The sequence below is a fragment of the Hamadaea sp. NPDC051192 genome, assembly GCF_040682475.1.
In the GTDB taxonomy this organism is placed as follows: domain Bacteria; phylum Actinomycetota; class Actinomycetes; order Mycobacteriales; family Micromonosporaceae; genus Hamadaea; species Hamadaea flava.
The window spans coordinates 57,098-101,349 of the sequence record NZ_JBFBAZ010000014.1 but is presented as its reverse complement, the minus strand read 5'-3'; the positions used below and the strand labels follow the sequence as shown (position 1 = coordinate 101,349).

Annotated in this window: 47 protein-coding genes (1 of these 47 cut by a window edge); 26 read left to right on the top strand and 21 right to left on the bottom strand. The window is 69.5% G+C overall.

Annotation, left to right across the window (positions count from 1 at the left end; genetic code table 11):
• Window positions 1–157: 157 nt before the first annotated feature.
• From AB0M47_RS09120 to AB0M47_RS09110, 3 genes are all read left to right on the top strand, one after another.
• Complete coding sequence (locus tag AB0M47_RS09120) at window positions 158–544, top strand: PH domain-containing protein (protein WP_363410862.1); 387 nt, start codon at window positions 158–160, stop codon at window positions 542–544.
• Between the two features lie 129 nt (window positions 545–673).
• Window positions 674–1,057, top strand: coding sequence for a hypothetical protein (locus AB0M47_RS09115; RefSeq protein WP_363410859.1), 384 nt, complete (start codon window positions 674–676; stop codon window positions 1,055–1,057).
• A 60-nt stretch (window positions 1,058–1,117) separates the two neighbouring features.
• Window positions 1,118–1,783 carry an SDR family NAD(P)-dependent oxidoreductase gene (locus tag AB0M47_RS09110; RefSeq protein ID WP_363410856.1) on the top strand — a complete coding sequence of 222 codons (666 nt, stop codon included), beginning with the start codon at window positions 1,118–1,120 and terminating at the stop codon, window positions 1,781–1,783.
• 127 nt (window positions 1,784–1,910) lie between these two features.
• On the opposite strand, the gene AB0M47_RS09105 is transcribed toward AB0M47_RS09110, so the two are convergent.
• From AB0M47_RS09105 to AB0M47_RS09050, 12 genes are all read right to left on the bottom strand, one after another.
• On the bottom strand, window positions 1,911–2,882 hold the full coding sequence (locus tag AB0M47_RS09105) for an ABC transporter substrate-binding protein (RefSeq protein ID WP_363410853.1): 972 nt from the start codon (window positions 2,880–2,882) through the stop codon (window positions 1,911–1,913).
• A 194-nt stretch (window positions 2,883–3,076) separates the two neighbouring features.
• The gene (locus AB0M47_RS09100) at window positions 3,077–4,795 is read right to left on the bottom strand and encodes a tannase/feruloyl esterase family alpha/beta hydrolase (protein ID WP_363410850.1); all 1,719 of its coding nucleotides are present in this window, start codon (window positions 4,793–4,795) and stop codon (window positions 3,077–3,079) included.
• Window positions 4,796–4,964: 169 nt separating this feature from the next.
• A complete protein-coding gene (locus tag AB0M47_RS09095; RefSeq protein ID WP_363410847.1) occupies window positions 4,965–5,597 on the bottom strand; it encodes a GntR family transcriptional regulator in 633 nt (210 codons plus the stop codon).
• Between the two features lie 32 nt (window positions 5,598–5,629).
• Complete coding sequence (locus AB0M47_RS09090) at window positions 5,630–6,643, bottom strand: amidohydrolase family protein (protein ID WP_363410844.1); 1,014 nt, start codon at window positions 6,641–6,643, stop codon at window positions 5,630–5,632.
• Window positions 6,640–7,329, bottom strand: coding sequence for a 4-carboxy-4-hydroxy-2-oxoadipate aldolase/oxaloacetate decarboxylase (locus AB0M47_RS09085; RefSeq protein ID WP_363410841.1), 690 nt, complete (start codon window positions 7,327–7,329; stop codon window positions 6,640–6,642). Before AB0M47_RS09085 ends, AB0M47_RS09090 begins: the two co-directional genes overlap by 4 nt.
• Entirely contained in the window at window positions 7,330–8,148 is an 819-nt protein-coding gene (locus AB0M47_RS09080) for an ABC transporter ATP-binding protein (protein WP_363410838.1), read from the bottom strand. It abuts the gene before it with no gap.
• Window positions 8,149–8,155: 7 nt separating this feature from the next.
• Window positions 8,156–8,935: an ABC transporter permease subunit gene (locus AB0M47_RS09075; RefSeq protein ID WP_363410835.1), complete on the bottom strand. Its 780-nt coding sequence runs from the start codon at window positions 8,933–8,935 to the stop codon at window positions 8,156–8,158.
• Window positions 8,932–9,762 (bottom strand): ABC transporter permease, encoded by an 831-nt coding sequence (locus tag AB0M47_RS09070; RefSeq protein ID WP_363410832.1) that lies wholly within the window; start codon window positions 9,760–9,762, stop codon window positions 8,932–8,934. Before AB0M47_RS09070 ends, AB0M47_RS09075 begins: the two co-directional genes overlap by 4 nt.
• 9 nt (window positions 9,763–9,771) lie before the next feature.
• Window positions 9,772–10,761 carry an ABC transporter substrate-binding protein gene (locus AB0M47_RS09065; protein WP_363410829.1) on the bottom strand — a complete coding sequence of 330 codons (990 nt, stop codon included), beginning with the start codon at window positions 10,759–10,761 and terminating at the stop codon, window positions 9,772–9,774.
• Between the two features lie 155 nt (window positions 10,762–10,916).
• Entirely contained in the window at window positions 10,917–11,531 is a 615-nt protein-coding gene (locus AB0M47_RS09060; protein WP_363410826.1) for a GntR family transcriptional regulator, read from the bottom strand.
• A gap of 76 nt (window positions 11,532–11,607) precedes the next feature.
• Complete coding sequence (locus tag AB0M47_RS09055) at window positions 11,608–12,555, bottom strand: VOC family protein (protein WP_363410823.1); 948 nt, start codon at window positions 12,553–12,555, stop codon at window positions 11,608–11,610.
• Window positions 12,548–13,792 (bottom strand): 4-oxalomesaconate tautomerase, encoded by a 1,245-nt coding sequence (locus AB0M47_RS09050; protein WP_363410820.1) that lies wholly within the window; start codon window positions 13,790–13,792, stop codon window positions 12,548–12,550. The genes AB0M47_RS09055 and AB0M47_RS09050 overlap by 8 nt, the downstream gene beginning before the upstream one ends.
• Window positions 13,793–13,900: 108 nt before the next feature.
• Here AB0M47_RS09050 and AB0M47_RS09045 point away from each other — a divergent pair, with 108 nt between their 5' ends.
• The 4 genes from AB0M47_RS09045 to AB0M47_RS09030 all read left to right on the top strand — a co-directional run bounded on the left by AB0M47_RS09045 (window position 13,901) and on the right by AB0M47_RS09030 (window position 16,619).
• A complete protein-coding gene (locus AB0M47_RS09045; RefSeq protein WP_363410817.1) occupies window positions 13,901–14,731 on the top strand; it encodes a DUF1932 domain-containing protein in 831 nt (276 codons plus the stop codon).
• A 37-nt stretch (window positions 14,732–14,768) separates the two neighbouring features.
• The gene (locus AB0M47_RS09040; RefSeq protein WP_363410814.1) at window positions 14,769–15,305 is read left to right on the top strand and encodes a dihydrofolate reductase family protein; all 537 of its coding nucleotides are present in this window, start codon (window positions 14,769–14,771) and stop codon (window positions 15,303–15,305) included.
• A gap of 170 nt (window positions 15,306–15,475) precedes the next feature.
• Complete coding sequence (locus AB0M47_RS09035; protein ID WP_363410811.1) at window positions 15,476–16,363, top strand: GNAT family N-acetyltransferase; 888 nt, start codon at window positions 15,476–15,478, stop codon at window positions 16,361–16,363.
• A gap of 22 nt (window positions 16,364–16,385) precedes the next feature.
• The gene (locus AB0M47_RS09030; RefSeq protein ID WP_363410808.1) at window positions 16,386–16,619 is read left to right on the top strand and encodes a hypothetical protein; all 234 of its coding nucleotides are present in this window, start codon (window positions 16,386–16,388) and stop codon (window positions 16,617–16,619) included.
• A gap of 80 nt (window positions 16,620–16,699) precedes the next feature.
• On the opposite strand, the gene AB0M47_RS09025 is transcribed toward AB0M47_RS09030, so the two are convergent.
• From AB0M47_RS09025 to AB0M47_RS09015, 3 genes are all read right to left on the bottom strand, one after another.
• Window positions 16,700–17,269 carry a GNAT family N-acetyltransferase gene (locus AB0M47_RS09025; protein ID WP_363410805.1) on the bottom strand — a complete coding sequence of 190 codons (570 nt, stop codon included), beginning with the start codon at window positions 17,267–17,269 and terminating at the stop codon, window positions 16,700–16,702.
• Between the two features lie 145 nt (window positions 17,270–17,414).
• Window positions 17,415–17,744, bottom strand: a complete 330-nt coding sequence (locus AB0M47_RS09020) for a DHCW motif cupin fold protein (RefSeq protein WP_363410802.1) — start codon at window positions 17,742–17,744, stop codon at window positions 17,415–17,417.
• 117 nt (window positions 17,745–17,861) lie between these two features.
• Entirely contained in the window at window positions 17,862–18,776 is a 915-nt protein-coding gene (locus AB0M47_RS09015) for a hypothetical protein (protein WP_363410799.1), read from the bottom strand.
• A 306-nt stretch (window positions 18,777–19,082) separates the two neighbouring features.
• Between AB0M47_RS09015 and AB0M47_RS09010 the strand changes: the two genes are divergently transcribed.
• Genes AB0M47_RS09010 through AB0M47_RS09000 form a run of 3 tightly spaced genes read left to right on the top strand, consistent with a single transcriptional unit; the run spans window position 19,083 to window position 21,762 of the window.
• Window positions 19,083–19,919, top strand: a complete 837-nt coding sequence (locus AB0M47_RS09010; RefSeq protein WP_363410868.1) for a type II CAAX endopeptidase family protein — start codon at window positions 19,083–19,085, stop codon at window positions 19,917–19,919.
• Window positions 19,916–21,106, top strand: a complete 1,191-nt coding sequence (locus tag AB0M47_RS09005; RefSeq protein WP_363410796.1) for a histidine kinase — start codon at window positions 19,916–19,918, stop codon at window positions 21,104–21,106. The genes AB0M47_RS09010 and AB0M47_RS09005 overlap by 4 nt, the downstream gene beginning before the upstream one ends.
• A complete protein-coding gene (locus AB0M47_RS09000; RefSeq protein ID WP_363410793.1) occupies window positions 21,103–21,762 on the top strand; it encodes a response regulator transcription factor in 660 nt (219 codons plus the stop codon). Before AB0M47_RS09005 ends, AB0M47_RS09000 begins: the two co-directional genes overlap by 4 nt.
• 9 nt (window positions 21,763–21,771) lie before the next feature.
• On the opposite strand, the gene AB0M47_RS08995 is transcribed toward AB0M47_RS09000, so the two are convergent.
• The gene (locus tag AB0M47_RS08995) at window positions 21,772–22,515 is read right to left on the bottom strand and encodes a GntR family transcriptional regulator (protein ID WP_253751821.1); all 744 of its coding nucleotides are present in this window, start codon (window positions 22,513–22,515) and stop codon (window positions 21,772–21,774) included.
• Window positions 22,516–22,691: 176 nt separating this feature from the next.
• Here AB0M47_RS08995 and AB0M47_RS08990 point away from each other — a divergent pair, with 176 nt between their 5' ends.
• The 9 genes from AB0M47_RS08990 (at window position 22,692) to AB0M47_RS08950 (ending at window position 33,629) form a co-directional block, all read left to right on the top strand.
• Window positions 22,692–24,086 (top strand): extracellular solute-binding protein, encoded by a 1,395-nt coding sequence (locus tag AB0M47_RS08990; protein ID WP_363410790.1) that lies wholly within the window; start codon window positions 22,692–22,694, stop codon window positions 24,084–24,086.
• The gene (locus AB0M47_RS08985; RefSeq protein ID WP_363410787.1) at window positions 24,061–25,020 is read left to right on the top strand and encodes a sugar ABC transporter permease; all 960 of its coding nucleotides are present in this window, start codon (window positions 24,061–24,063) and stop codon (window positions 25,018–25,020) included. Before AB0M47_RS08990 ends, AB0M47_RS08985 begins: the two co-directional genes overlap by 26 nt.
• Window positions 25,017–25,844 (top strand): carbohydrate ABC transporter permease, encoded by an 828-nt coding sequence (locus AB0M47_RS08980; protein WP_253751813.1) that lies wholly within the window; start codon window positions 25,017–25,019, stop codon window positions 25,842–25,844. The genes AB0M47_RS08985 and AB0M47_RS08980 overlap by 4 nt, the downstream gene beginning before the upstream one ends.
• The gene (locus AB0M47_RS08975; RefSeq protein ID WP_363410783.1) at window positions 25,844–26,953 is read left to right on the top strand and encodes an ABC transporter ATP-binding protein; all 1,110 of its coding nucleotides are present in this window, start codon (window positions 25,844–25,846) and stop codon (window positions 26,951–26,953) included. The genes AB0M47_RS08980 and AB0M47_RS08975 overlap by 1 nt, the downstream gene beginning before the upstream one ends.
• The gene (locus AB0M47_RS08970) at window positions 26,950–28,140 is read left to right on the top strand and encodes a CehA/McbA family metallohydrolase (protein ID WP_363410780.1); all 1,191 of its coding nucleotides are present in this window, start codon (window positions 26,950–26,952) and stop codon (window positions 28,138–28,140) included. The genes AB0M47_RS08975 and AB0M47_RS08970 overlap by 4 nt, the downstream gene beginning before the upstream one ends.
• Window positions 28,131–29,033, top strand: a complete 903-nt coding sequence (locus tag AB0M47_RS08965) for a sugar phosphate isomerase/epimerase (RefSeq protein WP_363410777.1) — start codon at window positions 28,131–28,133, stop codon at window positions 29,031–29,033. Before AB0M47_RS08970 ends, AB0M47_RS08965 begins: the two co-directional genes overlap by 10 nt.
• Window positions 29,030–30,094, top strand: coding sequence for a Gfo/Idh/MocA family oxidoreductase (locus AB0M47_RS08960; RefSeq protein WP_363410774.1), 1,065 nt, complete (start codon window positions 29,030–29,032; stop codon window positions 30,092–30,094). The genes AB0M47_RS08965 and AB0M47_RS08960 overlap by 4 nt, the downstream gene beginning before the upstream one ends.
• Window positions 30,091–32,805: a hypothetical protein gene (locus AB0M47_RS08955; RefSeq protein ID WP_363410771.1), complete on the top strand. Its 2,715-nt coding sequence runs from the start codon at window positions 30,091–30,093 to the stop codon at window positions 32,803–32,805. Before AB0M47_RS08960 ends, AB0M47_RS08955 begins: the two co-directional genes overlap by 4 nt.
• Window positions 32,806–33,182: 377 nt before the next feature.
• On the top strand, window positions 33,183–33,629 hold the full coding sequence (locus AB0M47_RS08950; RefSeq protein ID WP_363410768.1) for a hypothetical protein: 447 nt from the start codon (window positions 33,183–33,185) through the stop codon (window positions 33,627–33,629).
• A gap of 292 nt (window positions 33,630–33,921) precedes the next feature.
• On the opposite strand, the gene AB0M47_RS08945 is transcribed toward AB0M47_RS08950, so the two are convergent.
• Entirely contained in the window at window positions 33,922–34,656 is a 735-nt protein-coding gene (locus AB0M47_RS08945) for an alpha/beta hydrolase (RefSeq protein WP_363410765.1), read from the bottom strand.
• A gap of 166 nt (window positions 34,657–34,822) precedes the next feature.
• On the opposite strand from AB0M47_RS08945, the gene AB0M47_RS08940 reads away from it, so the two are divergent.
• Together AB0M47_RS08940 and AB0M47_RS08935 are read left to right on the top strand one after the other, a co-directional pair.
• The gene (locus AB0M47_RS08940; RefSeq protein ID WP_363410762.1) at window positions 34,823–35,527 is read left to right on the top strand and encodes a DUF2625 family protein; all 705 of its coding nucleotides are present in this window, start codon (window positions 34,823–34,825) and stop codon (window positions 35,525–35,527) included.
• A gap of 34 nt (window positions 35,528–35,561) precedes the next feature.
• The gene (locus tag AB0M47_RS08935; protein ID WP_363410759.1) at window positions 35,562–36,410 is read left to right on the top strand and encodes a DUF2268 domain-containing putative Zn-dependent protease; all 849 of its coding nucleotides are present in this window, start codon (window positions 35,562–35,564) and stop codon (window positions 36,408–36,410) included.
• 160 nt (window positions 36,411–36,570) lie between these two features.
• On the opposite strand, the gene AB0M47_RS08930 is transcribed toward AB0M47_RS08935, so the two are convergent.
• Window positions 36,571–37,854: a glutamine synthetase family protein gene (locus AB0M47_RS08930; RefSeq protein ID WP_363410756.1), complete on the bottom strand. Its 1,284-nt coding sequence runs from the start codon at window positions 37,852–37,854 to the stop codon at window positions 36,571–36,573.
• A 49-nt stretch (window positions 37,855–37,903) separates the two neighbouring features.
• Between AB0M47_RS08930 and AB0M47_RS08925 the strand changes: the two genes are divergently transcribed.
• Complete coding sequence (locus AB0M47_RS08925; RefSeq protein WP_363410753.1) at window positions 37,904–38,989, top strand: amidohydrolase family protein; 1,086 nt, start codon at window positions 37,904–37,906, stop codon at window positions 38,987–38,989.
• Window positions 38,990–39,008: 19 nt separating this feature from the next.
• On the opposite strand, the gene AB0M47_RS08920 is transcribed toward AB0M47_RS08925, so the two are convergent.
• Window positions 39,009–39,506 carry a DUF4265 domain-containing protein gene (locus AB0M47_RS08920; protein ID WP_363410750.1) on the bottom strand — a complete coding sequence of 166 codons (498 nt, stop codon included), beginning with the start codon at window positions 39,504–39,506 and terminating at the stop codon, window positions 39,009–39,011.
• 127 nt (window positions 39,507–39,633) lie between these two features.
• Between AB0M47_RS08920 and AB0M47_RS08915 the strand changes: the two genes are divergently transcribed.
• From AB0M47_RS08915 to AB0M47_RS08905, 3 genes are all read left to right on the top strand, one after another.
• Window positions 39,634–40,191, top strand: coding sequence for an SMI1/KNR4 family protein (locus AB0M47_RS08915; RefSeq protein WP_363410747.1), 558 nt, complete (start codon window positions 39,634–39,636; stop codon window positions 40,189–40,191).
• A gap of 115 nt (window positions 40,192–40,306) precedes the next feature.
• Window positions 40,307–40,810: a hypothetical protein gene (locus tag AB0M47_RS08910; protein ID WP_363410744.1), complete on the top strand. Its 504-nt coding sequence runs from the start codon at window positions 40,307–40,309 to the stop codon at window positions 40,808–40,810.
• Window positions 40,811–40,832: 22 nt separating this feature from the next.
• The gene (locus tag AB0M47_RS08905; protein ID WP_363410741.1) at window positions 40,833–41,420 is read left to right on the top strand and encodes a hypothetical protein; all 588 of its coding nucleotides are present in this window, start codon (window positions 40,833–40,835) and stop codon (window positions 41,418–41,420) included.
• A gap of 93 nt (window positions 41,421–41,513) precedes the next feature.
• Here AB0M47_RS08905 and AB0M47_RS08900 read toward each other — a convergent pair whose 3' ends face one another.
• A complete protein-coding gene (locus tag AB0M47_RS08900; RefSeq protein WP_363410738.1) occupies window positions 41,514–42,209 on the bottom strand; it encodes an MBL fold metallo-hydrolase in 696 nt (231 codons plus the stop codon).
• Window positions 42,210–42,308: 99 nt separating this feature from the next.
• Entirely contained in the window at window positions 42,309–43,052 is a 744-nt protein-coding gene (locus AB0M47_RS08895) for a hypothetical protein (protein WP_363410735.1), read from the bottom strand.
• Window positions 43,053–43,195: 143 nt separating this feature from the next.
• On the opposite strand from AB0M47_RS08895, the gene AB0M47_RS08890 reads away from it, so the two are divergent.
• A protein-coding gene (locus tag AB0M47_RS08890) for a hypothetical protein (RefSeq protein WP_363410732.1) crosses the window boundary here: on the top strand, window positions 43,196–44,252 show its 5' portion. The gene runs 266 nt beyond the window's last position; 1,057 of the gene's 1,323 nt are visible here — the first part of the coding sequence; the start codon lies at window positions 43,196–43,198; its stop codon lies beyond the right edge, outside the window.

Below are 44,252 nucleotides of genomic sequence, written 5' to 3'. Positions count from 1 at the left end.
CCCCACCCCGCCCCCACCCCAACCCACCCCGTTGATCATGGAGTTAACTGTGGTGTCGACGGCGCGTCGGAGCCGGAAACCCCATGATCAACGGGTTCGGCAGGGGGTTGGCCGCTGCACCTACCCTGGGCTTGATCGACACAGGGAGGTTCGAATCATGACCCGGCAGCAGACCGACGCGGTGCCGTTCGATCGGGAGGATCAGCTGCGGCAGATCCAGAGTGGTCTGATGGAGGGGGAGAAGGTCCTGGCCGTCTATGACGCGACCGGCATCGGCACCGGCTTCCTCGGGCTCACCGATCGGCGCGTGATCATCCAGGACAAGTCCTTCGTCGGCAAGAAGGTCGCGCTGACGAGCGTCCCCTACTCGAAGATCACCAGCGTCAGCGTCGTGAGCAACAAGTCGTGGGCCGGGTCGTTCTACTCCAGCTCGTCCATCGCGATCAACGTGGGCACGCACACCTACGAGATGGACTTCCGCGGGGTGAACAAGGGCCAGCACGTCCACAACGTCATCCTGTTCTACATCTGCTCGAGAAGCTGACCGCCCAGGTCACGGCGGTTGCCCCGCAATGCGGGAGACGCGCGCGAGATGGAATTTGCGCGCGACGCAAGTCCTGCGGCCATGGTCGGCGGTTAGACCCGACGGTGATGCCGACCGAAGGAGGCGGGCGTGGAGCGCGTGGAGCACCGGCAGGACGGGCCTGGACTGGGCGAGGTCTCGTACGAGCCGCCGCCGGACGGCCCGTTGTTCCTGCGTAGGAGCATCGTGGCGACGACCGCGCTGGCCCTCGCCCAGGCGCACGTGCCCGCCGGGGCGGCCGAGCCGTGCGGACGGTGCGGGCGGCCGTCGCCCTGCCCGACCGCGATCCACGCGGGAGAAGTGGTCCGGCTGTCGATGCCCCGGCCAGCGCTGCCGGCCGTGCCTGTCGCGGCTGTCCCGGTGGTGACCGTTTCGGTGGCCGGTGTTTCGGCAGCCCAGGTCCTGGGACTGGACAGCTCGGACGCGCCAACGGCGACCCGTTCGATGCTGGGCCTGCTGGACGAGGAGCTCTGATTCCGGGTCGCCTCGACGACCGTCCTGACGGGGGCTCGGGGCGTACGCGACAATGGGCGGATGGCTGATCTGGTTGTCGTGACGGGTGCGCAGGGCGCGTTGGGGCGGGCCGTCGTGGCGGAGCTGGCCCGGCGTACGCCCGAGGTGGTGGCGCTGGACCGGTCCAAGCCGCAGCAGACGCTGGCGGGCGTACACGCGTTGCAGGTCGATCTGACCGATCGCCGGGCGGTGCACGAGGCGTGGGGCCGCATCGACGAACTCGGCGACACCCGGGCGCTGGTCAACATCGCGGGCGGCTACTTCCCGGGCTCGCTGGCCGACGTCACCGAGGAGGATCTGGCGGCGGCGACCGAGATCAACGTCGCGACCGCGCTGTGGACCAGTCAGGCGGCCGCGCCCCGGCTGGCCAAGCACGGCGGCGCGATCGTCAACGTCGGATCGCGGTCGGCGGTCACCGGCCTGGACCCGGTCGCCTATTCGCTGTCGAAGGCCGCGGTGGTGCGCCTGACCGGGCTGGTCGCCGAGCAGCTCAAGTCTTCCCGCGTACGCGTGAACGCGGTGATGCCGGCGTTGCTGGACACCCCGGCGAACCGGGCGGTGATCCCGGACCGGGCGATGGCCAAGGCCGTCCCGGTGGAGGACGTCGCGAAGGTGATCGCGTTCCTGTGCTCCGAGGAGGCCTGGCCGATCAACGGGGCGATCATTCCGGTCTACGGCTTCGCCTGACGCCGGTCCCCGCAGCAGACGCCCCTGCTGCACACGCCCCTGCTACAGACGCCCCTGCTACAGACGCCCCTGCTACAGACGTCACCGCAGCAGACGCCCCTGCTGCAGACGCCACCGCGGCAGGACGTCACGGCAACAGGACGTTCATGTTGGCCGGCGCGGCGAGCAGCCCGGTCGACACCAGGACTCCGCTCATCGTCTCGATGGAGGTCCGGTCGATGTCGGTCAGCCAGCGGGGCAGCGTCATCGCGGCGACCTGCTCGATCTTGATCTTCGTGTAGGTGGTCACGATCTGGCGCGCGGCGTTGGCGTGGCTGTCGGCGTACTCGAGGGATTCGGCCATGGCCAGCGCGAACCGGTGGACCAGGTCGGGTTTCTGGACGGCGAGCTGCGTCGAGGTGAAGTAGAGCGCGACGCACAGCTTGGGGTCGACGTCGGCGAAGGAGCCGAGGCTGCGCCAGCCCTTGGCGCGGGCGGCGGACAGGAACGGCTCGACGACGAACATCGCCTGGATCTTGTCGTCCGCCAGGGCGGCGGCCATGTCGGCGAACGGCATCTCGACGAACTTGATCTTGCGCCAGTCGCCGTCGTCCTTGCGGACGATCTCCTTCACCGAGGTGTCCACGATGTTCTTCAGCGCGTTGGTCGCGACCGTCCTGCCTTCCAGGTCCTTGGTGGACTTGATCTTCGGGTCCTTGACGATCAGGCCGGAGAAGTCATGGCTCGGCTCACCGGTGGTGTTGACCCCGTTGGCGACCGCCTTGACGGCGGTGTTCTTGGCCTGCGCCAGCATCAGCGAGACGATGTTGCTGAAGCCGAAGGAGAACTCGCCGCTGACGACGCCGGGCAGCACCGCCGCGCCGCTCTGTGCCTGCGTCAGGGTCAGGTCGATGCCGCGCTTGCTGAAGTAGCCGCGCTCCTTGCCCAGGTAGATCGGGGCGACGTCGATGATCGGCACGATGCCGACGGTCACCTTGTCCGGTGTGCCGGACGGCGAGGTCTCGTCCTCGCCGGCGCCGCACGCTGCGAGCACCGGGGCGGCCAGGCTGGCGAGGGCGAGCCGGGACAACTGTCTTCTCGTGGTCCTTGTCGTGGTCATGGGAAACCTCATGGCGGAGTCTGGCACCGGCGGGCGCAAGATCGTCATCAATCCTTACGACAATCGCCGGGTGCGAAGCGGGCGGCCGTCTCGCCCGCAGCGGGTGGCCCGCCTCGGCGATGGGGTCGTTACGTGGGGCGAAGTGACGGGTGGCCCCGGCCGGAAGCTCGGCCGGGGCCACCGAAAGGAGCCGGTCAGGCCGTCACTCGCTGCCGGCGGGTCAGCCAGGTGTCCGCCGGGCGGCAGACCAGATCCGTCCCGTACGCGGTGCACCAGGTCTGATAGCCGTGGGAGTAGAGGCGTTGCCCGACCCAGGTGTAGTCGTCGGCCGGCTGGTGACGCGGAGTCACGGGGACGAAGTTCGCCGCGTCGTCGGTGCTGCCGGTGCCGTCATAGCGGGCGACGGCCGGGTACGCGTACACGGGGCGGGTGCGGGTGACCGTGCCGTCGGCCACGGTGGACGCGACGATCGCCGACGGCGTCCGTCCGCTCTCGACCCACGCCATCACGGGGGTGAGGACGTCGAACGTGTTCGGCCCGGCGCCGCCGCCACAGTGCGCCATTCCGGGGAACAGGAACAGCTTGGCGAACCGGTCGACGGTGCGCTGCCCCATCGTCTCGCGCATCGCGTCGTAGTACGCCAACGTGGTCTGCGGCGAGATGTGCTGATCGTTCCAGCCGTGCCAGAGCACGAGCTTGCCGCCGCCGCGCTGGAACGCCGACAGGTCCGGGTCCATCGCGGCCATGTAGGACGACGACTGCACGACGCGCCAGAACGACTCGACGGTGAAGTCCAGGTCGGACAGCTGGTACGCCGGGTCGGCCTGGTTCGGGTCGCGCAGGTAGCGCAGGTAGGACAGGGCGAAGTTCTCGCTGGCCACGGTCTGCCCCTGCGCGGTCGGCACGAACAGGGTCCAGTCCAGTTCGGAGCCCCACTCGTGCGCGATGGCGACCTCTAGCCGGCGGCCCTGGGCGTCCACCGCGCCGTCGTGCAGGCGGCGGACGACGCCGGCTTCGGCGGTGGACAGGCAGGTCGAGGCGGCCTGTCCGGCCCGGCAGATCAGGGTGGCGGGATCGAACCGGCACTGCCGCGGATCGTCCAGTACGCCGTCGGCGACCCCGTCGAGCCGGTCGCACGCGTCGAGCACCGCTTGGTGGATCAGCGGCAGCCTGTCGGCCAGCAGGATGAAGTTCCCGGCGGCGTCCTTGTTGGTCACGACGTTCCAGCCGTGGTGGAAGGTGTTCTGCACGACCATGTTGTTGGCCGGCGCGCCGGCGGCGATGCCGTCGAAGTCGTGCGGATAGCGCTGCGCCTCCATGAGCGCCTCGCGCCCGCCGTCGGAGCAGCCGGTGAAGTACGAGTAGCGGGGTGCGTGCCCGTAGAAGCGGGTGATGACGGCCTTGGCGACCTGCGCGGTGACGTGCACGCCCCGGTACGCGAAGTCGATCTGCGCCTGCGGGTTGCCGGCCGCCCAGGAGCCGTCGTTGAGGCCTTGGTGGCCCATGTCGGTGGTGGCGCTGGCGACGGTGCCGTCGGCGATGACCGGGCAGGTCGCCGCCTGCGGATAGGAGATGCGGGCGTTGCCGCACAGCCCGCCGCAGCCGGTCTGCACGTAGCGCTGGGTCCAGCCGTCGACCGGCAGGCGCAGCACGATGGTGTCGGCCGGGGCGATGGTGCCCTGCACCTCGCAGTTGCCGCCGACGACGGTCGCCGACCGGATCGTCACCGGGGCGTCGGTCACCCCGGTCAGGTCGAGCCCGGGCACGTCGGCGCAGGCCAGGACGGGGGACAGGGCGGGTAGGTCGGCCAGGCCGTCGGCGGTGGCCGGGCGGCCCGCCGAGGCGCCGGGTCCGAACACGACGGTGACAGCGGTGAGGACCGCGATCAGGCCGACGGAGATGGGTGTACGCATCGGGCCTCCTTCTCTATCGAGCGGAGCGGATGACGGCGACCATACGCAGAATGTCAACAATATGTAAAGCAATCTGCACGACAAAATTGTGCGCTTAACCGGAGCCGTTACGGCGCAACGCAAGGAGGCCGATCCGGCCAGGCCGATCGGCGTACGAGTGGATGTGGGGTTAGATCTCGCGCAGCGCGTCGATGACGCTGGCGACGTGCCGCCGGGCCGCGCGTTCGGCGGCCTCGGGGCTGCGCGAGCAGACCTCGTCGATGATGGCGAGGTGTTCGGGCAGCGACCGTTGCGGGCGGCCGGGCCGCAGCGCGAGCCGGAACTGGTGCCGCACGTTGCGGGCGCGCAGGTTGGCCAGGACCTCGGCGGCGACCGGCTGGGCGGCGATCTCGCAGATGCGGTCGTGCAGCGTGGTGTTGAGCTGCGAGTAGACCATCATCTCGCCGCCCTTGACCGCCTCGGTCATCCGCCGGCCGAGGGCGCGCAGTTCCGCGGCCTCGGCGTCGGTGACGCGTTCGGCGGCCTTGGCCGCGCACAGTCCTTCCACGACCATGCGCACCTCGGTGATGGCGATGGCCTCCTCGACGCTGACCGTACGCACCCGGGCGCCGACGTTGGCGATGCGTTCGACGAGCCCGGCGTGGGTCAGGTCGATCAGCGCCGAGCGGACGGTGCCCCGGCTGGCGTCGTACCGAGCCGACAGCTCGGCCTCGACCAGCCGTTGCCCCGGCGCGAAGTCCCCGGCCAGGATCGCCGCCCGGATCTGGTCGGCGATGGCGACCTCTGGCTCCTCAGTACGCACGACGCGCGACCCCTCCCGTCCCGGTGCAACTCTCATAGCGTAGACGTCAGCCGGGCTTCCAGGCGTGGGTAGACCCGCCGGGCGTTGCCGGAGTAGACCTGCGCGCGTTCGGCGTCGGTCAGCGGCAGCGCGTCGACGTATCGCTTGGTGTCGTCGAAGTGGTGCCCCGTCGTGGGATCGATGCCGCGCACGGCGCCGATCATCTCCGAGCCGAACAGGATGTTGTCCAGCCCGATCACCTCGAACAGCAGGTCGATGCCGGGCTGGTGGTAGACGCAGGTGTCGAAGAAGACGTTGTTCATCAGGTGCGTGGCCAGCGGCGGCTTGCCGAGCATGTCGGCCAGGCCCCGGTAGCGGCCCCAGTGGTAGGGGACCGCGCCGCCGCCGTGCGGGATGATCAGCCGCAGCTGCGGGAACGTGGCGAACAGGTCGCCCTGCAGCAACTGCATGAACGCGGTCGTGTCGGCGTTGAGGTAGTGCGCGCCGGTCGCATGGAAGACCGGTGTGCAGCTGGCCGAGACGTGCACCATGCCCGGCACGTCCAGCTCGCACATCGCCTCGTACAGCGGGAACCAGTAGGGATCGGTCAACGGCGGCGAGGTCCACCGCGCGCCGCTCGGGTCGGGGTTCAGGTTCAGCCCGACGAACCCCAGGTCGACGCAGCGCCGCAGTTCGGCAACCGCGGCGTCGAGCGGCTCGCCGGCGTACTGGGGCAGCTGGCACACACCCGCGAACGACTCCGGGAACAGCTCGGTCACCCGCGCGATCAGGTCGTTGCAGGCCCGCGCCCAGGCGATGCCCGTCGCCAGGTCGCCCTCGTGGTGGCCCATGGCCGAGGCACGCGGCGAGAAGATGGTCAGGTCCGCGCCGCGCTCGCGCAACAGGCGCAACTGGTTGGTCTCGACGCTCTCGCGGATCGCGTCATCGGAGATCGACGGGTACGCCGACTGGGGCCGGCCGGTCAGGAAGGCCTGCAGTTGGTCCTCCCGCCACTCGGAATGGGCCGCCGGGGCGGTGGTGTAGTGCCCGTGGCAGTCGATGATCACTGCTGCTCCGTCCAGTCCTCGTAGACCAGTCCCTTGGCGGCCAGGTCTTCGCGCATGGCGTACATGTCGAGGCCCAGTTCGCCGGAGGCGAGGCGGGCGCGTTTGCCGGCCTCGTTGGCGACGCGGGCCTCGGCCTTGGCCAGCACCTGTTTCGCGTCCGCCCGGGGTACGCACACCACGCCGTCGTCGTCGGCGACGATGACGTCTCCGGGGTGGATCAGGGCGCCCGCGACGACGATCGGGACCTGGCAGTCGCCGGGGGTCTGCTTGACCGTGCCCTGGGCGGACACCGCCGCCGACCACACCGGGAACCGCAGTTCGGTGAGGCTGCGCACGTCGCGGACGCCGGCGTCGATGACCACCCCGCGTACGCCGTGTGCCCGCAGGCTTTCGGCGAGCAGGTCGCCGAGGTAGCCGTCGGTGCACGGGCTGGTCGGCGTCACCACGAGCACGTCGCCGGGCCGGGCCTGTTCGACGGCCACGTGGATGGTCCAGTTGTCGCCGGGGGCGACGGTGCAGGTGAGCGCGGTCCCGGCGACGGCCGCCCCGGCGTACACCGGGCGCAGGCGGTGATGCAGCAGCCCGGTGCGGGCCTGTGCCTCGTGGACGGTGGCGACCCCGCAGGCGCCCAGTCCGTCCACGATGTCCAGTGCGGTCCGGGGCGTGTTGCGGACGACGAGCGGCATCTAGACTCCCTCGGTTCCCGGCCGGTGGCCCTTCTTGGCCAGCTGGATCAGTTCGTACACGTGGCGGCGCAGCTCGGCGAAGCGCGGCATGGACCGGGTCTGGATCTGGTCGCGCTCGTCGGGCAGGTCGATCGCGACGTCTTCGAGGACGACGGTCGGCCGGTTGGACAGCACCAGCACCCGCTGCGCCAGGTAGACCGCCTCGTCGATGTCGTGCGTGACGAACAGGACGGTGACGCCGAGCCGCTTCCACAACGACCGGACGAGGTCTTCCAGGTCGGCCCGGGTCTGCGCGTCGACGGCGGCGAACGGCTCGTCCATCAGCAGCACCGACGGCTCGTACGCGACCGCGCGGGCGATGGCGACCCGCTGCTGCATGCCGCCGGACAGCTGCCACGGATGGGCTCTGCCGCTGTCGGACAGCCCGACGGCGGCCAGGGCCTCGTCCACCAGGCGCTGCCGATCGGCGCGTGGCACCCGCTTCTCCTTCAACGGCAGCTCGACGTTCTGGCGTACGGTCAGCCAGGGGAACAGGCTGCGGCCGTATTCCTGGAAGACGACCGCCATCCCGGCGGGCGGGCCGGTGACGGCCGCGCCGTCGAGGGTGACCTGCCCGGCGGAGCTGCCGAGCAGCCCGGCGACACAGCGCAGCAGGGTGGTCTTGCCCGCGCCGGAGGGGCCGACGACGCAGACCAGCTCGCCGCGGCGTACCTCGAAGGTCAGGTCGCGGATGGCCTCGACCGGTTCGCCGTGTCCTTCGTAGGTCTTGCGCAGGCCGCTGACGTCCAGCGCGACCGTTTCGGTGAGGACTGTGGACATCGAGAACTCACAATCTCCGGTCCGTGCGGCGCAGGCCGCGGTACCAGGCTAGGCTGCGGTGCTCGACGAAGCGGAAGACCACCGACAACAGGAATCCGATGAGGCCGAGCAGGATGATGCCGGTCCACATCTCCGGGATGGCGAACGAGCGCTGGAACTGCACGATGGACGCGCCGAGCCCGCGGTTGGCCCCGAACAGCTCGCTGACGACCATGAGGATCACGCCGATCGACAACGCCTGCCGGGCGCCGGCGGCGATCTGCGGGCTGGCCCCGCGAAGCACCACGTTCAGCAGCCGCGTACGCCGCCGCAGCCGGTAGGACCGCGCGGTGTCCAGCAGCACCTCGTCCAGCCCGCGTACGCCTTCGACCGCGTTGAGCAGGATCGGCCACAGGCAGCCCAGCGCGATGGTGACGACCTTGGCCGTCCAGCCGGTGTAGCCGGCGAACAGGGCGATCACCGGGATCAGCACGGGCGGCGGGATGGCCCGGAAGAACTCCAGCGTCGGCTCGGCGAAGGCGCGCAGCCGAGGGTTGAGGCCGATGGCCGCGCCGATGCCGATGCCGCAGATCAGCGCGATCGCGTAGCCGAGGCCGAGCCGGGCCAGGCTGGGCAGCACGTCGGCGGTGATCCGGTCGCCCTGCCAGGTCTTGGGGAACACCCGCACGATCTCGGCCAGCGGCGGCCAGAAGAAGCTGGTCGAGCCGTCGGAGACGACCCACCAGCCGGCGATCAGCAGGATCGGCAGGCCGACCGCGAACAGCAGTCCTACGACGACTTTTCTCACGACAGGTCCTTCCGCACCGAGGCGTGCCACCGCAGGACGTGCCGTTCGACGCGGCGGGCGAACACGTTGACGACCACGCCGATCAGGCCGACCACGATGACCAGGGCGTACGTCTCGGGCACGGCCGCCGACGACTGGGCGACGCCGATCATCTGCCCCAGCCCAGGTACGCCGATGACCAGTTCGGCGGTGATCTCCAGGACCAACGCGACCGCGGCGGCCAGCCGGAACCCGGTGACCACGTACGGCAGCGCGGTGGGCCAGACGACGGTGCGGAACACCGTCCAGCGCGTGAACCGGTAGGAGTGCGCGGTGTCGCGGACCACCGGGTCGACGTCGGCGACGCCGTAGAGCACCTGCACCAGGATCTGCCAGAACGACGCGTACACCACGAGGATCAGCGCCGACTGCGGCTGGCTGCCGTAGATGAGCACGACGAGCGGGATGAGCGCGACCGACGGGATCGGGCGCAGGAACTCGATGGTGGACGCGGTCGCCCGGCGCAGGAACGGGACGCTGCCCACGACCACGCCGACCGCGATGCCCAGCAGCATCGCGAGGGCGAGGCCGATCGCCCAGCCGCGGACGGTCTGGCCGAACGCGACCCAGAAGTCACGCTGGCCCAGATCGGTGACCAGGGCCGCGCCCATGCGGCTGGCGGGTGGCAGGAACTGGGAGTCGACCAAGCCGGTGCGGGACACGATCTCGATCAGCAGCAGTACGCAGATCAGACCGAGCGCGCCCAGGAACAGATCGGTTCGGCGGCCGGTGGCCGGACGGAACTTCCGCCCGGCCACCGGACTCGACGTCGTCGCGGGGAGGGACATGACGCTCGATCAGCCGATCAGGGCCGCGATGTCGGGGGTGGCGGTCAGGAAGCCGTCCTTCTGGGCCAGCTCGGCGAGCTTGGCCACGGACGCCTGGTCGATCTGCCCGGTCCAGCGGGGCAGGACGACGGCGGCGCTCACCTTCGCGTCGATCTTGGTGTAGGTGGCGAGGATGGCGCGCACCTCGTCGGGGTGCTCGTTGGCGTACGTGAGGGACTTGGTCATGGCGGTCTTGAACGACTCGACGACCTTCGGGCTCTTGCTCGCGTAGTCCGCCGAGGTGAAGTACGCCGCGACGGTGAGGTTCGGGTCGGTGCCGGCGTAGTTGGACACGACCTGCCGGTTGCCGGCCTGCGTTGCGGTGGTGAGGAACGGCTCGACGACCTGCCCGGCGTCGACGTCGCCCTTCGCGATCGCCGCGACGATGTCGGGGAACCCCAGCTCGACGTACGTGATCTTGGACGGGTCGCCGCCCGCCTTGCGTACCACCTCGTTGACCGTGGTCGTGTTGATGTTGTTGAGCGTGTTGACCGCGATCTTCTTGCCCGCCAGGTCGGCCGCGGTCTTGATCGGGCTGTCGGCCTTGACCACGACGGCGCCGAAGTCCTTGCCCTCGGTCCCGACGGTGCTGACGCCGGCCGCGACGGCCTTGAGCTTGAGGCCCTTGGAGCTGGCCAGCAGCAGCGAGACGGTGTTGCTGAAGCCGAACTGGTACTGCCCGGCGACGACCGCGGGCACGATGGCCGCGCCGCCGGAGGCGGTCTCCAGCTTCAGGTCCAGCCCCGCGTCCTTGAAGAAGCCCTTGCTGACGCCGAGGTAGATCGGGGCGACGTCGATGATCGAGATGACACCGACCTTGACGGTCGTGGTGCCGCCGCCGGAGCTGGAGGTCGACGGGGTGTCCTCGCCGCAGGCGGAGGCCGCGAGGGGCAGAGCCAAGGCGAAGGCGGTGAGCGCCCCCCGACGCGTCAAGGTGACGCGCGTGATGCTGTCTTGCATCGGAACTCCTATGAAGACTCGGGCCCCTTGGGGACTCGGTGACCGAACACTTGGCCCATCACCCTAGCCACATTGTTGACATTTTTGAAGACGATCCAGCACACATTCTTATCAAGGCTGTAACGGAGCCGACACAAGATCCTCTGTGCGGCGGGTTAGACCTGCTCACGCAGCGCAGCGATGACGCCGGCGACGTGCCGCCGGGCGGCCCGCTCGGCGGCCTCGGGATCGCGGGCGCAGATGGCCTCGATGATCGCGAGGTGCTCCGGCAGCGACACCTGCGGCCGCCCCGGGCGTAGCGCCAGCCGGAACTGGTGGCGGACGTTGCGGGCGCGCAGGTTGGCCAGCACGTCGGCGGCGACCGGCTGTCCGGCGATGGCGCCGACCGTCTCGTGCAGTACCGAGTTGAGATTCGAGTACGCCATGATCTCGCCGGACCGTACGGCGTCGCGCATCTGCCGGCCAAGCGCGGTCAACTCGTCGACCTGGGCGTCGGTGACGTTGACCGCCGCCCGGTACGCGCACAGCCCTTCGACCGCGAGGCGTACCTCGGTGATCGCGACGGCCTGCTCGACGGTGACCGTGCGGACCCGGGCGCCCCGGTTCGCGACGCGTTCGACCAGGCCCTCATGGGTGAGGTTGACGAGCGCGGCGCGAACCGTGCCCCGCGAGCTGTTGAACTGGTGGCACAACTCGGCTTCCACGAGCCGCTGGCCCGGGACGAAGTCCCCCGCGAGGATTCCGGCGCGCAGACGGTCGGCCACGTTCATGGGTTCCAGATTGTACGCGATTCTGTCAGCGATCAGTGGGCGGAGTCCTGCGGGTTCTTTCAGGGATCAGCGGGGATCAGAGGGGTGGCGTCCCGTGCGTGTGGAAGGACTCGATGGTCTTCAAGCCCCAGGCCTGCCCCTTGGCGCGTTCGGCCTGCGTCCACGTGATCATCTGGTGATCCGGGGCCAGCAGCAGCCGCGCGCCGGCGTTGCACAACTCGATCCGGTTGCCGCCGGGCTCCCAGACGTAGAGGAAGAACGTCTGCTGGATGGCGTGCTTGTGCGGCCCGGTCTCGATGTGGACGCCGGCTTCCAGGCAGACGTCGGCGGCCCGCAGGATGTCCTCGCGGGTGTCGGCGGCGAACGCGATGTGGTGCAGCCGCCCGGCGGTGCCGGTCCAGTCTCGCGTGTAGACCAGGTCGTACGACTTGTCGCAGACGGTGTACCAGACGCCCTGCTTGCTGCCGTCGTCGTTGACGATCTGCTCGCTCGGCCGGGCGCCGATCACGTCGGCCAGGAACCCCTCGGCGGCGTCCACCTGAGCGGCCAGGTAGTTGACGTGATCCAGCCGCCGGATGTTCGCGCCCCGGCCGGGGAACCGCGACGCCTGGTTCTTCAGCGCCGGCCGGGTCGCGTCCGACGGCTCGTATCGCTTGGTGTCCCAGTAGATGCCGAACGGATGGCCGTCCGGGTCGTGGAACTGGAAGACCTCGCCGTACCCGGGTTCGTCGGAGTTCCAGCCCTCGCCGAGCCCGGCCGCCTCGATCGCGGTGACCCGCCGGGCCAGCGCCTCCGGGCTGCGCGCCCGCAACCACGTACGCCCGATGCCCGCCTTGTCGCGCGCGGTCAGCTTGACGGTGAACGACTCGTAGTCGTCCCAGGTGTGTAGGTAGACGCTGTCGCCGTGCCGGTACACCTCCTCCAGGGCCAGCACGTCGGCGAAGAACGCCGTGCTCTCGGCCAGGACCGGGGTGAACAGTTCCACCGCGGAGACGTGGGCGACGTCCCGGATCGGCTCAGTCATCGGGTGTTTCTCCTCGGGAAGCTGGATACTCTGCTGGATATACGATGCCGTCCAGCAGCAGCCGGGCGGTGCTGACCACGGCGGACCGGCCGACCTTCACGTCGTCTCCGTCGACGGTGACGTCGATGACGGTGTCGTACCAGCCGGTCGGGTGTTCGATGCGCACTTCTGTGCTGTGGCTTTCCCTGGCGACGCTGTGTTCAACGACGTCGGCGGTGCTTTTCTTGGCGATGTGGGCCGGGCTTTCCGTGGCGACGTGGGCCGGGCTTTCCGCGGCGACGTGGGCCGGGCTTTCCGCGGCGACGTGGGCCGGGCTTTCCGCGGCGACGTAGGCGGCGGCGACGCTGCCGGGCAGGGCGGCGGCGGTCGCGACGCTCACCGCCGCGAGCACGCCGATCGACTGGTGGACCCGGTGCGGGATGAACATGCGGGTGCTCAGGCTCCCGCCGTTCGCGGGCGGCGCGACCAGGCACATCTTCGGCACCGTCGTGGCCGCCACGTCGCCCAGGCCCATCAGGTGCCCGGCGATCAGCCGCAACTTCTCGACCCGCTCGCGCAGCGCTTCGTCCGCCTCCAGGTCCTTCGGCGACTCGTATCCGGTGACGCCGAGGTCGGCGGCGTTCAGCACGACGATCGGCATGCCGTTGTCGATCAGCGTGGCGGCGGTCCCGTCGAGGTCGTCGACGATCCGGCCGGTCGGCAGCAGCGCGGGCGCGACCGATCCGGCGGTGTCGCGGAACTCCACGACCAGGCGCGCCGCCGTCCCGGGCACCCCGCTCAGCGCGGTGGTTCCGGCGTACTCGACGACGCCGTCCGGGGTCGGCACGTGCACCACCGCGTACGCGCCGGTGTTGACCATCCGGATGCGTACCGGGGTGACCTCGCCGGTCGGCTCGACCAGGCCGCGCTCCAGGGCGAACGGCCCGACGCCGGCCAGGATGTTGCCGCACGGCTGTTCGGCGCTGACCCGCGGCTGGTCCACCTGCACCTGGAGGAACAGGTAGTCGATGTCCGCCTCGGGGTCGTCGGACCGGCTCAGCACGGCGACCTTGCTGGTCAGCGGGTGGGCGCCGCCGATGCCGTCGATCTGGCGCGGGTCGGGCGAACCCATCACGCGCAACAGCAGCCGGTCGCGCTCGGCGGGGTCGGCGGGCAGATCTCCGGCGCGGAAATACGCCCCCTTCGAGGTGCCTCCGCGCATGATGAGGACGGGGATGCCCGCCCGTACGGCACTCATGATCTCATCTCCGTCCGGGTCACGGTTGTGGCGAACTCTAGGTCAATCAGATTGCGAATACAATTGTTGACAATCGGCTCCGGCCCAGGAAAACTCGGGAGAATGCGCATGACCGCCGTACCGCTCCGCATCGCGGTGCTCGGCCTGGGCGAAGCGGGCGGGCACATCTCGGCCGATCTCGCCGCCGCCGGCGCCGCGGTCTCCGGGTTCGATCCACTGGTACGCACAGCGGGCTTGCGGATTCCCGACGGTGTGCGCGCAGCCGACGACGCCGCCGAGGCGTGCCGCGACGCCGACCTCGTGCTCAGCGTCAACAGCGCCGCCGACGCGCTGGACGCGCTGGCCCAAGGGTTGCCGGGCTGCCGGCCGGGCGTGCTCTGGGCCGACCTGAACACCGCCTCACCCCGACGCAAGGAACAGGTCGCGATGGCGGCCGACGGCGCGGTGGACGTCGTCGACGTCGCACTGCTGTCCCCGGTGCCCGGCAACGGCCTGCGTACGCCGATGGCAGTCAGCGGCCCGGGAGCCGTCCGCTATGCAGAAGCTCTTGGCGCGTACGGCGCGACGGTCAGCGTCGTCGACGGCCCGATCGGCGCGGCCGCCACCCGTAAGCTCCTGCGCAGCGTCTTCTACAAAGGACTGGCCGCGGCCGTGATCGAGGCCCTCGAAGGAGCCCGTGCCGCCGGGCTGGAGGAGTGGCTGACCGCCAACATCCGCGAGGAACTGGCCCGCAGCAGCGCGGCCACCCTCGACCGGCTGGTCGAAGGCTCGATCGCCCACGCCGTACGCCGAGAGCACGAGATGGCGGCCGCCGCCGAGCTGCTCGACTCTCTCGACGTGCCCGCCCGCGTCACCCGAGCCAGTCGCGACTGGCTCGCCGACCTCGCCGCGCCGCCTGTCACGCGGTTCGGGACTGGGAACGGCCCCACCTGTCTATGATTCGGCTCTGGGCCCTCAAACTCCTTGGAGCAGACCCATGAGCGATGCGAGCACTGGCAAAGTAGTCGTGAACAGGGCGATGTCATTGGACGGGTTCATCGCCGGTCCCGACCACGCGATGGACTGGATCTTCGAGTACCTGACCGCGGAGACGTTCCCGGAGGTCATGACGGCGACGGGTGCCATGCTCGTCGGCCGGGGCACGTACGAGGTCGCCAAGCGGATGGCCGACCAGGACGCGCCCTACGAAGGCGGAGCACAGTTCGTCCTCACCCACGAGCCTCCCGAGAAGCCGGACCCCAGCGTCACGTTCCTCACCTGTGACGTCGAGGAAGCCGTTGCCACGGCACGCAGCGCCGCGGGCGGCAAGAACCTGGAGATCCTCGGTGCCGACGTGGCCGCCCAGTGCCTGCAGCGCGGGCTCGTCGACGAGATCCTGGTGTACGTCCTGCCGGTGCTGCTCGGCGACGGCGTACGCTTCACGCCGCCAAGCCTCGATCGGATCGACCTGGAACCCTTCAGCAACACCCAGTCGGGCGCCGTCACGATGCTCCGCTTCCGCGTGCGGAAGTAGGCGCAGCCTCCTACCTGCCGTGACGGCCTGACTCCCGGACGGTCACGTACCGAACCGGCGAGGGGAAAGGTATCCCGCCCACCGGAGATCGCCCGGCGGGCCGGACGAGGAAGATCAACATCTCGCCCATCGGGCTGCGAACGGCGCAGCCCGCTCGGTAGCGTGAGCGGATGCAGCTCGAGTTCCTCACCGACCCGACCGAGTTCCTCGCCGCGGCCGGCGACCACCTCGCGGCGAACCCGGTGGTCAGCAACGTGGTGGCCACGCTCGCCGAGCGGACCGCCGCGCAGCTCGCCGCCGGCAAGGAACAGCCGGAGCTCAACTGGTGGCTCGTGGTACGCGACGAGTCCGGGGCGGTGGTCGGCGCTGGGATGCGTACGGCTCCCTTCGAGCCGCATCCGCCGTTCCTGTTGCCCATGCCGGACGAAGCCGCTGTAGCGCTGGGCCGTGCGCTGCACGAACGTGGCGAGGAGATCGCGGCGATCAACGGAGCGCTGCCCGCCGTCCAGCTGTGCGCCACCGAACTGGTACGCCACCAGAGCGGGCGGGTCGAGGTCGGCCAGCACACCCGGCTCCACGAACTCGGCGACCTGATCCCGCCGAAGCGCGTCCCCGGCGAACTCCGCCGCGCCACCGAGGACGACGTCGACCTCGTTCAGGCCTGGTACGAGGCCTTCGGAGCGGACGCCGACGAGCAAGCCGGTCGCCCGCGGGGAACAAGTTTCCACGAGGCTCCGGATCGGGAGGGCACCCTGCAAACTCTGGTCACCAAGAACATCTGGTTCTGGGTCGACGAGACGGGTGAGCCGGTGCACCTGACGGGCGCGAACCCGCCCTCGTACGGCGTGGCCCGGGTCGGCCCGGTCTACACGCCACCGGAGCAGCGTGGACGCGGCTGGGCGAGCGCGGCCGTCGCTGAGGTGTCGCGCCGGATCGTCGCCGAAGGCGCGCGGGCGTGCCTGTTCACCGATCAGGCGAACCCGACGTCGAACAAGATCTACGCAGCGCTCGGCTATCACCCGGTCGTGGACATGGCCAACCTCGTCCTCGTCCGCTGACTCGGGAAAGGTGCGAGTGTCCGTGCCGCGCGCCGTGTTTCTCGCCGCGATGACGGCGGCGATCCTCCTTGTCGCCTCCTGCAGTCGCGAGCCGGACCACCTGCCTGACATCGCGTCGGATATGGCGACGAGCCACGACATCGTGCTGAATCACGTTGCGGAGCAGGGTGGTCCGGCGCGGAGTTTCGGCCCGTTCGACTCCAGCTCCGCCAGCGCCGCCGAAGAACATCTGGTTCTGGGTGGACGAGACGGGTGAGCCGGTGCACCTGACCGGCGCGAACCCGCCCTACCGGGATTCCTCCGTTTGGGAGGTCACGAACCGACGGCGGGACCGGACTAATCAGCCCGAATGACCGACAGGTCCGCGGCCAGCGCCGCATAGATGTACTCGCTGCCCCAGCGTTCCCCGTCGAGGTCGTTCTCGACGAGGTGCGCCTCCCGGCGCATCCCGAGGCGCTCGCAGACCCCGACGGATCCGGTGTTCTCCACGTCCAGCCGTGCGTAGAGCCGATGCACCTTAAGCGTGTCGAAGGCGAACGCGGCCAGCGCCGCGGCGGCCTCGGTCGCGTAGCCATGGCCCTGATGGCGTGGGTCGAGGGTCCAGCCGATCTCGGCTTGGGCGGCGCGGGCGTCGGCCAGGGTGAGTGTCACCTCGCCGAGGACGCCGGGCTCGTCGCGTCGGCAGACAGCGAGCGCCACCTTGTCCCCATTGGTGCGCCAAGAGGTATGCGCCGCACGCTCGGCGGCCACCTGCTCGCTGCGTTCCCGCGTGTGCGGGGGCCGGTACAGGTAGCGCGCCACGCTCAGCAGGCTCTGGTAGGCGTACAAGTCGTCGGCGTCGTCGGGGGTGAAGAGCCGCAGCGACAGCCGGCTCGTGGTCATCGGCAGCAGCGAGGCAATGTCCATGCGGACCTCCAGGACGCGGACGAGTCGATCATGGTGCTGGCCGATTGTGGCATCGCCGCGGCCGGGTGACGACGCCTTTTCGGAGCAGCGCCTCGCCCGCAAAGGCGTCGTCGGCTAGCCCGAAGATGCGGTTCGAGCCGCGGCTTCAGTCGACGATGAACAGCGTGGCACCGGTGGCGGTACTGGATCTGTGGGCCTCGGTGTCGTCGCCGACCTGATAGCTGCTCCCGGCCTGTAAGGTCACCTTCTGACCGCCGGCCAACTCCGTCGTCAACGTTCCGGAGAGCACGAGCAGGATGTGGCCCTTCGTGCACCAATGGTCCGCGAGATACCCAGCGCTGTACTCCACCATCCGAACACGAAGATCACCGAATTCGCGGGTACGCCAAGTCGCGGTTCCCGCCTCACCGGGATGCTCGGTAGCAGGCACCTGCGCCCAGTCGGTCGTCCCGAAGGGGATCTTGTCGATGAGCATCTGGTGATCATGCCACGCATGCCGGCCATCGGGCGCTTGCCTGGGGAGTTCGGCGTCTCGATCCGTGATCCGCTGTGGCTCAGGGACCGGAGCCACAGCGGGTCACGACGATCTGCGTCAGGCGGCGACGTAGCCCTTGAACGCGTGCACCGCGTCGAAGGAGCCGTTGGCGTTCGCCCGGTTCGTATTGAAATACAGCGTTCCGGCGCTGAGGCCGACGCCTTCGATTTCGAAGGTCGTGTACGCCGACGACGTGATGCGGAACGAGAGGTCGGTGGCCGCGGGCGCGGTACCGGTCGTGGCCGTCGTCACGTTGCGGTAGACGAGCACGATGCTGCGGTTCTCCTTGGTCAGCGGGTAGTAGAGCACCTTCTTGGACGCGTCGTAGAAGAAGCCCTGGTTGGCGAAGGTCGTGAGGTCCGAGACGGTGGCGCCGTTGACCAGGGCGCCTTCGACCTGCAGGTCGAACGCCTTGGTCAGGTTGATGGTCCCGGAGTTGGCGCGCAGCGGGATGCTGCCGTTGTAGACGGTCCGGCCGCTCTTGAACATGAACGAGATCGTCGTGCTGTCCTGCGCGACTCGGCTGACCCCCGACGGCGACGCCACGGCACCGTTGAGCCGGATCTGGTAGGACCCGACGTAGTAGTAGGTGGTGCCGTCGTAGCGCAGCTTCACCAGTTGCGCGCCGGTCGCTTCCATGGTGACGACGAACAGGTGGTGCTGGCTGTCGATGTCGACGATCGTCATGTCGTTCGCGTGCCCGAGCCAGGTGTTGGTCGTGCCGCCGTTGGTGCCGTTGGTCATCAGCACCCGGTCACCGGTGGTCTTGTTGACCCGGTAGATGACGGCGAGATCGTCGTAATTGGTGTGGTTCTTGACGGAGTACAAGTAGGTGGATCCGGCGGCGAAGCCCTGTACGCCGGTGCAGCAGCTCGTGTTGGGCAAGCTGGCGATGTCGGAGTACGTGTTGTAGTAGGCGGCTTGCGCGGCCTGTCCCGACATGGCCAGCAGGCCGAACACAATCCCAACCATGATCGCCAGTCGTCTGACAAATCGCATGTGGGTCCTCCCCAGACGGTCGACGACCCCGAGCCCCAATGCCCAAGGTCATCGACTGGAGGCTATTGCGCGATCATGAGACGGTCAATGTCTTGATCGTCGCGGTCGATGTTCCGGCTCGTTCGGTGGCGAAGGCGCGGGCGGGCTTGTCCCCCGTGAGAGCTACCGGCGACTGTCCGCTGTGCGGTGACGATTCCGGGCCTGCGAATCCATAGCGTTCCAGGTAGCCGCGGCGCTTGGGCCGCGGGATCTGGGGAAGGGTTCGTCATGCGACTGTTCTTGCGACTGTTGGCGCAGCTCGTGGCCGTCTCGGTGGTCGCGCTCGTGGGCAACATGGCTGTCGGCGCGGTGCAGTGGAACGTGTGGCCCACGCTGGCGCTCGGCGTGGCCACCGCAGTGCTCTCGCTCCTCGCGTACGCCTGGGTGGTGCGCCGGACCGAACGCCGCGCGCCGGCCGAGGTGGCCTGGAAGGGCGCGGGTGCCCCATTCGGCCGGGGTGCGCTCATCGGCTTCGGAATGTTCGCGGCCGTCATCGCGGTCATCGCCCTGTCCGGCGGCTACCGGATCGACGGCTGGGGCTCGGTGTCCGGCGCGATCGCGCTGGCGGGCGTCACGGCCGCTGCCGCCGTGACGGAGGAGCTGTTGTTCCGGGGCGTGCTGTTCCGGTTCGTCGAGGAGCGCATCGGCACCTGGTCGGCGCTGGTTCTCACCGGTCTGCTCTTCGGCCTGGCGCATCTGTTCAACCCGCACGCCAGCCTGTGGAGCACGCTCGCCATCGCCGTCGAGGCGGGTGGCATGCTCGGTGCCGCCTTCGCCGCCACCCGTAACCTGTGGGTGCCGATCGGGCTGCATTTCGCCTGGAACTTCGCCGAGGGCGGCATCTTCGGCACCGGAGTCTCCGGCCAGAGTGCGCCGGACGGGCTGCTGCACGGCGTACTGTCCGGTCCGACCGCGGTCAGCGGCGGCGAGTTCGGGCCGGAGGCGAGCCTCTACGCGCTGGTGGCTGGCGTGGTGGTGACCGGAGTGTTCTTGTGGCTGGCCCGCCGCCGCGACCGGCTGGTGCCGATGCGCGGGCGCGCCGCCGGGGTCGCCGCGACCGTTAGTCTTTCCCGGTGATCGACCGCGAGCGGATCCTGGGCGTGTGGCGGCGACTGCCCGTCATGGCCCGGGATCTCCCGTTGGCGCTGGTTCTCGCCGTCGCGTCGGTGGTGCCGGCACTCCACAGCAACGGGACGCAGCTCGGCGACCTGCCGGACCGGCCGTTCGACGCGATGGCCGTCGCCGTGATCGCCCTCGAGAGCCTCCCGCTGATCGTGCGCCGCCGTTGGCCTGCCGTCTGTCTCGCGCTGGTGTCTCTCGGCTTCGCTGTCGACCAGCTCGTCGGCTTCCACACCGTCGCGGGCACGGCTCTCCCCATCGCGCTGCTGAGCACCTCCGTGCACCTGCACCGCCATCGGCGCGGCACGGTGCTGCTGGGCACCGTGGCGTACGTGTTGCTGGCGGTGGCTCTCGACCGGCGTGGTTCGGGTGAGGGGGTGGCCGGGTTCACCTCCTTCTATCTGGCGCTGGCCATCGCCTGGTGGATCGGGGCATGGGTACGCCTGTCCCGGGCGGCCGAGGCCGAGAACCGCCGCCACCTCGCCGAGGCCACGCGTACCGCCGAACGCACCCGCATCGCCCGCGAGCTGCACGACGTGGTGACCCACCATGTGACGGCGATGGTGGTGCAGGCGGAGGCGGCGAGGTACCTGACCGCCGCGCCGGAACGCCTCGATCAGACCCTGGCTTCGGTCAGCGACACCGGCCGCCGGGCCATCACCGATCTGCGGCATCTGCTGGACCTGCTCAACCCCGACCATGGCGCGGAGGCGACGACGGCATCCGGGCCGCCAGGGGCGGGCGCGCTTCCGCAGGCGGTGATCGGCGAGCTGTACGACCTCGTGGAGCAGACCCGGCGGGCGGGCCAGCCGGTGGAGTTCGTCGAGGAGGGCAGTCCACAGCAGACAGCCGGCAGCGCCGAGGTCGCGACGTACCGCGTCGTCCAGGAGGCCCTGACCAACGCCCTCAAGTACGCCCGCGGCAGCCGTACGGCGGTCCGTGTGCACCACGCCCCTCAGGAGATCATCGTGGAGGTCAGCACGGACGGCCGGGAGACGGTCACCGCGTCGCCTGGCGGGAGCGGCCGCGGCCTGGCCGGGCTTCGCGAACGCGTCGGTGTTCTCGGCGGCGAGTTCAGCGCGGGCCGGCTGGACGACGGTGCCTTCGTCGTCCGCGCCCGCATCCCCGCCGGAGGCGCGTCGTGAGCGCTCCGATCCGGGTGCTCGTCTGTGACGACCAGATTCTGATCCGCACCGGCCTGGCGACCATCATCGACGCCCAGCCGGATTTGGAGGTGGTCGGCGAGTGCGGGGACGGGCGTGCCGCGGTCGACCTGGCCCGCCGGTTGCACCCCGATGTCGTGGTGATGGACGTCCGGATGCCGGTGCTCGACGGCATCGAGGCGACCCGCCGGCTGGCCGGGGTCGGGGTGGCGCAGCCGGTGAAGGTGCTCGTGGTGACGACGTTCAACCTGGACGAATACGTGTACGGGGCGCTGCGCGCCGGGGCGAGCGGCTTCCTGCTCAAAGACGCCCCGCCAGCACAGCTGCTGAACGGCATCCGCACGGTCGCGAGTGGGGCCGCGTTGCTGGCACCCGAGGTGACCCGGCAACTGGTCGGCCGGTACGCGGCGCGGATCCGTCCCGCCGAGAGCACCCCCGATGACGGTCCGCTGACTCCACGTGAACTGGAGGTGCTGCGCCTGATCGCCGACGGCCTGTCCAACGGCGAGATCGCCGTGGCGCTGGTGATCAGCCAGGAGACCGTGAAGACCTACGTGTCGCGCATCCTCACCAAGCTCGACTTGCGAGACCGTGTTCAAGCGGTGATCTACGCGTACCGCCGGGGGTTGGTGACCTGACGGCCCGGTTCAGCGGGAGAGCAGGGTCAGCTCGAACGAGTAGTGCGACGCCCGGTACACGTGGTCGCCGTACTCGACGGCGTGCCCGGCCGGGTCGTACGCGGTCCGCGACATGGTGAGCAGGGGGGCGCCACGGATCTCGCTGAGCAGCCGGGCTTCGGCGGAGCTGGCTTTGCGGGCGCCGATGGTCTGGTCGGCGATGCGCATCTGGATGCCGCTGTCGCGCAGCACCTGGTAGAGGCCGCGTTCGGCGAGCGCGTCGCGGCTGATGTCGGCGAGCCCGGCGGGCAGGTAGTTGCGCAGGACGGCCAGGGGTTCGTCTTCGGCGTACCGGAGTCGTTCGATGTGGAGCACGTCGGCTCCGGCAGGCAGGTGCAGGGCTTCGGCGGCGGCGGGCGAGGCGGTGACGACTTCGAAGGCCAGCACTTCGGTACGCGGCCGGCGGCGAGCCCGGTCGAGGTCGTCGTAGAGGCTGGTCAGCTCGACCTGGCGGCTGACGCGCCGTTGGGCGACCTGCGTACCGACGCCGCGTTTGCGGACGAGGAGTCCCTTGTCGACCAGGTGGCCGATGGCTTGCCGCATCGTGGGGCGGGACAGGCCGAGCTGGTCGGCCAGCGCTATCTCGTTGTCCAGCCGGGAACCCGGCGGCAGCTGCGCGGACTCGATGAGTTCCTGCATGCGCTGCGCGACCTGGTAGTAGAGGGGGACCGGGCTGGACCGGTCGATCCGGATGAGTTGCGCGAGGCCGTCCACGCCGCCATTATGCGACAAGACATTGATCATCTGTACGTCTGGATGTCCTAACAATCGGGGGCCGTCCGATCTGTTACGTGAAGATTTCGCGGCAGACATTTACGTCGGCAGGTTGTCATGACATTCTGAGCAACGCGAGCCTCTTCGAGTCAACCCAGTCGCCGAAGGGAAGCAATATGTCAGTCCAGCGTAGAACGTCGACGGGCGCGGTCGCCGCGCTCGCCGCTCTCGCTCTCACCATGGCCGGTTGTGGCTCCGAGGAGCCGTCCGGCGCGGACGCTAAGAACATCACCCTCACCATCGCCGCCAACTCGATCGTCGGCGGCAAGAACTCCGCAGGCGCCCAGTGGATCCAGGACTGGGTCATCCCCAAGTTCATCGAGGCCCAGAAGGCCAAGGGCGTCACCGCCAAGGTGACGTTCGTGCCCAGCGGCGTCGACGACGAGCAGTACAAGACCAAGCTGGCGTTGGACCTGCGCAGCAAGGCCGGTCCCGACGTCATCGCGATCGACGGCATCTGGGTCGGCGAGTTCGCCCAGGCCGGATACATCAAGCCGCTCGCCGACGTGGCCGGTTCCGGAGTGGACTCATGGGAGGGCTGGAGCCAGATCCCGCAGTCCGTCCAGGGCCTGGGCACGTTCGAAGGCAAGAAGTACGGCGTGCCGCAGGGCACCGACGGTCGCGTGCTCTACTTCAACAAGAAGCTGTTCGCCCAGGCGGGCCTGCCGGCCGACTGGCAGCCCAAGTCCTGGCAGGACATCCTCGACGCGGGGGCCAAGCTCAAGACCCTCCCCGGCGTCACGCCGATCCAGATCAACGCCGGCACCGCGATGGGTGAGGCCACCTCCATGCAGGGCGCGCTGCCGCTGCTGGTGGGCGCCGGTGGCGAGATCTGGAAGGACGGCAAGTGGTCCGGCTCCACCCAGCCGGTCAAGGACATGCTCGACTTCTACGGCAAGGTGTACGGCGGCGGCCTCGGTGACCCGAAGCTGCAGCAGGAGGCCAAGGGCCGGGACAAGTCCTTCGAGATGTTCGCCGCCGGCAAGATCGGCATCCTCGGCGAGGGCGACTACTTCTGGCGCAGTGTCGTCGAGCCGAAGGCGGGCATCGCCAAGATGGCCGACCGGGACACCACCGTCGGGTACGCCATGATCCCGGCCAAGCAGCCCGGGGCGGGCGTGCGGGGCCAGGACTTCGTCAGCATGTCCGGCGGCGGCGTACGCGTCGTCAACCCCAACAGCAAATACCCGGCGCAGGCCTGGGAACTGCTGTCGTTCATGAGTTCGGCCGAGGCGGTCAAGTCCGAACTGGCCGGCGCGGCGCGCATCACCGCCCGGATGGACGTCAACAAGGAGGTCCTCGCCGGCGACCCGATGCTCAGCTTCGTGTCGGAGAAGGTGCTGCCGCTGACGGCGTACCGGCCGCCGCTGGCCGTGTATCCGCAGGTGTCGACGGCGTTGCAGGAGGCGACCGCCGCGGTCGTGTCCGGCAAGAGCGCGGCCGACGCGGCCGCGGAGTATCAGAAGAAGGTCGAGGGGATCGTCGGTGGTGCAGGCAACGTCCAGTCCTGACACCACCGAGGACACCAGCACGCAGCAACTGCCGGGGGCGCGCCGCGACGGCGCGTCCCCGGACGCCGCCGGGCTCGGCCGGGCCCGGGCGGCCGCGTTCGTGGTGCCCAGCATGGTGCTCATCGTGCTGTTCCTCGTCCTGCCGGCCGCGTGGACGATCTATCTCGGCATCACCAATTACCGGCTGACCGGGCTCGCCGCCGCACATCCGGAGATCGTCGGACTGGACAACTACACGACCGCGCTGGGCGACGACCGGTTCCTCACGTCGCTGGGCCTGACGCTGCAGTTCGTGATCGGTTCGGCGGTGATCGGGCAGGCCGGTCTCGGCTTCGCCATCGCGTGGACGCTGCGCGACCGCCGTGGCTTCGTACGCCGCGTCGTCGAGGCGTTCGTGCTGCTGGCCTGGATCCTGCCGGGGTCGGTGGTGGCGTTCCTGTGGATCGCGCTGCTCGACCGCGACGCCGGCACGCTCAACGCCGTCCTGCATACGCCGGGCGCGGCCTGGCTGCTCGATCATCCGATGCTGTCGATCATCGTGTTCAACACGTGGCGTGGCACGGCGTTCTCGATGATGCTTTACAGCGCGGCGCTCGGAAACGTGCCGCCGTCGCATCTGGAGACGGCCAAGCTGGCCGGGGCGAACACCTGGCAGCAGTTGCGTGACGTGGTGTTCCCGCGCATCCGCGGGCACATCCTGACCAACCTGCTGCTGATCAGCTTGTGGACGTTCAACGACTTCTCGCCGTACCTGATCACCGCGGGCGGGCCGGAGCAGAAGTCGGAGATCCTGGCGGTCTACGTCTACAAGGTGGCCCTGTCCGGTGGTCAGCTCGGCTTCGGCTCGGCGATCTCGTTCCTGATGCTGCTGATCAACCTCGTCCTCGCGCTGGTCTACCTGCGGATGCTGGGGCGCCGGAAGGAGGAGGCGTGAACACCACCGTCAGCCACCTGCTCGGCCGGATCGGCCGGTACGTCTTCCTCAGCGTGGTCCTCGGGTTCTTCGCGATCCCGTTGCTGTGGCTGGCGACCGCGCCGTTCGACAGCACGCCGAAGATCACCACGTCGATGCCCGACTTCGCACTGGACAACTTCCGGGCGCTGCTGGACAACCCGTACGCGGTGGAGTCGCTGCTGAACTCGGTCTGGCTGGCCGGCGGCACGGCGATCCTGGTCGTCGTGTTCGCCGCGCTGGCCGCGTACGCGCTCAGCCGGGTCCGCATCCCCGGCCGTGACGCGCTGCTCTACGGCCTGTTGCTGCTCTCGTCGATCGTGACGGGCACGGCGACGATGGTGCCGCTGTTCGAGCTGGCGTTCCGGCTGAACCTGATCGACTCCCGGCTGGGCGTCATCCTGATCATGTCCGGTGGGCTGCTGCCGGCGGCGATCTTCATCCTCAAGGACTTCATGGACTCCACGCCGACCTCGTACGAGGAGTCGGCGCGGGTGTTCGGGGCCAGTCCGCTGCAGATCGTGCGCCACATCGTGGTGCCTTTGGTGCGGCCGGGTCTGGCGACCGTCGCGGTGTGGGCGGTCGCCAACGTGTGGGGCAACTTCCTGGTGCCTTACCTGCTGCTGCGCAGCCCGGACAAGGCCCCGGCGGCGGTCATCATGTACACCCTCTACACCGAGGGCGGGCAGGCCGACCTGCGGCTGCTCTCCACGTTCTCGCTGCTCTACTCGCTGCCGGTCGTGCTCATGTTCATCTTCGTGAGCACCCGCTACGGCTTCCGCTTCCACGGAGGGATCAAACGCTGATGGCCGCCATCACCATGAGCGGGCTGACCAAGGTCTACCCCAACGGCGTACGCGCGCTGAACGCCCTCGACCTCGACATCGTCGACGGCGAGTTCTTCGCCCTGCTCGGCCCGTCCGGATGCGGCAAGACGACGCTGCTGCGCACCATCGCCGGGCTGGAGGTCTCCTCCGGGGGCACCATCCACATCGGTGACACCGACGTCACCGGCATGCCGCCGGGGCGGCGCGACGTCGCGATGGTGTTCCAGGACTACGCCCTCTTCCCGCACATGAACGTGCGCGACAACATCGCGTACCCGTTGCGGATCAAGAAGGTGGACCGGCGGACCCGGCACGGCAAGGCGACCGAGACCGCCGGCGGTCTCGGCCTGGCCGAGCTGCTGGAGCGACGGCCGGCGCAGCTGTCCGGCGGGCAGCAGCAGCGCGTGGCGCTGGCCCGCGCGATGGCCTACACGCCGCAGGTGTTCCTGCTGGACGAGCCGCTGTCCAACCTGGATGCGCGGCTGCGGCTGGAGGCGCGCACGTTCCTCAAGCGATTGCAGCGCGACCTCGGCGTGACGACCGTGTTCGTCACCCACGACCAGGCCGAGGCGCTGGCCCTCGCCGACCGGATCGCGGTCATGCAGGGCGGTCGCATCCGTCAGGTGGGCACACCGGTCGAGGTGTTCCGCCGTCCGGCCAACACGTTCGTCGCCGGGTTCATCGGCTCCACCCCGATGAACCTGATCCCGGCGACGGTGCGGGACGCGGGCGTCGAGGTGGCCGGGACGATCCTGCCGATGCCGGAGATCGCCGAGGGCCTGACCGAGCCGGGGGAGACCGTCACCTACGCCGTACGCCCGGAGTATCTCGACTATTCGCCGGCCGAACGCGCGGGCGCGCTGTCGGGCGTCGTCGTGGTGGTCGAGAATCTGGGCAGCTCCTCGCTGGTCAGCCTCGACCTGCCCGGCGACGTCGGCACCGTCCAGGTGGTGGTCGCCGAAGGCGAGGAACCCGCACCGGGCGACCGGGGCTGGGTCGCGCCGCGACCGGGCCGCGCGCTGCTCTACCGCGACGACGAGCTGGTCGCCGCGCCGATTCCGGCCCAGCCCACCGGGGCGAACCGATGACCGTGCACCAGGGCCGCTGGACGATGGAGGACCGGGCCGAGCAGATCATGCGCTCGGTGCCGGTCGAGGTCCCGCCCGGCACGGCGGCCCTGTCCGTCGAGCTGGCCTACGACCGGGCGCGGGGCGTACTCGATCTCGGGTGCGAGGGGCCGGCCGGGTTCCGGGGCTGGTCCGGCGGGGCCCGGGACCGGTACACGATCACGCCCGGCTGGGCGACGCCGGGCTACCTGCCGGGCGAGCTCGAACCCGGGGTGTGGCACGTGCTGCTGCGGCTGCATCGCGTACCGACGGACGGGCTCGACTTCACCGTCACGGTGACCACATCGGACAGAGCGCCCGACGCGCCCGCCGGCGAACGTCCAGAAAAGCCGGAGCGCGGACCGAAACGGGAGCTCCTGGCAGTGGACGGGCGGACCTGGCTCGCGGGCGACCTGCACTCGCACACCGTCCACAGTGACGGCAGCTCGACCGTCCCGGAGCTGGCCGTGCTGGCCGTACAACGGGGACTGGACTTCCTCGCCGTCACCGACCACAACACCGTCAGCCACCACCCCGAGCTGGCCTCGGCCGGCGCCCGCTACGGCATCGACCTGATCCCCGGGCAGGAGGTCACCACCGATCGCGGGCACGCCAACGCCTGGGGCCCGATCGGCTGGGTCGACTTCCGCCGCCCGGTCGACGACTGGTTCGCCGCGGTCCGCCGCGACGGCGGGATCCTGTCCATCAACCATCCGCTCGGCGGCGACTGCGCCTGGCGGCAGCCGGTGACCGACCGGCCCCAGCACGCCGAGATCTGGCACTCCGGCTGGTTCGACCGCACCTGGGGCGCCCCGCTGGCCTGGGCGGACGCCTGGCGGCCCGACGTCATCCCGGTCGGCGGCAGCGACTACCACCGGCCCGGCAGCGACGGTCTGCCCGGCAACCCCACCACGTGGGTCCTCGCCGACGACGGCGACGTGCTCGGCGGGCTGGCCGCTGGCCGGGTGGCGATCAACGCCGGACCGCAGGAGGCGCTGCTCATCCGGCTCGGCGACGAACTGCTCGCCCTCGACGCCGACGGCACGGTCCTGATCCGGCCGGACGGCTCCCGGGCGGTGATCCGCGGCGACCGAGTGCTGCTGCCGGCCGGCGACGGCCTGCATCTGCTGGAGACGTCTTCGACGGAGGTCGTCGCGATATGTCGGTGAGGATCGCCAACGCCCCCTGCAACTTCGGGGTCTACTCGCTCGAATCTCCGATCGTCGACCCGGACACGATGCTGGCCGAACTGGCGGCCGCCGGATACACCGGCGTCGACTCCGGGCCGATCGGCTACTTCGGCACCGGCCGGGAGCTGGCCGACCGGCTCGCCCGGCACGGCATGCAGCTGGCCGGCGGCTGGGTCGACCTGCGCTACGGCGACCCGGACGGCTTCGCGGCCGACCTGCCGAACCTGGACGCCGCACTCGACGTGTTCACCGCCGTCACGGTCGACGACGACCGGTTCGCGCCCCGGCCCACCCTCGCCTGCCCGGCCGATCCGCGCCGATTCGCTGCTCCCGGCGTACCGCTTGATCCTGCCCTGGCGTTGCCCGAGGCGGCGTGGCCCGGCTTCGCGGAACGGGTCCAGCAGGCCGCGGACCGCTGCCGGGCGCGCGGCCTCGAACCGGTCTTCCACTACCACCTCGGCACCGACATCGAGACCGGCGAGGAGGCCGACCGGCTGCTCGCGCTCACCGACATCTCGATCTGCCTGGACACCGGCCACCTCGCGCTCGCCGGCGGCGACGCGGTGGCCGCGGTGCGTCGCTGGGGTCCGCGCATCAAACAGGTCCACGTCAAGGACGCGGACCGTCTCGTTCATCATCGGGTACGCGATGAGGGGGCCGACTTGTCAGCGATGGTTCGAGCCGGGGGATTCCCGGCGCTCGGGCAGGGCGACGTCGATCTTCCGGCGGTGCTGGCCGAGCTGACCGAGATCGGCTACACCGGATGGCTGGTCGTCGAGCAGGACGCCCCCGGCACCGGGCAGGACCTCGGCCGGATCCTCGCCGACCAGCGCGCGAACCGGGCCCAGCTCGCCGAATGGGGGGTTCGATGATCCGCGTGGCGATCGCCGGGCTGGGCACGATCGCCCGCACCGCGCACCTGCCGATGCTGGCCCGCCGCTCCGACCTGTTCTCCGTCGTCGCGGTCAGCGATCTGTCCCCGACGGCGCTCGCCGAGTTCGACGTCGCCCGGTACGCCGACGCGTCCGAGATGATCGCCGCCGGCGGGTTCGACGCGATCCTGCTGCTCACCTCCGGATCGCACGGGACGCTGGCCGGTCAGGCGCTCGCTGCCGGACTGCCGGTGTTCTGCGAGAAGCCGCTCGCGCTGACCCGGGCCGAGATCGCGCAGCTGCCCGACACGGATCAGCTGATGGTCGGCTACATGAAGCAGTACGACCCGGCCGTGGAACGGGCGCTCGAAGAGCTGGACCGCATCGGCGGGCCGTCGGCGGTGCACCACGTCGACGTCACCGTGCTGCATCCCAGCGGCGAGTCGCAGCTGGCCTTCGCCCACCTGCCGACGCCCACCGACGTTCCCGCGACCGCGCTCGCCTCACTGCGCGCCCACGACGACGACCTCGTACGCGCAGCCGTCGGCGACGACGCGGGCGCGCAAGGCCTCTACCGGATCCTCGTCAACAGCCTGAGCCACGACCTGTCGCTGCTGCGGCTGTTCACCGGCGCGCCCGCGACGATCGACCACGCCACGACGTGGACCCGCAAGGGCGTGCCCGAACCGTCGGTGGAGGTCACCGGTGATCTGTCCGACGGCGGGCGCTACACGTTGCACTGGCACTATCTGCCGGACTATCCGGCGTACCGGGAGACCGTGACCCTGCACCACGAACGCGGGTCGCTCGAACTGGTCTTCCCGACGCCCTATCTGATGAACGCGCCCACCGTGCTCACGATCGCCGAAGGCCCGACGCGGTCGGTGTTCACCAGCGTCGACGAGGCGTTCGAACGAGAGCTGGTGGCGTTCCACTCGCTGGTCACCAAGGGCTCGGCTGTGCGTACCGGGGTCGAGGGCGGGCTGTCCGACCTGGTTACCAGCCAGCGCATCGTCCGCGCGTCCCAGCACCCCGTCTCCGGAGAGGCTATGCAGGCATGACGCCGACCGAGATCATCGTCGTCCCGCACACCCACTGGGATCGCGAGTGGTACGAGCCGTTCCAGCGGTTCCGGCTGCGCCTGGTGGCGCTGCTCGACGACGTCTTCGACCGGATGGCCGCCGACCCGCGGCAACGGTTCACTCTGGACGGTCAGATGGCCGCCGTCGACGACTACCTCGACGTCCGCCCCGAACGCCGCGACCAGGTCCGGGAACTGGTGGCCAACGGGCAGCTGGCGGTCGGGCCGTGGCAGATCCTGCTCGACGAGTTCCTGTGCTCCGGCGAGAACATCGTCCGCAACCTGGAACGCGGCCTGCGCCGGTCCGAGGAACTCGGCGCCGCGCTGCCGGTCGGCTACCTGCCCGACATGTTCGGCCACATCGCGCAGATGCCGCAGATCCTGACCGGCGCCGGGCTCGCCCACGCGTGCGTCTTCCGGGGCGTACCGGGGGCGCTGGGGCAGCACGCGTTCGGCTGGGAAGCCCCGGACGGCACCGTCATCCGCACCGAGTACATGCCCGGCGGCTACGGCAACGCCGCCTCGCTGACCGCCTCACCGCCGCTGGTCGCCGCGCGGGCCAAGGAGCTGTCGGCGTACCTGAACGCCTGGTATCCGGACGGCGGGCCGATGCTGGGCATGTACGGCACCGACCATGCCGCCCCGGCCGCCGACGTCGCCGACCTGCTCGCCCGCGCTTCTGCGGAGACCGGGCTCGACCTGCGCCTCGGTACGCTCGCCGAGTACTTCGCGACGCAGTCCGCCCGATTCGAAGGACTGCCCCGGATCACCGGCGAACTGCGGTCCCACGCCCGCGCGAACATCCTGCCCGGGGTCATCTCTGTGCGTACCCCTCTGAAAAGAGCGATGGGACGCGCGGAGCGGGCGGTCGAGCGGCACGCCGAGCCGCTGGCGGCCTTGTGGCACAACGGGCCGCCGGTGCAAGGTTTCCTGGACATGGCGTGGACTCGGCTGATCGACGCGTCGTGCCACGACTCGGTGACCGGTTGCGGGTGTGACGAGACCGCGGTGCAGGTGGCCGCGCGGCTGGCCGAGGCCGACCAGCTGGCACGGGCGGTCGTCGACCTGGCCGGGGCGAGCCTGACCGCGGTCGTGCCCAACGACGGGTACGCCGTCTGGAACCCCTCGCCGTTCGAGCGGACCTCGGTCGTCGAACTGGACCTGCCCGAATCCGGGGGTCTGGTCACCGGCGACGGTACGCCGGTGCCGATCCAGGTGCTGTCGTCCGGTCCGTCGGTGCTCGCCGACGACCTGCTCGACGGTGCGCGGGAGATCGAGAAGGGTCTGCGGCGCATCCACGGCATCGAGCTGTACGGGCAGGAGATCACCCACTGGGAGCTGGCCGGTGACGAGGTGACCTTCCACGTCGCCCGGCACGGCGACCCGTCGTTCAGCGTCGACGACGTCTGGACAGCGCTGGGGGAGCGCTCCTCGGTCCGGATGCGGATCGTGGCCGCGCCGCGCTCGGTCGTCGCCGCCGCCGTCACCGTTCCCGCCCTGGGACACGTGTCGGTGCGGCCCGCTGACTCTGCTGCCCTACCTTCCTCGACGGTGTCCGTCGACGGGTCCATCGTGGACAACGGCGTGCTGCGGTTCGACGTGGCCGACATCGGCCTGGTCGTCGACGGCGGCGATGTGGGGGATAGCTACAACTACGCCGCGCCCGACGCGGATGTGCTGGTCTCGACGCCCGTCTCGACCTCGGTGTCCGTGGTTTCGGCGGGGCCGCTGGTGGCCGTCGTCGACGTGACGAGGGTCTACGAGTGGCCGGTCGCGGCCGCCGAGCCGACTCCGGTCAGCCCGACCATCGTGGCCGCCGCGCCGCCGGCTCCCGCCCGGTCCTCGACGCTGGTCCCGGTGACCGTGGTGACCCGGGTCGAGGTGCGCGTCGGTGAACCGTTCGTACGCCTCACGGTCAGCTTCGACAACCGGTGCTCCGACCATCGCGTACGCCTGCACCTGCCCGCCGCCGCAACCACCTCGTACGCGGAGGGGCAGTTCGCGGTCGTCTCCCGGTCTTCGTCGTCAGTGGAGGGTGGCGGCGGGGAGTTCCCGCTGCCGACGTTCCCGGCGTCGGGCTTCGTCGTCGCGGGCGAGACGGCTGTGCTGCTCACCCAGCCGACCGAGTACGAACTCGTCGACGGGCACCTCGCGATCACGCTGCTGCGCTCGATCGGCATGCTGTCGCGCAACATCCACGCGCTGCGCGACGAACCCGCTGGACCGCAGTTGCCGGCTCCGCAGGCCCAATGCCATGGGCCGATCACCTTCGACCTCGCCGTCATGCCGATCCGAGCCTCGTGGGACCGGGCCGGGGTGGCCGCGGCGGCCGAGATCTACCGGCATTCGCTCCTGGCGTTCCCCGGGGCGGCGTCGCCGTCGGTGCCTTTGCCCGCTTCGGCTGCGGGGTTGTCGGTGTCCGGCGACGGCGTCGTGATGACGTCGCTTCGCTCCCGTTCCTCCGCGGCTTCCGGCGCCGACTCGGCTTCGGGTTCCGACTCGTTGGAGGTACGCGTCGTCTGCCTGCAGCCGGCACCGTCGACGGCGGTCTTCTCGGTGCTGGGCCTGCGCGCGGCGTGGCTGGCCGACTTGCGGGGGCGTACCGGGTCTGCTTTGGACATCGGCCCGGACGGTGCGGTGCGGGTGGATCTGCGCGGCTTCGAGATCGTCACCGTCCAGCTCGCTCGCTGATCCCGGCGCGCGGGGCCACCCGCCTCGCGCGTCGGTCATCTCGTGATCTCCGGAGTGCCACGCACGTGATCTTGGTGTGGTGACGTGCGTGGCACTCCGGAGATCACCTTTCCGTGTGCTGTACGCGGGGCGCTGCTATTTTCGCGGATTCGTTGGGTTCAGCCGACCACGCGCGACGCCTACAGTCGCATCCAGATCGATCGCGGTAAGCGCAGAATCGTCAAGATCGCACAGTGCGCGAAGAACCAGAGAATGCCGGCCTCGTCGGTGTCCGCAGGGCTGGGGCGGTGTGAACGCGTCACCGCCACCGTCACGGACGTCCCTCCCCGTTGCGGTGCATCTCCTGGATCGCGTGACCGTCCCTGGAGAGGATCATCATGAACTGGAAGCGCACTTCCGCAGTGGCCGTAGCGCTGAGCGTGGCGCTCGCCGGCCTCACTGTCGCCACGCCGGCCCAGGCGGGCAACTCCTACACCACGCAGTTCTGCAAGGACAACATGTACCGCCTGACGAACAGCGGCAGCGCCACTGACATGCCTATGTGGTGCCGCATCCAGGCCGGACCGGCAGCGACTTTCGGCTACACCGGACCTGCTGATGGGTACCCTGGCGTCAACTCGTGGAAAGGCGTCCAGCGGTACCTGACGCGCGAGAAGGTCTATAGCGGTCCGATCGACGGCCTCCCGGGCAAGTACACGTACATGGGCATCCAGACGATCGCCAAGCGGAGCGGCGGCTACACCGGCCCGATCGACGGCGCCCCCGGCTACTACACCTGGCTTGGGTTCGACAGGGCCATCAAGATGATGTGGTTCGGCCTCTGACGACCAGCTCGTGGTGCGGGTCCGGCGATCGGCCGGGCTCGCACCCCTGCTCAAGGGTTGCCCCCCGCTCGACGGCAGCCATCGGGCCGATCCCAGGCGCCGACGGCGAAGATCGTGCTTGCGAACTACCCGGTGCGGCGGGCATCAGCGCAGCCTTGTCCGCGCTGGCGCCCAACGTGCCATGGAACCCCGATCCCGCCGAGCCTAGGCGCGTAGCCGCCGCAGCTCCATCGTCCCTGTCAGGCCGTGAACCCCCCGCCACGGCCTGGCAGGGCGCCATATCGAGGTGGCCCTACCTGGCGGCAGCGTCGATCGCGTCGATCAGCTGCGGACCTTCCGCGAGCGCGGCGTCATTGTGGTCCGCGCCCTGCACCGCGATCGGGGCGACGCGGGCCCGTTCCGCGACCGCGACGCTCTGCGCGGGTGGGACGGTGCCATCGGTCGTCCCGTAGACCACGGTGATCGGCGCCTGCACGGCAGACACCTTGTCCAGCACGGGAAACCGGTCTCTCAGGAGGAGGCGTACGGGAAGGAAGGGGTAATGCGCGGCGCCCACTGAAGCCAGATCGGTGAACGGTGAACGCAGGACGACGGCCCGCGCCGGTTGCTCCGTCGCGAGATCGGTCACGACGCCCGTTCCCAGGCTCTCGCCGAACAGCACGATCCGCTGGCTGTCGAAAGACTCCGCCAGGTACGCGTACGCGGCCCGAACGTCGAGGAACAATCCTGATTCCGTCGGGCTGCCCGGGTTCCCGCCGTATCCCCGATAGTCGAACAGCAGCACGGTCAGTCCGCGCGCGCTGAGCGCCCGAGCCAGCGGTACGCGTCCCGCCCGATTGCCGCCGTTGCCATTGGCCACCAGGACCGCCGTGCGCCGATCCGGACCCACCGGTTCGGACAGCCAGCCGCGGAGCGTCAGGCCGTCGGCGGTGCCGAAGCTGACCTCCGTCATCCCGGCGGGCACCGGCCCGGTCTCCTGGCTCGGGAAGTAGATCAGCTTGCGCTGGCCGAAATAGAGCAGCCCCACGAGAAGAACGGTAGCGGACAGCACGACTATCACAGCTCGAACGATCCTCCGCCTGGCCACGACCCCAATTATCCGCTTCCCCTTGCCCGTCCGCCGGGTCGAGGTCGTCCGCGACCGCTGGTACGCCATGTACCTATCAAGGCCATCGTGAGAGATGATCTCGCTCATGCGCTCCCTCGACGACCTCATCACCACGGACGAGCCCGCTTGGCCGGATCTCTCCGCGGAGTTCGCCGCCGCCGAGTCGGTCCACGTGCTCCCGGTGGAGCAGCGGGCCGGCGAAGCCTGCCTGGTCAGCCTGCAGGTGACCGTGCGGTCGCGGCTCGGCGCGATGGCTCGGCACACCGGAGGCGTGCTGGTCGACGACGGCTGGGTACGCGTCTACGGCGGCGGCTCTCCCGGCTTTCCCAGCCTGGCGGACATGAACCAGCTCGACGGTCCGCCACCCGCGCTCGCCGTCGGTCACGATGTCGTCGGCGGCCTGTTCGAGGTCAACGGCCCCCAGGTACCAGCGGATCGCCCGGGCAGCCCGGGCGAGGTCTGCTACTTCGCCCCCGACACGCTCGGCTGGGAATCGCTCGGCGTCGGCTACGGCGACTGGCTGTCGTGGCTGGCGAGCGGTGCGACCCACCAGTTCTATGACGGACTGCGCTGGTCGACCTGGCGTGCGGAGATCGCCGGGTTACGCCTAGACCAGGGCTTCACCGTCTACCCGTTCCTCTGCACGACCGAGGCGCGCGCCGACATGGACGCGACGACCCGCAGCCCAGCCCCCATCGCCGAGGTCATCGACTTCACCCAGGATCTGGCGCGTCAGCTAACGGATCTTCCGGACGGCGGATCATTCGCGCTACGGGCCACTGACGCTTGACTCTCACGCTGCGTGAGTCTCTACCGTCGAAGGCATGAAGATCACGGTTATGAATACGCCGCTGGCGATGCTGGAGATCCTGGCCCGCCCGCTGCCTGAGCGCGCCGACGCGCTGCGCGACCTCATCGCGCCGATGTACGAGCACGTCCCGATGCCCGGCGATCCGGTCGACCTGCACCACCAAGGTGGCGGCTTCCGCGTCGACATCGACGACCCGCGCTACCTCCCGGCGTTGACCCGTCTCGTCAGCGAAGACGTCGTCGGGCAGATCACCACCGCGCTGGAGCGCGCCGCCGAGGCGCTGCGCGACTGGAAGCAGCCCGAGGAGGTGAAAGTGCTGTTCGTGCTCGGCAATCCCGACGACGAGCATCTGATGAAGGTCACCGGCGGCTACTACGGCATGGGCGGCGCGCCCGGCTGGCTCTACCTCATCGGCTGGCCGTCGGACGAGGTCATCGGGCGGATCGCGTACTGCGCCGTCCACGAGCTGCACCACCAGATCCGCTACCAGAACGTGCCGTGGACGCCGATGGTCGGCGAGCACATCATCTCCGAAGGACTCGCCGAGGCGTTCGTCCGTGAACTCGCCGGCCCGGACGCGATGGGACCCTGGTCCACCATGGTCTCCGGCGACTCGCTGGAAGACGCGTACGCCAAGACGGTCGCGGCCTTCGACGTCACCGGCTACGACAAGACGACTGCGTACGTGCTGGGCGACACGACGGCGCGGAAGTTCGGCTCGGAGCCGGTCGGCATCCCCGACATGGCCGGGTACGCCGTCGGCCTGCGCATCGTCGACGCGCACCTGAAGGTCAGCGGCTTGACGGTGGCGCAGAGCACGAGCCTGACGGGACCGGAGATCCTCGCCAGCGCGACGTCGTGACAGACACCGTCCCGCGTTCAGAACGCGGAGCGCGCGCTCCCCGAGGGCGGTCCCCATGATCAGGGTCAATTCCACGCTGCCATAGCGACAGAGAAATGACCCTGATCATGCGTCACCCACGATCAGCCGAACCCGTGAGAACCCCGCCGGCCACAACGACCTAGTAGCGCCAGAGCGTACGGGCGACGATCTCCTCCTCGGAAGCACCGTCGAACACCGCGACCTCACCCCGCCGAACGGCGAGAACGGTGTCGACCAGCTCAACCCCCAACTCGGCCGCGAAGAACGGATCACGCTCCAAAGCGTCGGCGGCGACGTCAAGAGAGGTCGGCAGCCGAGGCGGCGGCGAAGCCAGCGAAGCCGGATCGACCTCGACTGGATCAGGCAGCACGGCAGCCGCTGAGACCCCGGAAAGCCCAGCGCTCAGCAACGCAGCCAGCGCGAGGTACGGGTTAGCGGTGGCGTCGAAGCACTTGACCTCGATGTTCGCGGCGGATTCACGTTCGCCCACCGTCCCGGTGACGAACCGCAGCGCGGCCTCCCGGTTCTCGTGCCCCCAGCAGGCGTACGCGCCGGCCCAATGAGACGGCACCAGCCGCAGATAGCTGGCGACCGAAGGCGCGCCGAACGCCAGCAGCGCCGGGAGACGTTCCAGGATCCCGGCGATGAACGACGAGCCAGTGTCGGAGAGCATGAGGTTCTCCGATCCTCGCCACAGGCTGAGGTGGACGTGGCCGCCGTTGCCGACACCGCCGGCGACCACCCGGGGCGCGAACGAGGCTCGCAAGCCGTGTCGCAGGCTCACCGCGCGGATGGTTTCGCGTACGAGGACGAGCATGTCGGCGGCGCCGACCGGGTCCTGCGGGGAGAACGACACCTCGAACTGGCCGGGGGAGTACTCCGGGTGCAACTGTTCGACCGGCACGTTCTCCTCGATCAACGCCACCATCAGCGTACGCAGATAGTCGGAGTGCTCGACGGCGCGAGCCATCCCGTAAGCGGGGGCGCTGTCGGAGGGAACGACGCACCACTCGACCTCGAACCCCGCCCGCACGGCGTACCCCTGATCGGCCAGCCGCGTCACGACCGTGCCGAGGATCCCGCGCGCATCCTGCGGATGGCGGTCGCGATTCTGGTCGAACCGGTCGGCCGGGGCCCACGCCCAGCCGGGTTGCCCCGCGAGCACGGTCAGCCGCCGCAGATCCGGGACCAGCCGCAGGTCGCCGACGGGGCCACCGGCGTACCGGCCCATCACGTTCGAGTCGTCGACCAGGAACGTGTCGAAGACAGGCGACGCGCCGACACCCCAGTGCGCCGCGTGGGCGAGCCGCGCCACCGGGACACCCTTCATCCGGGTGATCCCGCTGTTGTCCACCCAGGTCAGCGCCACCACGGCGACGTCGCGCGCGGCCAGCTCGGCGGCGATCTCGTCCGGATTGGTCACAGAAGCGAACCTACCGGCAAAACGTCCGGCCTTCCGGCAAGCTGGTGAGGTGCGCGAATGCGTGGCGGCGCTGCCGCTGACCGATCATCACTGCCACGGCGTCGTACGGCGCGATCTCGACGCGACCGCGTTCGCCGGGCTGCTGACCGAGGGCCCGCGCGGCTCGTGGGACTCCCTGCTCGGCTTCGCCGTGCGCAAGCACTGCGCGCCGCTGCTCGACCTGCCCACCCACGCCCCGCCCGCCGACTACCTCGACCGCCGCGCGTCGCTCGGCCACGCCGAGGTCACCGATCGCTTCCTGACCGCGGCAGGCCTCGGCGCGCTCTGCGTCGACACCGGCTACCTGCCCGAACCCCTGCTCACTCCGCAAGAGCTCGGCTCCGCGGCGGGTGCCGCTCCTCATGAAGTGGTACGCCTAGAGCAGCTCGCAGAGCAGTTGCTCACCAGCGGCGTAGACGCGATGGGCTTCGCGACCGCGTTCCGGGAGAACCTCGCCGACCGAGCCGAGGCCGCGGTAGCGGCCAAGAGCGTAGCCGCGTACCGCATGGGCTTGGCCTTGGATCCTCGCCGCCCGACGGAACGCGACGTGACCGCGGCGGCCGGGCTCGTGCTGGCCATGATGGGCCGCGGCGGTCCGGCGCGGATCGCCGACGAGACCTTGCACCGGTTTCTGATCTGGACCGCCGTCGATCTCGGCCTGCCGGTGCAGTTCCACACCGGGTTCGGCGACCCCGACCTGAACCTCCACCAGGCCAACCCGACGCTGCTGACGCCGCTGCTGCGCGCGATCGAACCGACCGGCGTTCCGGTGTTGCTACTGCACACGTATCCGTACCACCGCGAGGCCGGCTACCTGACGCAGGTCTTCGACAACGTGTACTTCGACGTCGGCCTCGCCCTGCACAACGTCGGCGCCCGCGCCACCGCCGTGCTCGCCGAAGCGCTCGAACTCGCGCCGTTCACGAAGATGCTCTACTCGTCGGACGCGTTCGGCCTGCCCGAGTTCTACTACCTCGCGGCGACGCTGTTCCGGGAGGCGCTGTCGGCGTTCCTCGCCGACTTCACGGAGTCGGATGCGACGCGGATCGCGCAGCTCATCGGCGTCGCCAACGCCGCCCGCGTCTACCGAATCTGACGGTGACGTCAGATCCCGGTTATTCAGCCCACCAGCCGACTGGTTCGCCATCCTCGTCGTAGACGTTGCCGTACTCCCACTCGCACGCGTGCGATGCGGCCCAGCCGCCGATCGCCGCCTCCGCCGGGAGGAACCCGGACGTCACAGGCATGGTGATGACGACGAACCGACGGTCATCCGGTGTTTCCACCAGGCCGCCGAGTGGCTCGAACACCGCGATGAGCGCGTCTACATCGGCGCTGGACAAGGCCGTGGTCGGGTACACCCGAAGGCAGAGGTTCCCGCCCCGCCGCATGACTTCGAAGCTGCCGTCAACCGCCACGCGCAGGACATCACCAGCGGCGAAGCCATAGGCGAGAGCTGGACTGCCGAGCATCTCGTATTCGTCACCGTCGACATGCCGTGCCGGAAGAACCTCGTACACGGGCTTCCCCGATGACGCGGTGCCGGCGAGAACCTTCACATGTTTGTGGCCGGTGTCAGCCCCGCCGTCTCCCATGGGCGTCGATTCTGGCATGACGTTCCTGCAGGAGACTCGCCCCCAGGTCCTGCCAGAACGTCGAGACACCCCAGACCGCGGACTTCCCGGGGGATTCGGTATCCGTGTGGGCGCGCCCGGAAGGGCTGCGGCATGATCTCGGACCATGACGGGCTATGACAACCTTCTCGCAAGGATCAGGCTGCGAGTACGCGAGGACGACCCCATGATGCCGCTGTCAGCAGGGCTACCCGATCCGGCGCCGTCAGGCAAGATCGACAAGGCCGAAGCCATCCTGGGGTTTCGTCTTCACCCGCTGCTGGCCGCCATCTATCGGGACGTCGCCGACGGCGGCTTCGGTCCTGACTACCAACTCCTGAGTCTGATCGACGGGCCGACCAGCGAACGAGCCGTCTCGTGCTACCTCGAGAACCGCGCGGCCAAGGCCGGCACCGCGTGGGCGTGGCCTGAAGGCGTATTACCGATCTTGACTTGGGGCTGTGGCATGTACGCCTGCGTCGACTGTCGAAGCGACGAGGGAACGGTGCTGCTGTTCGAGCCGAACCCTGGCGATCCGCAGGCCGCGTGGTGGATCGACTCGCCTACCCTTTCGGGCTGGTTCGAGCATTACATCGGTGGCACCGGTTGGTGGGTCAAAGCCGAAGACGGCGAGGACTTCGACGAGATGAGCCCATGGCCGTACGCTCCCGGACGATCTGCGTGATCGCTCCAATGAGCCTGGAGTCAACTTCCAGCTAACGTTGCCTTCACGTAGTGCATGTCAGTTCGGCCGACTGTCGAGCGCTGCTCCCGGCCGATTCATGCGGAAGAGTCAGACCATGGCATCTCCTGTGCCCGGGTACGCGGTGCCTGGCATCGAACCTGCAAGCGGCACCGATGACCTGCGCCGGGTCTGGTACTGGGGCGCGCAACTCGCCACCAGCGCACCAGTCGCAGCGGCTCTCGCCCGTATTCCGGCGGAGCTAACCTCCGTAGAGGAACCGTGGCCGGGGCACAACCTCACCACAACCCGAACCCAACTCTGCGCTGTCCTGGGTGTCGGCACCGGCGACGGGCTGCTGTGGGGACTGAGCTTCGCCGATGAGGTGGGGCTCCTCGTGCAGCCCTACCAGTCCCGGCAGGAGTCCGACCCCGACCTGGTCGGTGCGGCGCTCGTCGCACAACCCGGTGTCGACTCCGCCGAACAAGTCGACACCGGGCAGTTCGAGGTACGCACATCCGAGGTGCATCGAGCCGACGAGATGCTGGCCCGCTGGCTGAACGCGATCATGATCGCCCATCACGAGTTCGCCCGGCGTCGAGGCGTCGACCTGCCCTACTGAGCCGGACCGTTAGCGTGTCGGCATGCGTGAACCGACCATGACCGTCACCTTCAGCCACGACCAGGCGCTCGTCCTGTCCGACTGGCTGTACCGGGTTGTGGGCAGCCCGGCGTTCGACGCGTTCGTGGCCGAGGACCCAACGGTTTGGCCCGCGTTGCACCAGCTCTCCGGGACGCTGGAAACGACGTTGCCCGACGTCTTCGCGGCCGGCTACGGCGAAGGCCTTGCGGCGGCGCGTCAGCGGCTCCTCATCGATCAACCGGAGGCACCGCGCCGGCTGCGTCCAACTCCGCCGCCCTCGCCTGGAGCCGTCGAGCGTACGGTCGGGGGCTGGGTCGCCGAGGACAACGTGGTGACGGCATTGCAGCAGCTCAGCTTCTACATCGGCTACCGATACGACGCCGCCGATGAGGATGCCCTGGTCGGCGCACTCGAGGACACCGACGACGACACCGACGACCTCTGGTTCGAGTACCCGCTCTCCGGCTCGCCGGCGCTGACCGTACGCCTAGCGCAGGCAATTGGCGGCAGCGTCGTGTCCGCCGGGGTCACCGGAGTGATGGACGACGTTCTCGCCGCCCGCGTCGAAACGGTCCTCGACCTGCTGTGACAGTACGGCGCTGTTCGGCGTCGGTAGCGCGCTCCGCGTCGCCGATCGCGGAGCGCGCGTCTTCAGGTCGGAACCGTGGCTCAGGAGCGCCGTCTACTGCTCGGCAACCTCGCGCAGACGGGCCGAGGCGCTGCTGAGCGACGGTTCGCCGTGGCCGTAGCAGGCGACCTCGACCTCCAGGTCGGCCAGGCGCGCTGCCGAGTTCGCGAGTTGGGCCGGGTCGAGGTTGAAGACACCAGGTATGACCTGTCCCATGTGCTCGGCGATCGTGTCCCCGGTGAAGAGGACCCCGTGCGAGGGCAGGTGCAGCGCGATGCTGCCGTCCGTGTGGCCGGGGATCGACAGGACTCGTGCACCGTCGCCGAATTCGAGCAGGTCGCCGTCGCTGACCTCATGATCGACTCGTGACGGCGGAGCGGCCGGAAGCCCTGCGGCGACTTGGGCGTGCAGCTCGCGCTCGAAGTCGGTGAAGTTCGGTGGCGGGCCGGGACGCTCGCCGCGAACGAAGGGCGCGTCTGCCTCGTGCGCGATGATCTTCACCTCTCCCCAGGCGGCCAGCTCGGCGGCGGCGCCTGCGTGATCGTCATGGAAATGGGTGAGCACCACCTGGACGAGGCTGGATGGATCGAGTCCGATGTGTCGCATCGCGTCGGCGATGAGCGGGCCTGACCCGGCCGGTCCGGCGTCGATGAGCGTGGCGGTGTCGTTGTCGCGCCACAGATATGCCTGGTATCGGCCGAGCATGATTCGGTACAGGTGTGGACGCAGCTCGGTGATGATCTCGCTCATGTCGTGACGGTATAGATTCGCCGTCCGTATGAAGAAGACATGTCTGCTGGGAGCGGACAGCTTTCGCCGGCAGCGAAAGCCCTGTCTGTTCTACGATAGTCACCCGGTGCTTGCCAGGACATGGTCGATCTGATCGCTGGTCAGATGCCGGGCATTCCACGCCAGGGCTGCGATCTGGGCAGCGGACCGATGCCTGGGCTGGTCTTCGAGCGCGGGCCCGACGCCGGTGATCGCCGCCAGATCGCCGGGTCGGTAGCCGAGGAGGTGCGCGAAGGCCGTGACGTACCGCGGTGTCAACGTCACTTTCCCGGTGCCGAGCTGCCCCACGGTGGAATAGGAGACGAGCGGGCCACCGCCGACGAAATACAGGACCTTTGCCTGATACGGGGGGATGTTGCGGTTCATCATCAGCCGCGAAACCACAGCACCGGAGCCGTCGGGATAGACGTCCGGGGGCGATGGCGTCGTGCGGGCCTGTACGGGCAGGGATCGGACCAGCTCGTCCAGCCGAGCGATCTGGGCGGGCGCCATCCCGGCTGCCTTCTCGACTATGGTGCCCACGTTCCACGGCTTCGTCGGCCAAGCCGAGGCGAGATCCGCAGGTACGGGCAGCGACGCGAGGACGAACATGTCAGCCGCCGGTATGCCGAGTGCCACGGCCAGCGTCCGCAGGATCTCGGCGCTGGGCTGAGTACCGGCCAGGAGCCCGCTCAGCCCGGATTCGGGCAGTCCGGAATCGCGAGCGAACGCGGCGACCACCTCGTCTGCCTTCATGGGCGCCGCAGATAGGCGGTGTGCCAGCAATCGCAACAGCCGCGTACCGAACGGGGACCGGTCCGTCACAGCGCCGACTCTAACGCCTGCGTATTGCCACCGCGCATGATCACGAAGCTTCCGTTCCGGGTGACGGACTGGCCCTGCGGACTGGTGTCGGCAACACGGCTTGCGGGTATCGCCGCAGATGGCCGCCCAGTACATTGACCGCCGTGTCTAGCGGCGAGACCACGGTCGGGGTCAGGATCAGCAGTGTCACGGCCACGTCCTGGCGGGCCACGCCGGCTACCCGCCCAAACCTCGAATTCGACCTGACTGAGACCTTCGCGAGCTTCTACGCCTTGTTCGCACAGTTGCCCTCGGTGCTTGCCCAGCGCAGGTTCACTGGCGACTCGGTCGCCGTCGGCAGACACTCGGACGCTGTGTCGCTCGGCTCCTTCGAGCGCGCCGAGGCGATCCTCTTCGCGCTCCCCGTGCCCGCCCGCCACGTCGTCGCCATGGTGAACCTCGATTTCCGTGCGGGCGAGTTCGTCTACAGTGCCGACTCGCAACTGTGCCGGGCCCTCGCCGCCTGCGTCGACGGCCAGCTGCTTCTGAACGGCAGGCCGATCTTCGCGATCGTCGACGACCTCGCTCACGAGGTCGCAGCCGACAACGTCCGGGCAAGACCGCTGAGCGAGGCCCACACCGTGATCAGCGTGCACGGCGACGAGCGGACCATGCCCGACGAGGCCATGATCGCCAACGTTCTCTACGGAACGCAGGCGCCGTATCGGCCGGAGTTCGTGCAGCTGTACCGGCCGGCCGCGCTGAACCGGACCGTCGAGTCCTACGCGGCGACGACCCGGCACGCCAGCTTCCTGTTCGGCCAGTCCCACGTCGTGGAGAACAGCATTCTGCTGACCACGGTGCAAGCCGTTGCGACGGCGGCACGGTTCGACGAGATCTGGGATGAGGCGAAGCAGCAGGTGCGGCACTTCCAGGCCAGGACTCAAACCGACGGCGGGCAGATGCGAGTCGATGTCGAACAGCTTGCCGACACCATCGGCAACCTCGAGCTCGAGCTGGCCCTCGACGTGGAAGCCACCCCCGACGTGGGGCTGGGCAGTTCGACGCCGCTCGTCGAAGACTTCCACCACGATCTCTACGCCGCGATGAAGATCCGAGATCGGTCTCGCAGCGTCGGCCAGCTGCTGGCCCGGGTCAAGAGCAGCCTGGAGTCCGAACTGATCGCGATCGACAGCCGCGAGCGCGCCGACGCGACGTTGT

Bases quoted from the DNA above. Each gene is read 5' to 3' on its own strand.
- AB0M47_RS09120 (WP_363410862.1), top strand. From the start codon at position 158: ATGACCCGGCAGCAGACCGACGCGGTGCCGTTCGATCGGGAGGATCAG.
- AB0M47_RS09110 (WP_363410856.1), top strand. From the start codon at position 1,118: ATGGCTGATCTGGTTGTCGTGACGGGTGCGCAGGGCGCGTTGGGGCGG.
- AB0M47_RS09105 (WP_363410853.1), bottom strand. From the start codon at position 2,882: ATGACCACGACAAGGACCACGAGAAGACAGTTGTCCCGGCTCGCCCTC.
- AB0M47_RS09100 (WP_363410850.1), bottom strand. From the start codon at position 4,795: ATGCGTACACCCATCTCCGTCGGCCTGATCGCGGTCCTCACCGCTGTC.
- AB0M47_RS09085 (WP_363410841.1), bottom strand. From the start codon at position 7,329: ATGCCGCTCGTCGTCCGCAACACGCCCCGGACCGCACTGGACATCGTG.
- AB0M47_RS09080 (WP_363410838.1), bottom strand. From the start codon at position 8,148: ATGTCCACAGTCCTCACCGAAACGGTCGCGCTGGACGTCAGCGGCCTG.
- AB0M47_RS09070 (WP_363410832.1), bottom strand. From the start codon at position 9,762: ATGTCCCTCCCCGCGACGACGTCGAGTCCGGTGGCCGGGCGGAAGTTC.
- AB0M47_RS09065 (WP_363410829.1), bottom strand. From the start codon at position 10,761: ATGCAAGACAGCATCACGCGCGTCACCTTGACGCGTCGGGGGGCGCTC.
- AB0M47_RS09060 (WP_363410826.1), bottom strand. From the start codon at position 11,531: ATGAACGTGGCCGACCGTCTGCGCGCCGGAATCCTCGCGGGGGACTTC.
- AB0M47_RS09055 (WP_363410823.1), bottom strand. From the start codon at position 12,555: ATGACTGAGCCGATCCGGGACGTCGCCCACGTCTCCGCGGTGGAACTG.
- AB0M47_RS09050 (WP_363410820.1), bottom strand. From the start codon at position 13,792: ATGAGTGCCGTACGGGCGGGCATCCCCGTCCTCATCATGCGCGGAGGC.
- AB0M47_RS09045 (WP_363410817.1), top strand. From the start codon at position 13,901: ATGACCGCCGTACCGCTCCGCATCGCGGTGCTCGGCCTGGGCGAAGCG.
- AB0M47_RS09040 (WP_363410814.1), top strand. From the start codon at position 14,769: ATGAGCGATGCGAGCACTGGCAAAGTAGTCGTGAACAGGGCGATGTCA.
- AB0M47_RS09035 (WP_363410811.1), top strand. From the start codon at position 15,476: ATGCAGCTCGAGTTCCTCACCGACCCGACCGAGTTCCTCGCCGCGGCC.
- AB0M47_RS09025 (WP_363410805.1), bottom strand. From the start codon at position 17,269: ATGGACATTGCCTCGCTGCTGCCGATGACCACGAGCCGGCTGTCGCTG.
- AB0M47_RS09020 (WP_363410802.1), bottom strand. From the start codon at position 17,744: ATGCTCATCGACAAGATCCCCTTCGGGACGACCGACTGGGCGCAGGTG.
- AB0M47_RS09015 (WP_363410799.1), bottom strand. From the start codon at position 18,776: ATGGTTGGGATTGTGTTCGGCCTGCTGGCCATGTCGGGACAGGCCGCG.
- AB0M47_RS08990 (WP_363410790.1), top strand. From the start codon at position 22,692: ATGTCAGTCCAGCGTAGAACGTCGACGGGCGCGGTCGCCGCGCTCGCC.
- AB0M47_RS08975 (WP_363410783.1), top strand. From the start codon at position 25,844: ATGGCCGCCATCACCATGAGCGGGCTGACCAAGGTCTACCCCAACGGC.
- AB0M47_RS08970 (WP_363410780.1), top strand. From the start codon at position 26,950: ATGACCGTGCACCAGGGCCGCTGGACGATGGAGGACCGGGCCGAGCAG.
- AB0M47_RS08965 (WP_363410777.1), top strand. From the start codon at position 28,131: ATGTCGGTGAGGATCGCCAACGCCCCCTGCAACTTCGGGGTCTACTCG.
- AB0M47_RS08960 (WP_363410774.1), top strand. From the start codon at position 29,030: ATGATCCGCGTGGCGATCGCCGGGCTGGGCACGATCGCCCGCACCGCG.
- AB0M47_RS08955 (WP_363410771.1), top strand. From the start codon at position 30,091: ATGACGCCGACCGAGATCATCGTCGTCCCGCACACCCACTGGGATCGC.
- AB0M47_RS08950 (WP_363410768.1), top strand. From the start codon at position 33,183: ATGAACTGGAAGCGCACTTCCGCAGTGGCCGTAGCGCTGAGCGTGGCG.
- AB0M47_RS08940 (WP_363410762.1), top strand. From the start codon at position 34,823: ATGCGCTCCCTCGACGACCTCATCACCACGGACGAGCCCGCTTGGCCG.
- AB0M47_RS08935 (WP_363410759.1), top strand. From the start codon at position 35,562: ATGAAGATCACGGTTATGAATACGCCGCTGGCGATGCTGGAGATCCTG.
- AB0M47_RS08920 (WP_363410750.1), bottom strand. From the start codon at position 39,506: ATGCCAGAATCGACGCCCATGGGAGACGGCGGGGCTGACACCGGCCAC.
- AB0M47_RS08915 (WP_363410747.1), top strand. From the start codon at position 39,634: ATGACGGGCTATGACAACCTTCTCGCAAGGATCAGGCTGCGAGTACGC.
- AB0M47_RS08910 (WP_363410744.1), top strand. From the start codon at position 40,307: ATGGCATCTCCTGTGCCCGGGTACGCGGTGCCTGGCATCGAACCTGCA.
- AB0M47_RS08905 (WP_363410741.1), top strand. From the start codon at position 40,833: ATGCGTGAACCGACCATGACCGTCACCTTCAGCCACGACCAGGCGCTC.
- AB0M47_RS08900 (WP_363410738.1), bottom strand. From the start codon at position 42,209: ATGAGCGAGATCATCACCGAGCTGCGTCCACACCTGTACCGAATCATG.